This is a genomic window from Flavobacterium suzhouense, assembly GCF_042684765.1.
Taxonomy (GTDB): domain Bacteria; phylum Bacteroidota; class Bacteroidia; order Flavobacteriales; family Flavobacteriaceae; genus Flavobacterium; species Flavobacterium suzhouense.
The window spans coordinates 286,802-328,561 of sequence record NZ_JBHUMD010000030.1 but is presented as its reverse complement, the minus strand read 5'-3'; the positions used below and the strand labels follow the sequence as shown (position 1 = coordinate 328,561).

Genomic DNA, 41,760 nt, shown 5'->3' with positions numbered 1-41,760 from the left:
CCGATGCAAGCATTGTGGATTACCCTAACTTCTTCACCCCGAATGGCGATGGCTTCCATGATACCTGGAACATCATCGGGCTACAGGAGACAGGATCGGTCATCTACATCTTTGACCGCTACGGCAAACTGATCAAACAGATCAGCCCAGACAGTGATGGATGGGATGGTACCTTCAACGGCACACCGGTACCGGCAACCGACTACTGGTTTACGGTAACCTACCCTGAATTTGACGGTACAACAACGGTGATACGTGAATTCAAATCGCATTTCTCACTGAAGAGATAAGAATGCAAAAACAATAAAAAGAACCGGGCAGCCAACAGCTGCCCGGTTTTTGTTTTTAAAGATTGTAAGTTGAAAGAACTCGCATTAGTTGTTCATTAGCCCTGACAGAGATGGTATCCCCCGATGATAAGAGGGGATAAAAGCGATGGCAGGAAACAACGATAGAATGAATGCGCTTAGAGATGCTGCAAAAAAAAAGCCCCTCGCGAAAACGAAGGGCTTATTATATAACCTAAAAGTTATTATTTACTGTTGTATTTTTTTATAGCGTCTGCTAATATTTTTACCGAACGAATAAGGTCTTCTTTTTTAAGAACGTAAGCAATTCTAATTTCATCAAGACCTACATTAGGAGTAGAATAGAAGCCTGCAGCAGGAGCGACCATTACGGTTTCTCCATCAAGATCGTATGATTCAAGTAACCATTGAGCAAAGTTGTCAGCATTGTCTACCGGTAGCTTAGCGATACAGTAGAAAGCTCCTTTTGGAGTTGCAACCTTAACACCTTCAATTTTATTAAGTTCGTTGATAAGTGTATCTCTACGCTCTTTATACTCACCAATAACTTCGTTGAAATAGCTTTGAGGTGTTTCGAGAGCAGCTTCACTTGCAATCTGTGCAAAAGTAGGAGGGCTTAGACGTGCCTGAGCAAATTTCATAGCTGTAGCCATTACTTCTTTATTTTTAGAAACAATACATCCAATTCTTGCACCACACATACTATAACGTTTAGAAACAGAATCGATCATGATAGCATTGTTTTCTATTCCCGGTACATTCATTACTGAATAATGTTTGTCACCATCATAAGTAAATTCACGATATACTTCATCTGCAATAAGGAAAAGATCGTGTTTTTTTACAAGTTCAGCAAGTTGCTGTATTTCCTCCTGCGTATAAAGGTATCCTGTAGGGTTACCAGGGTTACAGATAAGGATTGCTTTAGTTTTTGGTGTAATAAGTTTTTCAAAGTCAGCGATAGGAGGAAGGGCAAAGCCTTCATCTATAGTTGAGATAACAGGTACAACCGTTACTCCTGAAGCAACTGAAAATCCGTTATAGTTAGCATAGAAAGGCTCAGGAATGATGATTTCATCACCAGCATCCATTGTGCTTCCTAAAGCAAAAAGAAGAGCTTCAGACCCCCCTGTAGTAATGATTATGTCAGCAGCATCTACATTTACGCCGTGAGTTTTATAGCTTGCAGCAAGTTTAGTTCTATAGCTTTCAAAACCAGCAGAATGACTGTATTCTAATATTTTTACAGTATTGTTTTTTATAGCTTCCAGCGCCACTTCAGGAGTTTTGATGTCTGGCTGGCCTATGTTAAGGTGATACACTTTATGGCCTTTCTTTTTTGCCATTTCAGAATATGGAACCAGTTTCCTGATTGGTGATTCAGGCATTTGCCTGCCTTTATTAGATACTTGAGGCATTGTATTTTAGTTTTTATAATGTTTGATGCAAATTTGCGATTTTTTTTAGAGATTTAATAATTTGTACCCAATCAAAATTGTTTTTGTTCTGTTTTCGGTAAGGGTAAAATGTTATAAAAAGAAAAAGCCCTGCAAAACAGGGCTTGTTAGTTTGGCGTTAATTTATTATTGATTTGGGAGTGATTTTTTCTTGTCGAGAATATTTACTTCTTCTTTTTTAGTCACATCGCCTTTTATTTTAAGTGCTACAACTCCGTCAGAATGATTAACTGCATTTGATTGTACAGTTATAGTTTTACGTATTGGGCCGGGGGTCATGTTGTATTTAACTTCAATCTTACCTGATTTTCCGGGAGCAATAGGCTCTTTAGGCCATGATGGTACGGTGCAGCCACAACTTGATTTTACATCTTTGATGATTAGAGGTGCATCGCCTGTATTTGTAAATTCAAAAAATCGTATACCATTATCTGTTTCTTTAGAAGTGGTTCCATAATCAACAGTGTCTAATTTAAGTTCCATTTTCGCTCCTGATTGTGCGTATGATACGGTTGTAAGTAGTAAAACTGCAAAAAATCCTAAAAGTCTTTTCATAGTAATGGTGAATTTGGATTTAGTAAAAATACTCAGTTTAAATTAAAGTGCAAATTATGCTATAATGTTTTTTCAAAATTGTACTTATATGGTTACTTTTGCATACATTTTACAAAAAACATACCAATATTTTATTGGATAATTTATAGCACTGTAAGTTATGACGATCCCAGCACAATTTGACGCTAAGACAGCCGAAAGCAAATGGTACGATTACTGGATGAAAAACAATTATTTTCATTCTGAGCCAGACCATAGAACACCTTATACTATTGTAATACCTCCGCCAAATGTCACCGGGGTACTGCATATGGGGCATATGCTTAATAATACTATTCAGGATGTATTGATAAGAAGGGCACGCCTTAAAGGTTATAATGCCTGCTGGGTACCTGGTACAGATCATGCATCTATTGCTACTGAAGCGAAAGTTGTTGCTAAGCTAAAAGCAGAAGGGATCAATAAAAATGATCTAACACGTGAGGAGTTCTTAGGACATGCATGGGACTGGACGCATAAATATGGAGGTGTTATCCTTGAACAGCTTAAAAAGCTTGGGGCTTCATGTGACTGGGAACGCACTAAGTTTACTATGGATGACGATATGTCTGCCGGCGTTATAAAAGCATTTGTTGATTTTTATAACAAAGGCCTTATCTATCGTGGTTACCGTATGGTTAACTGGGATCCGGAAGCGAAAACGACGCTTTCTGATGAAGAGGTAATTTATGAAGAAAGACAGGGTAAACTATATCATCTTAAATATCAGATTGAAGGTAGTAATGATTTTGTTGTAATTGCTACAACACGACCGGAGACTATTCTTGGAGATACAGCAATATGTATCAACCCTAATGATGAACGTTATACTCATCTTAAAGGCAAAAAGGCTATTGTGCCAATTGCTAATCGTGTTATACCTATCATTTTTGATGAGTATGTTGATATGGAGTTTGGTACAGGGTGTCTTAAAGTTACTCCGGCTCACGATGTAAACGATAAAGAACTTGGCGAAAGACATAACCTTGAGATTATTGATATCTTTAACGAAGATGCTACACTGAACAGTTTTGGCCTTCACTATGCTGGCAGAGACCGTTTTGTGGTAAGGGATGAAATCGCAAAAGAACTGGAATCTATAGGTAATCTGGAAAAAATAGAGAGTCACATTAATAAAGTTGGAACATCTGAAAGGACTAAAGCTGTTATTGAGCCGAGACTTTCTGATCAGTGGTTCCTAAAAATGGAAGAACTTGCTAAACCGGCTATTAAAGCTGTTTTGGAAACCGAAGAGGTAAAATTATACCCTAACCGTTTTAATAATACATATCGCCACTGGATGGAAAACATCCGTGACTGGAACATTTCGCGACAGCTTTGGTGGGGGCAGCAAATCCCGGCTTATTATTATGGTGAAGGCAAAGAAGATTTCGTTGTTGCAAATACACCTGCTGATGCTTTGGTAATGGCTAAAGCAAGAATTGGAAATGAAAATCTGACTATTGCTGACCTTAAACAAGACCCTGATACGCTTGACACCTGGTTCTCGGCATGGTTATGGCCAATGTCAGTCTTTGATGGAGTTGTTAATCCGAATAATGAAGATTTTAAATATTATTATCCTACTAACGATCTTGTTACCGGACCGGATATCCTTTTCTTCTGGGTAGCAAGGATGATTGTAGCCGGATATGAATTTGCAGGTGAAAAACCATTTACGAATGTTTACCTTACCGGACTGGTAAGAGATAATCAGCGTCGTAAAATGTCTAAGTCATTAGGAAATTCACCTGATCCTCTTGATTTGATTGAAAAATTTGGAGCTGATGGTGTTCGTGTTGGACTGTTGTTAAGTGCTTCTGCTGGAAATGATATCCTTTTTGATGAGGAACTTTGTAATCAAGGGAAAGCATTTACAAACAAGATATGGAATGCATTCCGTCTTATAAAAGGATGGGAAGTAGCTGATATCGATCAGCCAGATTATGCACTTAAAGCGGTAAACTGGTATGAGGCAAAACTGAATAAGACCCTTGCAGAGATTGAAGATCATTTTGAAAAATACAGAATATCTGATGCACTAATGGCTATTTACAAGCTGGTATGGGATGATTTCTGCTCTTGGTTCCTTGAAATGATAAAACCGGGTTACCAACAGCCTATCGACAGGACTACTTTTAACAGTGCGATTGAGATGCTTGAAAATAACCTGAAATTACTTCACCCTTTTATGCCTTTCCTTACGGAGGAGATTTGGCATCATATTGCTCAAAGGACAGAAGAGGAAGCGCTTATCATTGCTGAATGGCCTAAGCTAAAACAAGCTGATGAAAGACTGATTAGTGGATTTGAAGTTGCTGCTGAAGTTATAGCGGGTATACGTACAATTAGAAAAGAAAAGAATATTCCTCAGAAAGATGCTATTGAACTTAAAATAGTTAATAATGAGGGGATCTCTAATGAATATGACAGTGTTATCGCTAAACTTGGAAACATTTCTTCGGTAGAATATACTGCTGAAAAGGTTACAGGAGCGCTTACTTTCAGGGTTAGGTCTAACGAATATTTTGTGCCGGTAACCGGAAATGTAAATGTTGAGGAGGAAATTGCTAAACTGACAGAAGAATTAAACTATAATAAAGGGTTTCTTAAATCAGTTCAGGCAAAACTTTCTAATGAGAAGTTTGTAGGTAGCGCACCGGAAAAAGTTGTGGCTATCGAAAGACAAAAAGAAGCTGACGCCCTCGCAAAAATTGCAACAATAGAGCAAAGTCTTGCAAGTCTTAAATAAAAAGCAAATGCAATAAATAGAAAACGGCTGCCATTTGGCAGCCGTTTTTGTATAAAGCTTTTATGATTTATTCTTCATCAGCATAAGTGATTGTTCGCTCTGCTAAAAACTGAGGAACACCTTTTATTTTTGTTACTTTTTTTGTCCAGTTGCCTTTAGCATCGTACTCATATATATATTCTCTTTTATCAACTTCCATTCCTGTATTTGAGTCTTTTACAATTACCGAGGTTGTATTGTTGTATTTGTCATATGTAAAAGTAGCTGACATAAAAGGTTTTTTGTTTTTAGTTATCTCCCATGTCAGTTTGTTCCCTTTTCCGTCGTAGGTGTAAGTGTCAAGGGTATAAGATTTGTCAAAATTTTCAAAGGTTAAATGCGTCAGTGCATTTCCTTTACTGTCGTAAGTATAGTCTTCAGAGTAATCTACTTCATTCTTGTCATTAAGAGTAAATTTTTTCATAAGATTGTCTCCTTCATATTTAGAGATAGTCTCATATTGTTTTTTGCCATCTTTGTTATAACGGGCTTCAGATATTTTTCTGTTTTTCTTGTCGTATTTGTTTATCGCTTTGTGCTGAACGTATTCAGAATTTAAGTATATATCTTCCTGAATTACATTGCCTTTACTGTCATAAATGTAGGCAATTTTGTCGTTAGGATTGTTTTGAGCATTGAAAGTAGTTTTTTGCGCAAGTTTATTGCCCTGATATTTCATTTCCACACGATCAATCTGGGTATTATCACTATTTCTTCTGGTGATGGATGTGTTGTTTTTGCCTGTAGTATCCCAGTCATATTCAATCTTAATACCAGGCGCGTTGTTTATATATTGAATAGTTTGCTGCTTCTTTTCACGGCCCTTATATGTGGTCTCTTCAAAAGGAGTTTCGCCTATATATTGTTTTTCAGACGTAAGCATTCCGGCTTCATCAAAAATCAAGTCGCTGTCATGCGTACTCATGTCTTCAAACATCGGTTTTATTTTTTGCATATTTCCATCAACCTGCCATGACTTGGTAGATAATTGCTTCACATCTCCTTCAAGTTTGTAGAATGTCCAGTCAGCTTTAGTACGGTCAATAGGTTTTTTTTCTTCTTTTTGGCAAGAAGCCAAAAATAGCAATAAAGCAAAAGGGTATAGGTATTTCATTATTTATGTTTGAGTTAGTTTATTTAGGAATCCAAAAATGGCATTTTTTCTTTAAACAGACAATTTTTTAATACTGATTAATTACTTCTGAATAAAAAAAATCCGCCTTTAGGCGGATTTGATTTCGGATTTAACCGTTATTATTTTTTTATTGCAGCGTCATATTTTTTAGCTACTACATCCCAATTGATTACATTAAAGAAAGCTGTTATGTAATCCGGCCTCTTATTTTGATAGTTCAGATAATATGCGTGTTCCCAAACATCAAGTGCTAGTAGCGGTTTTCCTGAAATTCCTGTGTTAGGCATTAAAGGATTATCCTGGTTTGGAGTACTGCCGATTACAAGTTTTCCTGACGGATCCACAACCAACCAAGCCCATCCTGAACCAAATTGTTTTGTGGCTGCCTCAGCAAATATAGTTTTGAACTCATCAAAAGAACCAAAGTCTTTTATAATGGCTTCAGAAAGTGCTCCTGAAGGAGTTTCACCAGCTTTAGCACCTCCCATAATTTCCCAAAAGAAAGTATGGTTATAATAACCGCCACCATTGTTTCTAACAGCCTTGTCTTCCATATTAAGGGTTTTCAGGATGTCTTCAATTGTTTTAGCTTCAAGTGGTGTTCCTTTTACGGCTTTGTTAAGCTCGTCAGTATATTTTTTATAATGCTTAGAGTAGTGGATTTCCATTGTTCTTGCATCGATATGGGGTGCAAGCGCATCGTAGGCATAACCAAGTTTAGCCATCTGAAAGGGTCCTCCTTCAGCCTTAACGTCATCAGGGTTTCCAAGTGGAGCTGCAGCTTCTTTCTGAGGTTCAGGGACTGCTACTACTTCCTCAAGATTATTTTTTTCTTTACAAGATTGCATTGCTGCCATTACTACAAAAGCCGATAATAAGATCCTTACTTTTTTCATAATTTATTATATTATTTGATGATAGAATTAATAGTCTCGATATATAATTTTTTTGCTTCGTCAGGAGTCAGGTGTCTTACCTGCATCCAGGCATTCATCTTAAAAGCATTCCTCAAATCAAAATTCTGATAAGGGTTTACCTGGGCAATACCACCTGTAGCCTGCTTATAATAAGCATAAATACGCAGCATCACATCCTGAGGCAGGGCTTCAGTCATGTTTGAAGCTTTTTCATAAGCCTCCTGAAACTGAGTGTCTAAATCTTTTTCGTGCATTAAGCTTTGGTTGCGATTATTGTTTTACCGCCAATTGCTTTTTCACCAAGTTTTACATTTACTTCTGTACCAAGTGGTAAGAACAGGTCTACTCTTGATCCAAATTTAATGAAACCTGCATCAGTTCCCTGAACAACCTGCATACCTTCCTGGGCATAATTAACAATACGTCTTGCCAGTGCACCGGCAATTTGTCTGTATAATATTTCACCAAACAGATTGTTTTCGATTACAATAGTTGTACGCTCATTTTCTTCGCTGGCTTTAGGATGCCATGCAACAAGGTACTTACCCGGATGGTATTTGCTGAACTTAACCAGCCCATTTACGGCATAACGCGTTACGTGCACGTTTATTGGCGACATAAAGATAGATACCTGAAGTCTTTTATCTTTAAAGTACTCTGGTTCATAAACTTCTTCAATAACAACTACTTTCCCGTCTACCGGGGCAATAATGTTATGGTCAGTAGCAATAACATGACGTTTTGGATTCCTGAAAAACTGTAATATCAGTATCAGGAAAGCAAGCGCTATCAGTTGTACTATCATTCGAAGTATTCCATTAGCAATAAAATGGTCTGCAAGCAATGCAATGGCTACTGTTACAATTAGCCCAATAAAAATAAGTTTAGCTCCTTCTTTATGAAACATAAGTTAAAATTTGATAATACAAAAATAGAAAAGGTATTGCAAATATAATACTATCCAGCCTGTCTAAAATGCCTCCGTGTCCCGGCATTATGTTACCGCTGTCTTTAACGCCGGCTTTACGCTTAAGCTGTGACTCCACTAAATCGCCTAAGGTACCGAATATTACTAAGATTACCGCGGCTCCAATCCACGGAAGGGATGAGTTGAAAACCGGTGTTAAGAAATTATCAAACTGACTTAAAATACAAGCACTTAGTATCGTAAACAGCATTCCTCCTAAAAAACCTTCTATAGTTTTTTTAGGTGAGATGCGTTCAAACAGCTTGTGTCTTCCCATTGTTTTGCCAACGATGTATGCAAAAGTATCATTTGTCCAGATCAGGATAAAGCTACCTATGATTACAAAAGGGGAGTAGACGCCAACTATCACAAAAGGAAGTTTTATGATTAACAGGAAAGGTAATATTACATAACCTGTAAGTCTCGCTAGTTTTGCTGTCTTGTCTTTTGGAGCCGAAGGGCCTTTTTCAAAAAGTTCTTCAAGAAGCATAAAGGCCATAAATAAAGCCCCTATATTTAAAAGAATATTAGTGTAAAAGGTATTTATTAGTAAAGGAGAAAACACAACAAAACCAACAATACCCATAATTAAAGGGATAGTTTTGCGCAGGTTTGAAAGTTTGCAGAATTCGTTAATCGCAATAAGCATAAACATGCCAAACAGCAATACGAAACTATATTCGGAGAACAGGGTTGCGCCAACAAGGAGTGCTATATAAACGATTCCCGAGAGCGTCCTGACAATACTTTCATTCATGTTAGAGATCTTCTAAAAGAAGCAGGTATAGATTTTTAGCAGAACTTCCGTAATGCAGGAAATCTTCTTCTTTTACTTTTTCAAAATATTTAATAGTAGTAATGTTTGTAGGGTAATCTTTATCGTACTTTCTTTTGATTTCCCTTAAGCCGTCACTTTTATTTGCCAAAATCTGGCTTGTAGTTGCTACAATTACAATATTTGCAGGTAGTTCGTTTGGCTTGTTTTGTTTGATTTGGTTCGATGAAAACAATATTGAACCTTCATCCGCTATAAGATTTTCGCATGACGCTAAAAGAAACTTTGGATTGTCCGATTTTGCGTAAGAAAGCTTGTTTTCGTCGAGCAGGCTGTAAAGTTTAGGTTCAAGACACATAACATTGCACTCAAACCAGTCATTTTCTTCGAGCACATTCAGAAACTGCTCATGCAATTCGTTAAGGTTTTCACAGTAGATAAATTTGCCTCCGTTTTTTCGGAAATTAAGCATAAAAAGTTCGTCTACAGGAAGTTGTTCTTCCGGAAGGAACGGATTCGAATCCGAATTTTTATCCTCACTGGAACCATCATTTGCTGCACCGAAAATTTTCTTAAAAAGACTCATACCTTACATTACCTTATTTCTCCTGATATGCTCAAAGATAAAAAAATCTTAATTCAATTTAAGAATTGAATTAAGATTTTTGATTTTTTTAGCAAAATAAATTGCCTATGCTTCTGTAATTACCTCATGCTCATGTTTATCAAAAGGTCGCTTACCAAATATATCCTCAAGGTCATCTTTAAAGATTACTTCTTTTTCAATTAATATATCTGAAAGCTTAAGTAATTTATCTCTGTTGTCTTCCAGAAGCTTAATTGCTCTCTGGTATTGATCTTCAATAAGAGTTGATATTTCCTTATCGATAACTTTAGCTGTTTCTTCAGAATAAGGCTTTGAGAAATTATATTCGCTTTGTCCTGATGAATCATAGTAAGTAATGTTACCAAGCTTGTCGTTAAGTCCGTAAATGGTTACCATTGCACGGGCTTGTTTAGTTACTTTTTCAAGATCACTTAACGCACCTGTAGATATCCTGTTGAAAATTACTTTTTCGGCAGCACGTCCACCCATGGTTGCACACATTTCATCAAGCATCTGATCCGGTCTTACAATGAGTCTTTCTTCAGGTAGATACCATGCCGCTCCAAGGCTTTGTCCGCGAGGTACAATTGTTACTTTTACAAGCGGAGCAGCATGCTCAAGCATCCAGCTTACAGTTGCGTGACCAGCTTCGTGTATCGCAATGGCTCTCTTTTCTTCTGGAGAAACAATTTTGTTTTTCTTTTCAAGTCCGCCCACAATACGGTCTACCGCATCAAGGAAGTCTTGTTTGTCTACCATTTTTTTATCTTTTCTCGCTGCTACAAGTGCTGCTTCGTTACATACGTTAGCGATATCAGCACCCGAGAATCCCGGAGTTTGCTTAGCAAGGAATTCAGTATCCAGATCTTCAGCTTTTTTAAGAGGCTTAAGGTGTACTTCAAAGATCTCTCTTCTTTCACGAATATCCGGAAGGTCTACATAAATCTGTCTGTCAAAACGTCCTGCACGCATTAACGCTTTGTCAAGTACATCAGCACGGTTAGTAGCGGCAAGCACAATAACGTTAGTATTTGTGCCAAAACCGTCCATTTCTGTCAATAGCTGGTTAAGAGTGTTTTCACGCTCATCATTCGAACCAGAGAAGTTATTTTTTCCACGTGCACGTCCTACAGCATCAATTTCGTCAATAAAGATAATAGCTGGCGATTTCTCTTTTGCCTGTTTGAAAAGGTCACGAACACGTGATGCACCTACACCAACAAACATTTCAACGAAATCTGAACCTGAAAGCGAGAAGAAAGGAACTTTCGCTTCACCGGCTACAGCTTTTGCTAAAAGGGTTTTACCTGTTCCTGGAGGTCCTACAAGAAGTGCTCCTTTAGGTATTTTACCACCTATGCTGGTATATTTTTCAGGGTTTTTAAGGAATTCTACAATTTCCTGTATCTCTTCTTTAGCTCCTTCAAGGCCTGCAACATCTTTAAATGTTACTTTAATGTCGTTCTTTTCGTCGAAAAGTCTGGCTTTAGACTTACCAATGTTGAATATCTGTCCTCCGCCTCCGCCGGCACCACCGCCTGACATCCTGCGCATCATGAAAATCCACAATCCAACAATCACAAGTATAGGAAGAAGTGTTATAAGAACTTCACCCCAAATACCATCTCCCTGAAATTCGTAATCATTTAGTTTACCGGCTTCGCGAGCCTGGTTTAGTGTTTTCTGGAATTCCTCTGAATTTCCAGTTTGGAAAGAATAGTGTGGTCCCTTAGTGTTTTTATTACCTAAAAGATCTTTACTTACTTTCTCATGTTCTTTCAGCTTTAATGCCTCCGGTTTAAGGAATGCTTCTGCTGTTGTTTTGTTATACGCTACTTTGCTTACCTCACCTTTATCAAGGTAAGTATAAAATTTTGCAAGCGATATTTGCTGCGGGTCATTCCAGTTAGAGCCGCCCCATAAAAAATTTATAGCAAGGAATAGTACTAGTATTCCTCCATAAACTACCCATGGGCTAATTCTAACCTTGTTTGGTTTGTTATCTTTTGACATGAATTCCGGTTATTTAATAGTTGTTTCCTATTGATGTAATACGGGCATCTCCCCAAAGGCTTTCAATATTGTAATATTCACGAATGTGTTTTTGAAAAACATGAACTACAATATTCACATAGTCCATAAGTACCCATTCACCATTTTCTGTACCTTCAACATGCCATGGTTTATCTTTCAGGGATTTGGAAACTGTTTTTTGGATAGAGTGAACTATTGCGTTCACTTGTGTATTTGAAGTACCGTTACAGATTACAAAATAATCGCAAACGGTATTGTCTATGGCCCTAAGGTCAAGAATATCAATATCATTTCCTTTTACTTCTTCGATACCTTTGATGATATTAGCTAACAGATCATCATTACTTACGTTTTTCTTAGCCATTTAAAATTATATGTTTTCGCAAAGTTATCATTTTTTGTATTTACTTTTGAGCGTTAGTTAAACTATTACAGCTATAAAAGCAATACAAAGTTATTTTGTAATGAATATTATCAAACTCAGTGCCATTAACTCAACAAATGATTATCTAAAGGGATTATCATCTGCACAATACCTCGAAAATTTTACAATTGTATCAGCTGAAGATCAAACTGCCGGGCGAGGCCAAATGGGGGCTCAATGGAATGTTGAACCCGGTAAGAACCTTACTTTTAGTGTATTGGTTAAAGATCTTTTGCTTGATGTGACAGAGATTTTCAGTTTGAATGCTGCTGTAGCTGTTAGTGTTGTTGGTGCGCTGGAGAATTTTTCGGTTCCAAATCTTTTTATAAAGTGGCCTAACGACATTTTGGCAGATAACAAAAAAATAGGTGGCATACTTATAGAAAACAGTATAAAATCAGGAGGGGAGATTTATTCAGTTATCGGTATCGGGCTGAATGTAAATCAAAAAGAATTCGGTGAGTTGACGAAAGCGTCTTCATTGGCTGTAATAATGAATAAAGAGTTTAATAAAGATGCCATAATGACTGCTATAGTAGAAAGCCTAAAAAGAAATGTCGCTATTTTACTCAACAAGAATGGTAGCAAGATTTGGAAGGACTATCATGCAAAACTTTATAAGAAAGGGCTACCTATGCCTTTCGAGAAAAATGGAGTAAGGTTTATGGGGATAATACAGGGGGTATCTCAAAAAGGAGAGCTAAAAGTACAACTTGAAGACGATACTGTTGCAGCATACGGGATTAAAGAAGTTCAGCTTTTGTATTAAAAAAAACACCCGCGACAAGCAGGTGTTTTTAGTGTTTTATTTTTAGTCTTCGTCATCTTCATATTCTTCGTCTGCACCTTCAGGATCAAACTCGTTTATTAAAAAATCGACTACCAGTTCTACAGTGTCGCCATTTTCATTTAGTCCCCAATAAGCAGGGTAGTAGCCATCGCCCCAACCCGAAGCAAACATAATAATATTGTTGTCAGAATCTGCAATAGGATGATGGTCATTCCAGTCGCCAAGGTCGCGAGAAAAATTATTTTTCCCCGAGTATTTTATAAACTCTTCAGAGAGCACATCGTCATAATAGTTTGATTCAGGGTTTTTATCCTGAAGCTCATCCATCTTAGCGTTGAATTGAGTATTTGTTTCTTCATCGAGGAAACAGGCAAGCCCTGATTCAACAGGGAAGCCATAGAACTCATCATCGCCAAGTTCATTCAGTTCTTCATTTGTCAGATCGTCGGTTAAAGCCAGAATCCACTTAGAGGCATCTTCAGGCCTGAATTTTATTTTGGCATAGGCTATCCTGTGATGCAGGGCGTCAATGTTTGCCATAAATATATAAACAGGATATTTGTCAGGTATAACAGTACGTGAAAAAGGTCTTTGCTCAAGAGAGAAAAATGGATCTGCAACAATAATCTTTCCGGTTGGGAGATTTACATCCCCAATATGAATTTCAGTAAGTTCCTGCGAATTCATTTCATCTTCAAGGTCGTAATGCAATTCGAAATCGTTTATATTCTCTTCCATAATGTTGTTTTTTTTTTTAAGGGATTTAAATTTACTCAAAACCATAATCCTGAGTAAGTGTTTTGTAGAATATTTAACGACAATGATTCTGTTGTCTTATTCTGTTTTGGTATTAGGTTCAAAAGAAGGTTCGGTCCTTTCTGGTATTACAATTTGGTCAGAGAGGTTGGGTAAAAGCATTCTCATGTCCTGAAAATTGTAGTTTGCCGTATCTAGAAAATACCAGTTTTTACCATTATCCTTCGAAATTGCTATTACTGTTGTTGTAGCTGTTAGTTTTCCCTCCGGCAGATCCATAGTCAGGATTTGGGGTAGTGTGCATTGTAATTCGGAATCAACAGTGATTATTTTAGTTGGTGTTCCAAAATTTACATCAGTAACAATAATACCTTCTTTTGCAATCTCCATCATTTGCTCATTCATTTTTTTGAGAGCTTCTTTTTCGCCTCTCATTGCTTTTATTGTCGCTGGATGAGCATACTTAAGAAAACCGGCATAATCACGTTCTACAAATTTTTTACCCATCTCATTGGCCTGTTCGAGCATAATCTTGATATACAGATCATTGTTTTGCGCCTGGGAAAGGAAAAAAGTAAAAAATAGTGAAAGAAATAAGAGTTTAGTTTTCATAACGGAAATATCTTTTGATAAAAGTATAAAAAAAGCCTCTTAGTTGTACTAAAAGGCTTCTTTTATAAGGTTATATTGTTTAAAGCTTATGCATATTCTGCGCAAGCGTTTCGATGAATTTAGTGATAGGGCCTTTAATCATCATTGCCATCATTGCATTGAATTCGCCTTCAAAAAAAAGCTGTACTTCACTTGAAGCTTCAGAAACAGTATTAATGTTTCCGGTTAAGGTAAAGGGAAGCTTGTCGCTTGCAGCACCCAAAACTACTTTGTTAGGAACTGATTTTTCTTTTAGCTTTAATTTTATTTCAGGCATTCCTTTTAATGCAAAGATGAATGATTCATCACCGGTAACTTCGAATTTAGCTATGTTTTCAGGCATTAGCTTTTCAAAGTTCTTTACATCAGTAAGCTGGTCAAATATATATTGAGCAGGTTTTTCTACGGTTACCTTAGGGCTTTCTAAATTCATGGATTTTAATTATTTTTTCTTTCCAAAAAGTTTATCAACTTGTTTTTTGGCAATTTCGTTTGAAAAATATACCGGTGCATCTTTTACTTTTGTCGCGCATGAAAATCTTAAAACAGGCGCTCCAAGAAATTTACTAAAGTGAAGCCCTACAATATAGTCCGGAAGTTCAAGCATTACGGATTCTTTGGGCATTGTGGTAAAACCTTCTTCAACGGCAGCATATAAATCGTTAAATGTATTGTCAACATCTTCAAAACTGAATTCACGGTATTCGTCCAGTGTTTTAAACTGCTGATCTCTAAATTTTACAGTGTATTTGTTACCTGATTTTGTAATTTCAGCTTCTAACGGAGCTCCAAATTGTTGTGCTTTTCCGATTGATTCACTTGGAGTAGTTTGAACTTTTTTTAATTGTGCAAAAGACATAGATGCTGTAAGCAACATCACTAACAAGAACATTTTTTTCATTGTGATTGGTTTGGTTGATTAATATAATTTATTTGGTTTGTAATTAATTCTTTTGGCGTGTAGTGTATCATCAACTTATTGTCCCCAGGTAGAAGGGCTTTTACTCCAGTCTTTAAGAGTATCAAGTTCTTCTTCTGTAATATATTTTTTAGAAACAGCCAGGTCAAGTAGTGTCTCATAATTACCAAGCGTGTGTAGTGTTACATTCGCTTTTTTGAAATTTTCTACTGAAACATCAAAGCCGTATGTAAATATGGCTACCATTCCTTTAACGTTGGCTCCTGCAGCTTTTAATGCTTCTACAGCCATTAAACTGCTGTTTCCTGTACTGATAAGGTCTTCTACAACAACCACGTTTTGACCTTTTTGAAGGAAACCTTCAACCTGGTTCTGACGGCCGTGTTTTTTAGGCTCAGGACGAACGTATACAAACGGAAGTCCCATATACTCAGCAACAAGCATACCTATACCGATAGCTCCGGTAGCAACACCAGCAATAACATCCGGTTTTCCGAACTCTTTTTCAATGTGCTTGGAGAATTCTTCACGTATGTAATTCCTTATCGGTGGGAATGAGAGAGTTATCCTGTTATCGCAGTAAATAGGCGATTTCCATCCGGAAGCCCATGTAAAAGGATTTTTAGGATTTAATTTAATTGCGTTTATTTGTAAAAGCAATTCGGCTGTTTTTTTGGCTGTGTCTATATTGAAAATCATATTGCAAATGTATAAAGTTTTTGTAAACGATAAACCACTTTTTTTGACAAATACTGTTGAAAAAGAAACTGACTTCAGGTTGTTTTTACTGGAGAGCGTTGATATTGAACAATTGATAGTTAATATGTTCAATAACAAGGTGAAAAAAGCGTTTTTATATCATCCTGATGAAAAAGAGACCTTAAAAAAATTAAAAGAGAAAATTCCTGTGGCTAAAGCCGGAGGCGGACTTGTTTACAATAAAAAAGGAGAGGTGCTTTTTATACTTCGCAACGGTAAATGGGATTTGCCGAAGGGAGGAATTGAAAAAGGAGAAGAGATAGAGGACACTGCAGTTCGTGAAGTAGAAGAGGAAACAGGAGTAAAAAACCTGAAGATTACTAATAAACTTCAGAAGACCTATCATATCTTTAAACGTAATGGAACTTACAGATTAAAAATTACACATTGGTATGAAATGAAGACCGATTATACAGGAAAGCTCTTTGGTCAAATTGAAGAAGGTATTGAAAAAGTTGCCTGGCTTAATCCTGACCAGGTTAAAGAAGCCCTGACCAATTCATACGAAAATATTAAGCTGCTTTTTGAAAATGCAGAAGTAGAGAAGTAATGACTAAAGAATAAAATCGAAAATTACGAATTTGCAAAAGCGAGTTCGTAATTTTTTTTGCGCTGTATTAAGTGTTTCAGGATTTTTTTTTGGAACAGAAATATTCAAAACATAATTAAGAGAATAGTTGACAAAAGTTGTTTTTGTAAATAATGTCTGATTTATTAAGTGTTGGTTTTAATTATATATAGTTAAAACATGATTGTTGTTTTAACTATATTTTAAGATTTAGGATGTTAAAATTAACATTTTATTTTGTTGATTTATATTACAAATTTAATCACCAATTTAATTATGAAAAAACAACTTTTAACATTGTCTTTTGCACTTTGTGCAGCTTTTGGGTATTCACAAACTAATAGCCCTACGTGGCCTGCATCAGGGAATGTAGGTATTGGGACAACCAGTCCTACAGTAAAGCTGGATGTGGTTGGAGGTTTTGGTCTTTCTGGAGGTCCTACTAAATTAGCTTATTTTGGGGGTAGAAATTCTTCTACTGGAGTGAATACTAATGGAATTTTTTTAGGAACTAAAGAGTTTGCTGCTGGTGGTCCTCTTGCTCAATTGTTTTACAGGAGCAGCATATTTTCCGTTTTGGGAGCTACATATACCGGCTTTATCGATTTTGGCAGGCCTGCTACTGCAAATACTACATCTGCATCTCTTAGTTTTGGTTATGGTTCTACAGAGTATATGCGTGTAAATCAGGATGGTAAAGTGCGTATTGGTCTCGATACAAATGATATAAAAACGCCTGATGGCTATAAACTTTTTGTTGAAGATGGCATACTTACTGAAAAAGTAAAAGTAGCTGTTAAAACAACTAGCGATTGGGCCGATTATGTTTTTGCTTCTGACTATAAACGTATGACTCTTGATGAAGTTGCTGCTTTTACCAAAGCAAACAAACATTTACCTAATGTTCCATCGGCTGAGGAGATAGTTAATTGTGGTCTTGATGTTGCTAAAATGGATGCTAAACTGCTGGAGAAAATAGAAGAATTGACTCTTTATATTATCGACCAGGATGATAATGCAAAACAACTTAAAGCAGAACTTTTAGAGCAAAAGAAAGAAGCTGAATATCAGAAAAAAGAAATAGAAGAGCTTAAAGCACAAATGAAGTTATTAATGGCAAAACAATAATATAAATTTTAAATATTTAATCTATGAGAAATTTATATTATTGTTTTCTCGTGCTTCTGTTAAGTCTGGGAGCACATGCACAATGCATTGTAAATGGAAGCTTTGAAACTACTCCAACACAATATAGTTTTACCAACAGAAGTAGTGGATTGTTTCAGGTTACGGATTGCGAAGTGAATACAGCAGATCCTGTATTTAATACATTTACATTGCCAACAGGTCTTAATCAGTTAACGGCAGATGCAAGTTGGGTAAGTTCAGGGAATGATTCTTTTTTGTTGGCTTGCAATCCATCTGTCACTGTAAACAGAGTAAAACCAGGTAGCGGTAGTCGGGCTTTACGACTTAATAATTTTAAGCCATACAGTGATATAACTACAATGTCACAAACTTTTACTGCTACAGGAACTGAAATTAGCTTTTCTTATTCATTGATTATTGAAAATCCGCATCCTGATGAAATGGATAGACAGCCTTTCTTTTCAGTTAGGGTTTATGATAGTGCTGGGAATATAATATCAAATCATTTTTGTCTCGTTGCTGATCCTAACAATGTAATTTTTGATGTTACATCGTGGTTTAATCCAGATGAAAATGAGAATCAAGAAGTATTGTATACAGGCTGGCAATGTGGCTTAATAACCATACCTGATGAGTATTTAAATCAATCAGTAAGGTTGGAATTTGTTATAGGAGATTGCGGTAAAAACGCGCATTTTGGTACCGTTTATATTGATGATATATCCTGTACTGCAGCCTGTACCCAGCCGGCCTTTGGCTATTTGGCACTGGATGATGCCAGTTTTAACTGCCCTAAAGAACCTTTTCAGGTTTGTGGATCATATATATTGCCGGAAGGAACAACTCTAACTTCTAATTTTATGCAGCTGCAGATATGGAAAGATGGAGTTTATATAGGTACGGTTTTAGGTGCATCGAGTTTAACTTCAGATAAATTTTGTTTCACAGTGGATCCGGCTACGCATTTTGGGCCAAGTCCCTCTGGAGAATATGAATTTAAGCTAATTGCATATTTTTATATGAGTGCTACTTCCTATTATTTAAAACTTACTGACTCATCTACTTCAGTAGGGCCTGATGTTACTATAGGTAATGTTGATATAACCGGGGCTTATGTACAGGCGAGCACGCTGATATGGCCCGATGTAGCTGATGTGTACGAGCTTGAGTTTTTTACAGATGGAAGCTGCTGTCCGGAAAGTCCTGCTACCCAGCCTGCTTATTTTCATTTTACGCAAACAGAAAATACATTCGACCTGACCCAGATAGCTTCAACCATCCCCGGAGGAAGAGCAATGGTATACGGCTGTTTCAGATATAGGATAAAAACAGATTGCGGCTGGTCAGCATGGTGTTGTATTACTATGCAAAATGGCCATTATGAATTTCCTGAAGGAGCAAACTGGGGAAATCCTATTGCACCAGATTGTTATGAAGGAGCTGCCGGTAGCTGTCTCTCAACTTTGACTCTAACAGTGTCAGATCCGGTTGTTACAAATACATTGTCTTACCAGCAACGTGATCAGTGGATTAAGGCTTCAAATAGGGTTGAGCAGGATGCAATAGCTATTTACCAAGCAGGAAATTTCATTGAATTACAGCCAGGCTTTAATGCTCAGTATACTTCTGTGTTCCAAGCTTCAATTGAGAATTGTGTTTATGGTGCAGCTGCACCGCAACCTAAACCACAAGCTAAAGTACAGGATTTAAGTGGGGAAGATAATAAAGATGTATCTAAAAAAGGTAATTCTTTTATGATATACCCAAATCCTTTTATTGATACTATTACTATAGTTGATAAAAATATTTTCTCATCAGTGAATGTCTTTACAGTTATTGATATTACAGGTAAGGAAGTTATAAGGGTAAATAATCCTGAAGGACTGAAGGAACATCAAATAAATGTGTCGTCATTAAACTCAGGTGTGTATTTTGTATTGGGTGACGGTGAAACACTTCAAAAAATTATTAAAAACTAAAATAACCAAATGTAGGTTAAATAAAAGCGAACCTGAATAAGGTTCGTTTTTTTATTTAAGGTAATAATTTCGGTCCAAGCCAGTCTAACCAGCCGATATATCCAATAGCGCAACCTATAATTCCGGAGAGTATGAAACTTAGTCTCTGGTTTAAAGGGATGGCTTTAAAAGTAACCCATGAAAGTACGGCTCCTCCTAAAATACAAGTGACCATTCCAAAAGCCCATGGTGGTAAATTGAGCGATTGAGATAATCTGGGTTCATCTGCCATAAAATACTTTCGTCCGGAAAAGGTTTGATCAATTGAAAATATAAAATTGAAAACCTGTCTTGCCCAAAAGTAGGAAAGAAACACTGCAAACCACTCTAACAGGGTTAGGTAACTTCTTTCAAATATTTTTTTTCTTCTAAGGAAAAGGATTGTGAATCCAAGCATACCAGTTAGCATAGTTTGAAGAGGACCACCAAATGTTATAAAGAAGTCTTCCGTTTTCCTTTGCTGTTTGTATGTTTTACTAATGTTTTCTCTTAATTTGAAATAAGCCTCTTTTTCTGGTGAAGCAATATCTGATTTTATTTTGTCCTTATCTTTTTTATAGGCTTCTCTGAGCGTAATACTCCACGAAGGTTCACCAGGATACATATATGCATAATGCAGTTCGGGATTTCGCCCATAATATTTAGCGGCAGCACAGTGCCCTGCTTCATGGCTTACCGTTCCGATAGCAGTGCAAAGTATAAATGCAATAGCAAGGTAGAAGAATAACTTCAGGTTAAAGGATAGTGTGATGAATTTCATTTCGAGTTGGTTGGTGTCTGATAAATATAAATGAAATTTTTACACCTGTAAATTCTTATATAAATATTATTTTACTTTCCTGTAAACCGGATATTCCATATGCGTCTTTTCATAATATGGTGAATGACGGTAAATCCAGTCCAACTGAGCATCGGCATTATCAGCAAATGTTTTGTCTTCCTGTTTTTTCTTTTCGAATTCAGTTTTTAGGCTATTATTTTCTTTAAGAAGCTTTGCTGCTGTATCTTCAAAAACATAGTCTGAAAAATATTCTTTTTGTTGTAGTATAGCGTCAAAAAAGTTCCATGCAAAAAACGAATCATTCCCTTGTGGTTCAAGTGCTTCCAATAAATATTTTACACCAGGCTGCGTTGTGGTTACCATCAGATCTCCTTTTTTGAACAGCACTTTACGAGTAGTAGTTCCTAATGTAACGGTATTATGAGGGTAATGCCCCTCATAAGCCGACTTTGCCGTTTTAAAGTCTTTTATACGATAACTTTCCACCTCAATTTCGGTATCCTTTGCAAGAGGCTCCATTTTAATATTGTTGAGTTTTAAAAGCTCAATAATATTCCACCATGACTTAGGTATTATATAAGCTTCCGGTATTGCGACCTGAACTAACGGCTGATACGTCTGGTAATAAGGAAGCATTTTGTTGAAAGGCTTTTTACGGTCGTAAAAAAGTCTTTGTTTACCTGTTACTTCACTGGTTTTATAATCGCCCTGATAACCTAAAAAGGGAAGAGGGGTAACCTGAGTTGAATCTATTTCCCATTGTAATGTGTATCTCAATCCAGGTTTATAATTCTCCAGGTTCTCAGAGCGCAACAGTTTAATCCTGTTGTAATTAGCATCTATAAATTTAATAGACTCTGCCATATATTCGTAGGTAACCTTTACCCTCGCAGCATATTCTTTTAGCATATGTGTTTCCGGCATACATCCGGGTACATTGAACATAGAAGCATATCCTGTTGAATATCTGGGATAATCCATAAACTGTTCAAAACCTGCGGCATCGGGTTTGGTGTCGTGTACATTTACATAAGGAGTAGCTTCGATACCTTTAGCTTTTAATGCAGATAGAATTTGAGGCATCATTTCAGTCTTAAAAAATGCCCCCAGTTCTCCACCTAGTTTTTGATGCTGGGTCGCTATATAAGTCAGTGTATATTGGTAATCGGCACCATTGCTAACATGATTGTCTATAAAAGCATCAGGATTTACAGTATGAAAGATCTGTGCAAAACTTCTCGCATTGCGGGTGTCGTTTTTTACAAAATCACGATTAAGGTCATAGTTGCGGGCATTGCCACGAAAGCCATAGCTTTCAGGCTCGTTTTGGTTTGCACGGCTGTGCGAATTGCGGTTCAATGCTCCTCCTATATTATATACAGGTATGTTTACCACTACTGTATTTTTAGGTACAGTAACCTTGCCGGTTGCAAGATCACGATAAAGCATCATGGTCGCATCAATACCATCAGGCTCCCCCGGATGAATGCCATTATTGATTAAAAGAACAGCTTTGTCTTTATGAATTGTATTAAAATCAAACTTTTTATCAGGATTGTAAATAACCATGTGTAATGGCTCACCGCTATCGGTAAGTCCCATTTCCTGCATTTGTATAGTTTCAAAGTCTTTGTCAAGAAATCTGAAAAATGCTATAGTTTCTTCGTAGGTAGCAGTTTGGTTACCATTCCCTTTTTCGTAAGGTGTCGCATAGGTGTTTTTCTTTTGAGCTGAAAGTACACAGGTGAAGAATACCAAAAGTAAAAATTTATTCATAGGCCTATTTTACCCTTACGGCATCAGGTACAAGTATTGTATAATCTCCTCCGTTTCTTAAAACATCGCGAACAATACTCGAACTAATATATGACGTACTTGCAGCAGTAAGCAAAAAGACAGTCTCTATTTGTGAAAGTTCTCTGTTGGTATGTGCAATGGCTTTTTCAAATTCAAAGTCGGCAGGATTGCGTAGTCCGCGAAGGATAAAGTCTGCGCCAACTTTACGACAAAGATCAATGGTAAGTCCCTGATAGGTTACAACCTCTACTTTAGGCTCATCGGCAAATGATTCCTCTATAAAGCGTTTACGTTCTTCCAGCGAAAACATATATTTTTTTTCAGCATTTACACCGATGGCAACAATTACTTTGTCAAACAGGCTGACGCCACGCTTAATGATATCGTAATGGCCTAATGTTATAGGGTCAAATGATCCCGGGAATACTGCTATTTTCATGTTATTGTTTTTTGTCTGATGTCCGAAGCCGGAAGTTTAATAATTATGATTGTAAAATAAAAGGCTATTACTCACTGAATACTACTTCTTCCAAAGTACCTTACGTTCCATAGCCAGTTTTATTTCGCTGTCAAGCAGATCCGAGAAAGGTATTCCGGCATGTTGTGCCTGTTGCGGAAAGATACTCGCAGGCGATAATCCCGGATTGGTATTCATCTCTATAAAATGAGGCTCGCCATCCCTTACAATAAAATCAGTGCGGGAAAATCCGCTCATTCCTAATGCTTCATATGCTTTTGCTGCAGTTTCGCGAACTTTTTGTTCGGTAGCAGCATCAAGGCGTGCAGGAGTTATCTCATCTGATTTACCCTGATATTTGGCCTCATAATCAAAAAAGTCATTATGCGATACGATTTCAGTCAGTCCTAATACGGTTGTTTTTCCGTTAAGGTTCAGTACACCAACCGATACTTCGGTTCCCTTAAGGTATTCTTCAATAAGGATATCGCTGTCTTCTGCAAAAGCAAATTCAAGTGCTTTTTCAAAATCGGCAAGGTCATTCACTTTAGAAACACCCAGGCTGCTTCCGCTTTGGTTTGGTTTTACCATAAAAGGCAATCCTACGGTATCAGCTACCTGTTGTGCTGAGATAACATCTCCTTTAGAAATGTAGATGCTTTTTGCTTTTGGGATATTGAATTTAGAAAGTACCGACAAGGTGTCTCTTTTATTAAAGGTAAGTGCCGACTGATAAAAACCACATCCAGTATAAGGTAGTTCAAGCAGTTCCCAGTACGACTGCATATGGCCATCTTCACCGGGAGTACCATGAATTGTATTTACAGCCACATCAAAAGTTGTCTTTTTGCCCTCTTTTTCAAAAGAGAAATCACCTTTATTTACAGGGTATTTATTGCCATCGATCAATACATTCCAGCCTTCAGGAAGGATATGTACCTCAAATGGTGTGTATTTTGATTTGTCAAGGTTAGTAAGGATAAGCTGGCCGCTTCGTATAGAAATAACGGATTCGTCTGAATATCCGCCCATTACTACTGCTACATTCATTTTTAGAGAGGGTTAATGTTAAAAGCTTACACGAAAGTAACGCAAAAAGCGTTATAATAACGATTCTTAAGCTTACACAAAAATATCATTATTTGTGTAAACTATAAAGTTTAGTATTATTTATATCTTTGCCAAAATTCATAATAGATGACCCTAAAAGATTTTTTGACCAGTAAAGTTTTTTTCAAGCAGCTTGCCATCGCATTGGTAATTGTAGTTGTGGTAATTTTTGGTTTGCTTCAATACCTTAGTTATGCTACAAATCACGGCGAGGAAATTCCGGTTCCTGATTTACGTAAAATGACCCTGGAAAAAGCAGAAGAAGCTCTTGACGCTGTCGATTTGGAATATGTAGTTCTGGATACGGTTGATTTTAGGGCAGAATACCCGCCTTATACTATTGTTGAGCAGGATCCGCTTCCAAAAGTGAATGTAAAGGACGGAAGAAAAGTTTATGTCAAGATAAATTCAAAAGGTTTTGCAGCTGTAAGCTTACCGGACATCATCCAAAAAACATACAGGGCAGCAATACCAAGCTTAAAGTCTGCCGGACTTGAAGAGGGCAAAAAAACCTACAAGCCATATCTTGCTAAAGATGTTGTGCTTGAAGTATGGGTTAACGGCAAAAAGCTTAAAGCAGGGGATAAAGTAATGAAATCATCAAAAGTTGATCTTGTATTAGGTGATGGAAAAACAGGATATGAAGAGCCTGAAAATGATACTATAAAAACATCAGAACCTGAAAGTTCGGAAGAATAAGAAATGACAAAACCTATTATAGAGCAGGAGCCGGACGATAATGAAGAGCTTTTTGAGCATCATCGTTTTGAGGCAGGAAAAGGACAATCGCCATTAAGGGTAGATAAGTTTTTAATGAACCTGATGGAAAATACCACCAGGAGCAAGATACAAAAGGCAGCAGATGATGGTAATATCTATGTAAATGATATTGCTGTAAAATCAAATTATAAGGTTAAGGCTAATGATATCGTTCGTATATTGTTAGAGCACCCGCCTTATGAGTACCTGCTTACGCCTGAGAATATTCCTTTAGATATAGTGTATGAAGACGATCAGCTGCTTGTAGTAAACAAGGAGCCTGGTTTGGTTGTGCATCCGGGGCATGGTAATTATTCAGGTACACTGGTAAATGCTTTGGCATACCATTTTGAGAACCTTCCAATGAACAGCAGCGAAAGGCCGGGCCTTGTACACCGTATTGATAAGGACACTTCAGGATTATTGGTTATTGCCAAAACAGAACAGGCGATGACTTACCTTACGCAGCAGTTTGCAGAGAAAACTTCTGAAAGGGAATATATCGCCATAGTATGGGGTAATGTTGAAGAAGATGAAGGTACGATAGAAGGTAATATCGACCGCCACATGAAAGACCGGATGCAGATGGCTGTATATCCGGATGGCGATCAGGGCAAACACGCTGTTACTCATTACAAGGTAATTGAGCGCCTGGGTTATGTAACTGTGGTTTCATGCCGACTTGAGACCGGGCGTACCCATCAGATTCGTGTGCACATGAAACATATCGGGCATACCTTATTTAATGATGCGCGTTATGGTGGAGATATGATCCTTAAGGGAACAACATTTACAAAATACAAGCAGTTTATAGACAACTGTTTCAAGATATTACCACGCCAGGCACTACACGCCAAAACGCTTGGGTTTGAACATCCAGCAACAAAAGAATTTATGCGTTTTGACAGCGAACTGCCACAGGATATGGTAGAATGCATTGAAAAATGGCGTACTTACTCCAAGTCGCATACGATAGAGGAAGAGGAGAATTAATATAGAAATCCCGAAGTGAAAGCTTCGGGATTTTTGTTTAGATATAACCTAACAAATTATTGCTTTCGACGCATTTTTAATAATTTAATTCTCAATTGATTTGAAGTTGTATTATTAATGTAAAGTGTTTCAGTATTATTTTTTATATGAAATCTTTCCAACTCAGACCAGTTTAAACTATCAATTTCTTTAATTGATGGCAGTATTTGAAAATATTTTTTTTCAGATTTACCTAATACAGTTTTGTAAGAAATTTTAATATAGCTTTCAATATCTAAATACCCAATATCGAATAAAGAATTCCATAGTAAATATTTAGAATAGCCAGTATATTTATCGTCAAAATCATATATTAGTCCTTCACTAGTCCCATAAACTCGGCCTCCCAAATTGATATAATTGTTTATTGGTAATCTGATGGAGTCAGTTGTGTTTTTAAATGAAAAATTTAAAAAAGAATAGTCTTTTTCAATATCAAAATTGGAAATTTTGCTATTATGATTATAAACTAACCAAATGGTTCTATCATATATTTTTAAACTATCATTATAAATTTGAGTTTTTCTTATTTCAAGGTTAGGAGTATTTTCCCACTCCATTATTTTTCCTTGATTTTCAGCAATTGAATTTGCTTGAAATGAAATATAAATTGCCGAGATTGAAGCTATAAATACAAACACAGTTTCAAAAAAGATCTTGTTTTTGTTTAAATTTTTTCTTACTCGTTTAATTTTCATATTAAATAAATATTGGCAAATATAATAGATTGCTAAGTTAATATAAAAAACCTGTGGCACTTTCGCACCACAGGTTCACCGAAACATATAAATTGGACTAAAACAATTATTGTTTAACGAACTGAAGCTCGATAGCCAGCTTCACTTCTTCGCCTACAAGTACACCACCTGTTTCAAGGGTAGAGTTCCATGTAAGGCCAAAATCTTTACGGTTAATTTTACCTGTAATGGTAAAACCTGCTTTTGTATTTCCCCAAGGGTCTTTAGCGATACCGCCAAATTCTACATCAAGGCTTACCGGTTTTGTTTCGCCATGAAGGCTAAGGTTACCGTTAAGGGTATATTCTCCTTCATTTTTTTTGTTGAAGGCTGTAGATTCGAATGTGATTTTTGGAAATTGGGCTGCGTCAAAAAAGTCTCCGCTTAATAGGTGTCCGTCACGGTCTGCGTTACCTGTGCTTACTGAATCGATATCTCCGCTGAAAGAGAAAGAAGCTACTTCGAATGAATCTCCGTTAGTTGTAGCCTCGGCAGTGAATTTGGTAAACTGTCCTGAAACGTTAGTAAACATCATGTGTTTTACTTTAAATCCTATTTCTGAGTGTGTTGGGTCTACTGACCATTTAGTTGTTGACATAATCTTAAAATTTATATGGTTTTTTTATTTGTTATTTGATGAAGCAAAGTTCCGTTATAATAAATGCCTGTGCATTGAACTAGGACAAGAAAATTAAACTGTCATCGGAACTTCAATTAATAATAATTCTGCATCCGGGGTATTGGCAATGATACTGATGTCTGAAGTATTCCAGATACCAAGGGCATCGCGCTCATTCAGTTGAATGTTACCAATATTAATATCACCTTTAATTACAAAGGCATAAATTCCGTTACCGCTTTTCTTTAATTTATAGTCTGTTGTAAAGTCTTTGTCAAACCTGCCAAGGTGAAACCATGCATCCTGATGGATCCATACACCTTCGTCATTAGCATTTGGTGAAAGTATCTGTTGTAATTTGTTGTGGCGGTCAGCTTCGTTAAGCGTAATCTGGTCGTAACGTGGAGTAACATTCTTTTTGTTAGGATATACCCATATCTGAAGGAACTTTGTAAGCCTGTCTTTGTTCTTGTTGTATTCGCTGTGGTATATACCCGTTCCGGCACTCATTACCTGAATATCACCTTTTTTAATAACAGCAGTATTGCCCATGCTGTCTTTATGCTCTAAATCGCCCTCAAGCGGAATAGAAATGATTTCCATGTTATCGTGTGGGTGTGTGCCAAAGCCCATACCGGCATCTACACGGTCGTCATTTAGTACACGAAGCACACCAAAGTGCATCCTGTCGGGATTATAATAATTAGCAAAGCTAAAAGAGTGGTGAGAGTCAAGCCATCCGTGGTTAGCATGTCCGCGGCTGTTTGCTTTGTGTAGTACTGTATTTTCTAAGATAAGCGAACTCTCGTTTGGTAAATGGTTGTAACCGATTGGTTCAAGAGGCTGTATCTCGTCGATGTCGTTTTTTAAAGTATCGCCTATGGCTGCGGAAGTAATGAACATTCCGGTTCCCATAAGTCCTTTCCTGATAAATTCTTTTCTGTCCATAGTATATTGGTTGTTTTAATATTACTATGCAAAGTTGCTGCATATAAAAGATCAAAACATTGAACTAGGACAAGAAAAAATCGTTCTGCGATTTTTTCGGTTTAGGGTTTTGTGTTTATAGTTTTTTTAAAGTTCTGTGCCGACAACCGTTACGGCTTGAGTAAGCAACCCTAAACTATAAACTACAAACTCTAAACAGAAATTAGCCTTTAGCTAATTTAGCCCTTACCTTACTAAGGAACTCAGCAGAGATGCCCAGATAGGAGGCGATATAATGCTGGGCCACACGTTGTGGCAGGGTAGGGTACATCTCAAGAAACTCAAGGTATTTCTCCATTGCCGTTTTTGAAATGGTATTGAAAAGCCTGTTTTGAGTAACCGAAAGATTGCGCTCAAACAATATCCTGAAAGCTCTTTCGAATCGTGGTGCACGTTTTAAAAGTTCTTCTTTTGTTTCGGGGCTGAAGATAAGAAACTCACAGTCTTCCATGGTTTCGATAAAGGTGCGGCTGGGTTTGTCTTCATAATGACTAAATGATATGTCGCTTACCCAAGCATTTTCTATGGCAAATTGTAGTATTACCTCAAAGCCATTGTGGTCAATAAAATATTTACGAACGCAGCCTTTTACCACAAAAGCTTCAAAATTACACACTTCACCTTCATGAAGCATGATGGTTTTTTTAGGCACTTTTCGGTATTCAAGCAGTGAGTTTAAGATTTCGAGTTCTTCTTTCGAAAAACTTACGTAGCGGCTTAGACTCTGGTCTATTTGTTCGTACATATCCATAATGACAAGGCTTTCCAACAAATGTAGGAAAAATAAAAAAAGCGTCCAAAGACGCTTTAATTATACAGTGCTTGCTTTTTTCTTATTGTTTAATGAAACCAGCGCAAAAATACCGGAGCTGATAAGTGATATTATTATGCTTAGGGGCAGTATTTCTGCATAAGTATATAAGATTACAAATAGCGGATTCTTATAATTTTCCACAGCCTCCTGCATTTCAGCAGTTTTAGAAGTAATTTCTGCAGCTGAAGCTCCACTGTTTTTGAGTTGTTCTAAAGTATGGGTTGTATATTCCTGCATAAAGTCAGGGTGGAAGTTATATAATACTATAAGCCATACTAATACATATATTGAAGATGCTATCAGAGAAATGTATAAACCTATAAGAAATGCTTTTCCGAAAGATATAAAACCGCCGTTTTGTTTACGGTATTGATTGGTAGCTACAAAAATCAGTGAGAAGGCCAGAAACATGGATGCGAATCCATATATCATGCCGTTTTCAAAATTTACGCTGTCATTGTTTATAGAGATAAGGTAACCAAGGCAAGACACAAATCCTGCTATAAGTCCGTATATAAGTACAATTTTTTTCATATAGGTATATTATAAGTTATTACTCGCCATCATTGGCTTCAAACAATTCGATCTTATTTCCCTCGGGATCCAGGATATAAACGAATTTACCATATTCGTAAGTAGCGATCTCGTCCAGAATTGTTACTCCTTCATTTTTTAATGCTTCTACTAAGGCAGTAATATCATCTACGCGATAGTTAATCATAAAATCTTTTGATGATGGCTCAAAGTATTTGGTACTGTCAGGAAAGGGACTCCATAGTGTATACCCTTTTTTTGAAGATTCAGATTGTTGTTCCCATTCAAATTTAGCCCCATAAGGAGAGGTCTCTAAACCAAGGTGGGTTTTATACCACTCATTCATTTTTACGGGGTCTTTACATTTAAAGAAAATCCCTCCTATGCCTGTAACTCGTTTCATTATTTATATGTTTTAATTATGAGGCAAAATTCAAGATTGCTCCTGATTTTCAGCTCATACTTTTGGGTGATTTATGCAATTATACCGTATTTTTTTGCTTTTTCTACAGCTTGTGTGCGTCGTTTAACCTCAAGTTTTTCATATACTTTAGAGGAATGTGTTTTTACGGTATTTAGCGATACAAAAAGCTTTTCGGCGATTTCCTGATTGCTCAGGCCATCGGCCATTAATTGTAATACCTCAAGTTCGCGTTTGCTTATGGCGAGGTTTTCAATTTCAGTTTGGTTTGGGATAAATTCTTTTCCTTTAGAAACGTAAATTGCTTTTTCAACTACTATTGTTTCTACTTTGGGTTTAGAAAGTTTCAGTGTAAGCCAGATACCAAGGCCTGTAAAGAGCAGGGCAATGGCTCCTATATAAAGGTCCTGTTTTTGGGGACTGAATAAAACGAACAGTTCCAGCCCTCGAAGCAGCAAAAGCAGCAACGCAAGGCCGGAACCGTACATTATTATCCATTTGTATTTTATAATTGCCCTGAACATTGTTTGCTGTTTAGAGCAAATATAAAAACTATTTTAAAGGCGGGTATGGTTAAGAGACCTATGTTGAGGTTAGTATTTTGAGTATATAGTTACATTCCTTAACTTTGAGGTATAATTCACACTTATGAAAATTGTAATATCTCCTGCCAAGTCGCTGGACTTTGAAACCAAACTGCCTACCCGTAAACATACCGATGCTGCTTTTCTGGCTAATGCACAGGAAGTGCAAAATGTACTTAAAGAAAAGTCGCCAAAGGAGCTAAGTGAGCTGATGGATATTTCAGATAAATTAGCCGACCTTAACTGGCAACGTAACCAGGACTGGAAACTGCCATTTACTACAAAAAATGCACGTCCGGCCATGTATGCCTTTAACGGGGATGTGTATATAGGACTCGATGCTTATACTTTACCGGGAGCCAAGATCAGTAAGATACAGGATTCTTTAAGGATACTTTCAGGATTATATGGATTGCTGAAACCTCTTGACCTTATTCAGCCGTACCGACTTGAAATGGGTACGCAAATGCCGGTAGGAGAGAATAAGAATCTTTATGAGTACTGGAAAAAGACAATTACTGAGGCATTGAACAATGAACTAGAAGAAAACGAATTGTTCGTAAACCTTGCCAGTAATGAATATTTTAGCGCAGTAGATGTAAAAGCGTTAAAGGTACCGGTTATTACACCTGAGTTCAGGGATTATAAAGACGGAAAGCTTAAAATGATAAGCTTTTTTGCTAAGAAGGCGAGGGGCATGATGGTGCGTTATATTATTGATAAGAATGTGAAAACCCTAAAAGGTTTACAAGGCTTCGATTATGAAGGGTATAAGTTTGATCCGAAACTATCTAAAGGGAATACGTTGGTATTTACCAGATAGTATTGAGATATTAGATAATGGATGATAGATATGAAATAATAGATTTTATAGTTTGGAATTTGTCATTTGAAAATTAGAATTTGAAAAATGAGGATTGAGGATTTGTTTAAACTTGAAAATACTAAAAGAGAATATAAGCATTCAGTAATTATCAATTTTTATTATGGTTATCAGGAGTTGGATGAATTGCATAATCTGGAGAGCAAACTTAGAATATTGCTTTTTGATAAGGGAATAGGTGAACTCGACGGACACGAAATTAATGTGGATGGTTCTGACGGAACTTTATTTCTTTACGGGCATAATGCCGAGGAGTTATATAAAACGATTGAACCGATATTATTAAATACTCCATTTATGAAAAAGGCAGAGGTTTACCTTAGGTTTGGAGATATGAGAGATACATCTGCTCCAGAGATTGATTTCATATTGAAATAACGTAGCATTATTATGATAAACGGCGATAAAGAATAATCTATATCGCCGTTTTTTTTTAGTATAAAGAGTTGGAGGTTTAGTAGTTTACTTTTTACTGTAAAGGGATCCGTTTTTGATGCTCTTCTTATTAAGGACACCTTTTTTATAGTGCTGCTCGAGTATTTCTTCTGCTTTCGTAGTAGATATATTTAGTATTTCAGCATATTCTTTTACAGCAAGCGTAGGATAGTAGCTAAAAATACCAAGAGGGTCATCATTACTGATTTTTTTCTTTTTAGCATCCGGATATAAGGCTAATATAACTTTTTCGTATGCATCATACGGCTTAGATCCATAAACTGTAAGTTGGTTGGTGGTGCCATCAGAAAAGAAAAGGGTTGGAAACCCACGCACCCCCATGCGACGGGCTAACTCCAGGTCTTTTTGAAACAATTCTTTGGCACCGTTATCATAATCAGTCTTCATTTTTGCCGTGTCTAGTCCAGCCTGTTTAGCTGCGGGAACAATGTTTTCCCATTTAGCTATATTTTTTTTGTCGAGATAAAGTCCTTCGCGCAGTATTCGCATAAATGTTATAGCTTTTGTAGGATCCTGCATTTGTGCTGCCTTCATGGCGATACATGACGGATATGAAGAATCAAGCGGATCTTCAAGCCATACATCACCGTCTATAGGCATCTGATAGTAGTGGCTGGCTTCATCCCAATGATGTGCAACATCAGAAGGTTTGCTTATACCGCCGCTGTTGTAGCTCCAGTCCGGCAGAAGTCCGCCCATACGGTAATCTATCTCAAAATACTCACCGTATTCAAGTTTTAGTTTTCGAAGTTGTGGTTCTATACCCCAACAAGATGAACAAATAGGATCAGTGTAGTAAATTATTGTAATTGGTTTAATACCTTTTTTAATAGTACCACCTTCTGCTGATGATGGGGCAGAGGGCATTTCGCATAATCCTGTAACAGGGTCGCACAGTAATGCATTATTTTTAGTATCGCTCATTTTTTGATTGATTTGTGATTGACAGCTAATAGCGGTTATCAGGAACAACATCAAAAAAGTATACTTTGTTAAAATGTATTGGATTCCTGATTGCATGGTATTAATTCATAATTTTGCTGCAAATTTTAAAACAATTACGACGTAAGTCAATAAGTCAAAAAAATATGACTACCCAAAAAGAGACAGATTCAGCTTCAGGATGTCCTGCAGAAGGACTTTTAAAAATGCTTTCAGGAAAATTCAAGCCACAGGTCTTTCGGCTTGCTTTGGATGGGCCGTTGAGGTTTAATACTCTTTTACGCCAGATAGAGGGTGCTAATAAGCAATCAGTTTCTGTTGCGCTTAGGGAGCTGGAAGATTTTGGACTTTTAGAAAAAAAGACAATAAACCTAAAACCATTGCACATCGAATATTCTTTAACGGAGAAAGGGGAGTCGTTGGTGCCGGTTTTCAGGCAGCTCGAGCTTTTTCAAAATAACAACCAATAAAAAACGCCGAAGAATATTCTTCGGCGTTTCGGTTTTTAGAACAGATGTGTATATAACTAATCAGGAGTTGTTTTTATTTGAAAATGCGGTAAAACCATTGCATCTTAGGGCCATGCAAACTGAGATAACCCATGTATATCATGTTCTTTTTCATTACCTATAAGCCTTTTTAAAGCAACAATAATGCTGTTTTTATTCGAGGTTTCAGATGAGGTTTCTTTTTCTGAAACCTTTTTAGAATCGTAATTTTTTTCCATTTGATTTGATTTTTCTGATTTTGATTGATGTTTAAAAAAGGCCTATCATTACTGACAGGCCTGTATATTCTGTCAACTTAAAACTGTCAACTGTTAACTATTAATGCATAGCTTCGCTCATGTCTACTTTTCCCTTGCCTCGTTTTATAAGCAGGATAAATGGAATACATATCAGGAAGAGTATACCCAGGTATAGGAATATATCCATGTATGATAATACTGTTGCCTGTTTTATAACAGCTCCTTCCATTGCTTTGTATGCTTTGGCGGTAGCTTCTGTTAAAGAGTATCCTTTAGACATAAAGCCCGCAGTAAGCTGCTGTACTCTTTGCTGCACAGCATAATCGGTTACCTGTTCATGATTTACAAGGGTTACCCTGTGGCTTTGTGTAAAACGTGTAATGAATGTACTGATGATGGCAATACCAAATGAACCGCCTAACTGACGCATCATTCCCGTAAAAGCTGCACCCTCTCCAATACTTTTCCCCTTGAGGGTAGAAAGCGCCATTGTTGTAATAGGTACGAACAGGAGACCAAGTCCCATTCCTCGCATAATAAGTGGCCAGAACATGTGTTCGCTTCCGGTATCCGGTGTCATGATGTTGTACATCCAGAAGGTAAATACAAAGAATATCAGAAACCCTACAGCAACCATATACGTTTGTGGAATACCTCGCTGTATCATCTGCCCGATAATAGGCATCATAAAAGCAGTCATCAATGAACTTGGAATCAGTAGCAGACCGGCATCAAGCGCAGGCCATCCCAATATCTGCTGGGTATAAATTGGTATTACAAATGTGGTTCCGTACAAACCGAATCCCATTATAAAACACAATATAGTCCCTATACGCAGATTGGTGTCTTTAAGTACCTGAAGGTTTACTATTGGATGTTCGTATACCAATTCCCTCCAGATGAAAGCTACAAGGCTAAATAAGCTGACTACGCTTAGTGCAATTATCAGATGATCTTCAAACCAGTCGTCCTGTTGTCCGTGCTCCAGTACAAACTGAAGCGATCCGATGAATCCTGCGAGGAATACGATTCCCCACCAGTCGACCTGGTTGGCTTTAAGCTTTTCACCATATTTAGGACTCTTTACATACATCAAGGTAAACATGGTAGCAATTATACCAAGCGGTATATTGATGTAAAATATGTAAGGCCAACTCCAGTTGTCTACAATCCATCCTCCAAGAGGCGGTCCAAGGGTAGGGCCTACAATTACACCCATACCGTAGATAGCCTGAGCCATACCACGTTTTTCTGCGGGATAACTTTCGGTAATAATGGTTTGTGCTGTTACAAGCAGCGCTCCACCACCCATACCCTGTATGAATCGGAAGATAACTAGTTCCCAAATGTTAGTCGCATTACCACAAAGGAATGACGACACGGTAAATATTATAATTGATGCCGCAAAGTAATTACGTCGTCCAAACTGCTGTGAAAGCCAGCTCGTCATAGGGATTACGATTACGTTTGCAATAGCATAGGCCGTAATAACCCAGGCTACATCGGTTAGCGTGGCACCAAGGCTGCCTCGCATTTCGTTAAGTGCAACGTTAACAATGGTTGTGTCTACAATTTCAAGCAGGGCACATAGTACCGCTGTTATCGTAATGATAACCCGCCTGAAGCCGTATTCAACCAAGTCTTCGCTTACAGTTGCTGCTCCTGCCATAATTTTATTTTAAATGTACATCTACTTCTACGTTCATACCCGGGCGAAGCAGTTTTACTTTTTCTTTATCGTTGTTTTGAGTAAGGCTGATTTTTACAGGAAGTCTTTGTACTGTTTTTACGAAGTTACCTGTTGCGTTATCAGGAGGCAATAATGAAAATCTTGCACCGGTAGCAGGAGAGAAGCTTGTAATTTGGCCTTCAAATTCTACATCTGGGTAAGCATCAGAAACAATGGTTACTTTTTGGCCTTCTTTCATTTTAGTGATTTGAGTTTCTTTAAAGTTGGCTACAACCCATGCATCCTGAGTGTTGATGATGTAAAACAAAGCCTGTCCCGGTTGTACCAGTTGTCCCGGCTGAATGTCTATCGTAGAAACCTGTCCATCAATAGCAGCAGTAACTACTGTATAGCTAAGGTTAAGGTTGGCAGCGTCAAGGGCAGCCTGAGCTCTTTTGATATTTGCCGAAGCAACTTCTGTCTGTTTTCCTGTAACAGCCGATCTTGAAACGCTTGCGCTTCTTTGCGATTTGCTTGCTGCTTCTGCCTGTTGCAATACTTTTAGCTGAGCTTCAGCTTCCTGTTTTGTAGCCTGAGCCTGCTCATACTGTTGTTTAGTAATAGAATGGTTTTTGTAAAGATTTTCGAAACGTACAAAGTCGTTGTTCGCTCTCCATAATCTTACTTTTGCTGCCTCAATATTTCCTTTTGATGATTGGATGTTCGCATCAGAAACAGATACACCTGCAGAAGCACTGCCTACATCAGCTTTGGCAGCCTCATAGCTTCCCTGAGCGGCAATTAAAGCAGCTTTAGCATCTTCAACTCTTACAGCATAGTCTTTATCGTCGATAACGAAAAGCGTGTCACCTTTTTTAACATAGTCATTATCCTTTACATAAACTTTAGTGATATATCCTGTTACACGAGGGATAATAGGGTTCATGTTTTTCTCTACCTGTGCATCATCAGTAGTCTCGTGAGCTAGTGAGTGCATGTATTTGTAAGTTCCGTATCCGCCACCAAGTATGACAAGGGTGGCAAGGATAACCATAAACTTTTTGTTTGTTTTCTTTTTAGTGCTATTTTCCATGATTGGACTATAATTAATTATTGTTTTGTGTAAGATTAAAAGAATCGGTTAGTTTTCCTGAAGCATTAAGCAGTTCATAGTAACGCTGTGTAATTTCAGCTTTAGAGAACGTTTCATTGATTTTTGCAGTTAGCTGCTCAATATCGGCTTCCAGAAGGTCGTTAGTGTCTACAAGTCCATTGTCGTATTTGTCTTTAACGATTCTGTAATTTTCTGTAGATTGTTCTACCGCATCCAGGTATGATTTATTTTGTCTGATGCTCAGATTGTAGTTTTCAAGCGATTCCTGAACCTGAACTTTCACGCGGTCAGTTTGTATTTCCAGCTGTTGTTTTGTTTCAAGGGCACGGCTTTGTGCGGCTTTCACTTTTTTGCCGTTCTTGAATATCCCGGCAAGGTCATAGGATACGCCTACGCCAAAATTCATGGCATTCGTAACACGAACTACATTCTGGATATCCATGGCAACATAGCCTGCGGAAAGAGCAACAGAAGGATAGTAATCTCCTTTAGCAATCTTAACGTTTGCTTCCGAGGCTTTTTCCTGCCATCTAAGCGCTTCTAAATCCTTTCGCTGAGCAATCGCTTCACTTTCGCTAATTGAGGGCTTTAAACCGCCTGCATTTTTAAAATAAGCAGCATTGGCAGTGAGTTGGGTTCCTTGAGGAAGCTTTAGGAAAGTTACAAGCTGGAAATTAATCTTAGATTCTTTTGCTATGGCATCGTCAAGCGTAGCCTGAATATTGCTGACTCTTAATTGTGATTTTAAAAAGTCATTTCGGGCAAGTAATCCGTTTTCCTCCATAGCGCTAAAATCTTTTACACGCTGTTCTGCGCTTTTAAGGTTTTCCCTTATCAGGCTGATGGATTCCTGAGCCTTATATAGGTTAACATACAGTATAACCGCCTGCATAGCCAGTTGTTCTTTGGTGTTGGCTGCATTAAAGGTTTGTGCCTGATAAATGTTCTCAGAAGCATTAATACTGTTCTGAATTTTAAAGCCTGAGAAAAGTGGCATGCTTGCGCTCGCCTGGGCGAACAGTATCTGGTTTACATCAGGTGAGGTAGATGATGATCCTGTGTCTTCTCCGGAATCGTTCCCCAAAGGCAATCTCAATTTTACGTCCGGATTGGTAATTCTCATGTACTGGCCCGAAACCTTAAAATCAGGATACTGGCTGTTCTTGGTGTTTTCGTATTCAAATTTCGAAGTAGCCACTTTAGTGTCGGCAAGAGTAGCTTCGGTACTTTTGGTAACTGCCAGGTTAATAGCCTCATCCAGCGAAAGCTGTTTCTTCTCCTGTGCCTCAATGGCAACAGCAAAGAATAAAAGGCTGCATGGCAGTAAATGCTTAATTTTCATTTGCTAAAAGCGCTTTAATGGTTTGTTTAATATGAGCCGTAAGCTCGTTGAGGATGTAATTTTCAAATTCTTCTTCAGAGTGCAGATTCAGTATCTCTTCAAAATACAGCCTGTTCATCTGGAAGTTGATAAGAATTCCCATAATAGTAGGGGTGATAAGAGGGATGTTGACATCTTTTTTGAAAGCTCCTTTTTCCTGGCCTTCAACAATGATCATCCTGAATAATTCGGAATTCTCTTTTTTGATGTCCATAAAGGACTTCATGTCCATGATCCTTTTTTTGTTGGAAAGCTCAAAATGCAGTATCTGGTACATGCATTTGTTCTTATTGATTCGGGAAATGTAAAGATCAATAAGTCTTTCAACTTTTTCAATAGGAGAGAGGTCGTCACGGTAGATGTTTTCCAGCTGCATCTTCATACCCGAGGTGCGGTGTATGATCAGTGTCTCAAGCAACTTTTCTTTAGACCCAAAGTAGTAGGATATCATAGCGATATTTACTTTAGCTTCTTTTGCGATTTGCCTTATAGAAGTACCGTCAAAACCGTCTTCTGCAAAAAGCTTTTCAGCCACCTGCAAAATCTCCAGTTGTTTGTCGTTAAACTCCGTCATTAGATTAAGTGTTGTTTTGCGATACAAAGTTAAACACTTGTTTAAATTAAACGTTTGTTTAATAGTGTTGTTAACATTTTTTTAACAAAAAACGTTTGCGAAAACCGCTATAAATAAATTCTATAGTTAATGTTTATATTGTTGTTATTCAGTAATTTTAGTTTAATTATGTAAACTTTTAGTTTATGTGTTGATCCAGTTTGCTAAAATTTCTTTGCCATTAGGTGTTAATACCGATTCGGGGTGAAATTGTACTGCTTTTACATTAAGATTACGATGCCTTAACGACATAATGTTTCCATTTTTATCAACAGAGGTCACTTCTAAAACGCTTGGAAAAGTTGCCGGATCTACACTCCAGGAATGGTATCTTCCTACCTGAATCGTGTCCCCTATTCCGTTAAAAAGAGGTTCATCATTTACAATAATTTTAATGTTGGCAGCTACTCCGTGATATACCTCTTCAAGGTTAATAAGGTTGCCTCCGAACACCTCGGCTATAGCCTGCTGGCCGAGACAGATTCCCAGGATATCTTTTGAGTCTGCATAGCGTTTTATGATATCTTTCAGTAATCCGGCTTCGTCAGGTATTCCCGGACCGGGAGAGAGCAGTATTTTGTCATATGCTGCCGGTTCGTCTATATGTATATCGTCATTTCGTAATACAGTGATCTCGCAATCAAGGTTTTCAAGATAGTGTACAAGGTTGTAGGTAAAGCTGTCGTAGTTGTCTATTACTAATATTTTCTTCATGATGGGATATATTGCGGCAAAGGTATGAAAGATTTGCGGCAGCTTTTTTTCTTTTAATAATCTACTAAACTAGTAGAGTATTAAAGTTTTTTCTGTATTTTTGTCTGTATAAAATATCAAATAATGAGAACTGTTGCCTTAAATGCTGTTATCTGTATGTGTTGCCTTTTGTGAAAAGGAGTGTTTGCAGTGGCATAAAATCAGGTTTACAACCTCAATATAACCGCAAAGGCTTCTCGAAAGGGGAGCCTTTTTTTAATTTATAATTCAATGAAACATCCGGTTTATACTGCTAATTATTTAAAATCGGGAGCACTGCCCGACAGGCTGAAAACAGAAGAATGGATCGAAAAATTCTTTAAATGGCTCTTTTGCATAGGGGAGGAATATGCTGATTACAACTATTTTCTAAGACAGGAAAAGGAACTCGATCAGACGCTTTTTCATCTGCTGGAATTGTCGGGATATGAGTATAATGAAATAGATTCATTTGTCTCATATTTAAAAGATAATATTGTGTTACTTCATCAAAAACTTGAAAATGACCTGAAAGCGATTTTCGAGTTCGATCCCGCTGCAAAATCGCGTGCTGAGGTACTTATTTCTTATCCGGGTTTCTTCGCTATAACCGTTTACAGGCTGGCTCATGAATTGTGGAAAAGCAATGTGCCTTTGCTGCCCAGAATGTTCAGTGAGTATGTGCACAGTAAAGCGGGTATTGATATTCATCCCGGAGCTCAGATTGGCGAACGTTTCTTTATCGACCACGGTACAGGAATTGTCATTGGTGAAACCTCGGTTATCGGTAACGATGTGAAGATATATCAGGGCGTGACACTTGGCGCACTTAGTGTAAGCAAAGCTGAAGCTTCTGTAAAACGCCATCCTACCATAGGAAATAATGTTACTATTTATGCCAATGCAACGATACTTGGCGGTAATACAACCATTGGAGATGGCAGTATAATAGGGGGGAATGTATGGGTAACCAATTCTGTACCGCCTAATTCATTAGTGTACCACAAGAGCGAAGTAAGTATTAAAACAAGGGATATGTTTCCCGAACCATTAAATTTTGTAATCTAAAATTCACATATATGAAAGCGAAAAGCATTTTAGAAACTATAGGCAAAACACCGCATTTACATTTAAGCAGATTGTTTCCAGATCGTAATGTCTGGATCAAGCTGGAACGCAATAATCCCGGTAACAGCATTAAGGACAGGATTGCTCTTGCAATGGTTGAAGATGCAGAGGCAAAAGGCATTTTGAAGCCGTATAGTGTTATCATCGAACCTACTTCAGGTAATACTGGAATTGGACTGGCTTTAGTTGCTGCAGTTAAGGGATATAAACTCATCCTTGTTATGCCTGAAAGCATGAGTGTAGAACGCAGAAAACTCATGTCTATTTATGGGGCAGAGTTTGTGCTTACACCTCGTGAAAAAGGAATGAAAGGAGCCATTGAAAGAGCTAATGAGCTGGTTGCTGAAACTCCAAACGGATGGTCGCCAAGCCAGTTTGACAACCAAGCTAATGTGGAGGTACATAAGCGAACCACTGCTCGGGAGATATTGGAAGATTTTCCGGATGGACTCGATTATGTCATTACCGGAGTGGGTACCGGAGGTCATATAACAGGCGTAGCAGCTGTTTTAAAGGAAGAACTACCCAACCTGAAGGTATTTGCTGTTGAGCCTGAATTATCGCCTGTATTGAGCGGAGGAAGCCCATCGCCGCATCCCATTCAGGGTATAGGTGCCGGATTTGTACCTTCAATATACCAAAGCGGCCTTATTGATGGTGTTATTCAGGTAGGAAAGGATGAGGCTTTCGATTTTGCTCGTGATGTAGCAAAGAAAGAAGGTTTGCTTGCGGGTATTTCTACTGGTGCGTCATTAGCGGCAGTGAATAAGAAACTTGCAGAAATCCCTGAAGGAGCAAAGGTTCTTACTTTTAATTATGATACTGGTGAAAGGTATCTTTCTATTGAAGGGCTTTTCTAAGAAGTTGTTGAGTGGCTTTGGTTCTTAGTTTCTTGGTTTTTTTGCTTCAGCAACTAAGATACTGGATGCCTAAGTGTCTTAAAAGAAAACACAAAACCCACGCATTGCGTGGGTTTGTTGTTCAATTTAAACTAAGATTAGAATGCAAGATTCACGTTAAGAGTAAACTCATCATAGATAGCTTTGTCTCCTATGCTGTCAAAAAAGCTTTTTGAACCATAAACGATGTCATATTTAGTTCTGTCAACTTTAAGGGTTGTAGTTGCAGAATTTTTAGCAACAGTTAGGTCAAAAGTTACAGGCTTTGTAGTTTTCTTGATAGTAAGATCACCAGTTACAGTGTAAACACCAGCAGATTTAGCTTTAACCGATTTGAAAACGATTTTAGCAGTTGGGTATTTATCAGTACCAAAGAAATCGTCAGCTTTAAGGTGTCCTTCAAGTTTTTCTTTACCTTCACCAGCTTTAAGGTCAGTACACTGGATAGAGTTCATGTCTACAGTAATATTACCACCAGTAAGTTTATCTCCTTTAAAAGTAAGAACACCGTGTTTAACATTGATTGTACCTTCGTGTTTTCCGGTTACTTTTTCACCAACCCAGCTGATTTTACTTTTAGAAGTGTTGATTTTTTTGTCCTGAGCTGTAGCTGTAAGTGTTGTAAGAGCTACTGTTAATGCAATTGCAATCGTTTTTAGATTTTTCATTTTTTTATTATAATTATTTAGGGTTATTAAAATTAAGCTTTTTATTTATATAGTAGCAAAAAGTTCTTCTTTAGATTTTCTAACTTTTTTCAGATGTTGGTTAGCATCTTCTTCGTGACGGTAACCTACGGCTGCAATAACAGCAGTGTTAAGTCCAAGTTCGTCAAGACCTAAGATTGCATTGAATTCCTGAGCATTGAAACCTTCCATAGCAGTAGTGTCGATTTTAAGGTGAGCAGCAGCGTTTACTAGTGTTGATAATGCGATATACGATTG

The 41,760-nt window shown here is 37.5% G+C and carries 48 protein-coding genes (1 of these 48 running past the window's edge); 13 read left to right on the top strand and 35 right to left on the bottom strand.

Going from position 1 to position 41,760, the window contains the following annotated elements:
* On the top strand, positions 1–290 hold a 290-nt coding region (locus tag ACFSR3_RS17385), incomplete at its 5' end, for a T9SS type B sorting domain-containing protein (protein ID WP_379822818.1).
* Positions 291–532: 242 nt separating this feature from the next.
* Here the strand turns inward: ACFSR3_RS17385 and ACFSR3_RS17380 are convergent.
* The gene (locus tag ACFSR3_RS17380) at positions 533–1,726 is read right to left on the bottom strand and encodes a pyridoxal phosphate-dependent aminotransferase (protein WP_379822816.1); all 1,194 of its coding nucleotides are present in this window, start codon (positions 1,724–1,726) and stop codon (positions 533–535) included.
* Between the two features lie 165 nt (positions 1,727–1,891).
* Positions 1,892–2,320 (bottom strand): DUF1573 domain-containing protein, encoded by a 429-nt coding sequence (locus ACFSR3_RS17375; protein ID WP_379822814.1) that lies wholly within the window; start codon positions 2,318–2,320, stop codon positions 1,892–1,894.
* Between the two features lie 160 nt (positions 2,321–2,480).
* On the opposite strand from ACFSR3_RS17375, the gene ACFSR3_RS17370 reads away from it, so the two are divergent.
* Positions 2,481–5,111 carry a valine--tRNA ligase gene (locus tag ACFSR3_RS17370; RefSeq protein WP_379822812.1) on the top strand — a complete coding sequence of 877 codons (2,631 nt, stop codon included), beginning with the start codon at positions 2,481–2,483 and terminating at the stop codon, positions 5,109–5,111.
* A gap of 67 nt (positions 5,112–5,178) precedes the next feature.
* On the opposite strand, the gene ACFSR3_RS17365 is transcribed toward ACFSR3_RS17370, so the two are convergent.
* The 8 genes from ACFSR3_RS17365 to rsfS form a co-directional block, all read right to left on the bottom strand.
* Entirely contained in the window at positions 5,179–6,264 is a 1,086-nt protein-coding gene (locus ACFSR3_RS17365; RefSeq protein WP_379822811.1) for a hypothetical protein, read from the bottom strand.
* A gap of 140 nt (positions 6,265–6,404) precedes the next feature.
* Positions 6,405–7,181, bottom strand: a complete 777-nt coding sequence (locus ACFSR3_RS17360) for a superoxide dismutase (protein ID WP_379822810.1) — start codon at positions 7,179–7,181, stop codon at positions 6,405–6,407.
* 11 nt (positions 7,182–7,192) lie between these two features.
* The gene (locus tag ACFSR3_RS17355; protein ID WP_379822808.1) at positions 7,193–7,456 is read right to left on the bottom strand and encodes an acyl-CoA-binding protein; all 264 of its coding nucleotides are present in this window, start codon (positions 7,454–7,456) and stop codon (positions 7,193–7,195) included.
* Positions 7,456–8,109: a phosphatidylserine decarboxylase family protein gene (locus ACFSR3_RS17350; protein ID WP_169520328.1), complete on the bottom strand. Its 654-nt coding sequence runs from the start codon at positions 8,107–8,109 to the stop codon at positions 7,456–7,458. The genes ACFSR3_RS17355 and ACFSR3_RS17350 overlap by 1 nt, the downstream gene beginning before the upstream one ends.
* Positions 8,099–8,926, bottom strand: a complete 828-nt coding sequence (locus tag ACFSR3_RS17345; RefSeq protein ID WP_379822806.1) for a phosphatidate cytidylyltransferase — start codon at positions 8,924–8,926, stop codon at positions 8,099–8,101. The genes ACFSR3_RS17350 and ACFSR3_RS17345 overlap by 11 nt, the downstream gene beginning before the upstream one ends.
* A 1-nt stretch (position 8,927) precedes the next feature.
* Positions 8,928–9,530 (bottom strand): LUD domain-containing protein, encoded by a 603-nt coding sequence (locus ACFSR3_RS17340; RefSeq protein ID WP_169520330.1) that lies wholly within the window; start codon positions 9,528–9,530, stop codon positions 8,928–8,930.
* Positions 9,531–9,635: 105 nt separating this feature from the next.
* Entirely contained in the window at positions 9,636–11,564 is a 1,929-nt protein-coding gene (gene ftsH / locus ACFSR3_RS17335) for an ATP-dependent zinc metalloprotease FtsH (RefSeq protein WP_169520331.1), read from the bottom strand.
* Between the two features lie 13 nt (positions 11,565–11,577).
* Positions 11,578–11,949 carry a ribosome silencing factor gene (gene rsfS, locus ACFSR3_RS17330; RefSeq protein ID WP_114756992.1) on the bottom strand — a complete coding sequence of 124 codons (372 nt, stop codon included), beginning with the start codon at positions 11,947–11,949 and terminating at the stop codon, positions 11,578–11,580.
* Positions 11,950–12,049: 100 nt separating this feature from the next.
* Here rsfS and ACFSR3_RS17325 point away from each other — a divergent pair, with 100 nt between their 5' ends.
* Positions 12,050–12,778: a biotin--[acetyl-CoA-carboxylase] ligase gene (locus ACFSR3_RS17325; RefSeq protein ID WP_379822804.1), complete on the top strand. Its 729-nt coding sequence runs from the start codon at positions 12,050–12,052 to the stop codon at positions 12,776–12,778.
* Between the two features lie 42 nt (positions 12,779–12,820).
* On the opposite strand, the gene ACFSR3_RS17320 is transcribed toward ACFSR3_RS17325, so the two are convergent.
* From ACFSR3_RS17320 to pyrE, 5 genes are all read right to left on the bottom strand, one after another.
* Positions 12,821–13,537, bottom strand: a complete 717-nt coding sequence (locus tag ACFSR3_RS17320; RefSeq protein WP_379822803.1) for a DUF4241 domain-containing protein — start codon at positions 13,535–13,537, stop codon at positions 12,821–12,823.
* Between the two features lie 96 nt (positions 13,538–13,633).
* The gene (locus tag ACFSR3_RS17315) at positions 13,634–14,167 is read right to left on the bottom strand and encodes a hypothetical protein (RefSeq protein WP_379822801.1); all 534 of its coding nucleotides are present in this window, start codon (positions 14,165–14,167) and stop codon (positions 13,634–13,636) included.
* Between the two features lie 79 nt (positions 14,168–14,246).
* Positions 14,247–14,639 carry an SRPBCC family protein gene (locus tag ACFSR3_RS17310; protein ID WP_379822799.1) on the bottom strand — a complete coding sequence of 131 codons (393 nt, stop codon included), beginning with the start codon at positions 14,637–14,639 and terminating at the stop codon, positions 14,247–14,249.
* 9 nt (positions 14,640–14,648) lie between these two features.
* Positions 14,649–15,107, bottom strand: a complete 459-nt coding sequence (locus ACFSR3_RS17305; protein ID WP_379822797.1) for a hypothetical protein — start codon at positions 15,105–15,107, stop codon at positions 14,649–14,651.
* A gap of 75 nt (positions 15,108–15,182) precedes the next feature.
* A complete protein-coding gene (gene pyrE / locus ACFSR3_RS17300; protein ID WP_114756998.1) occupies positions 15,183–15,824 on the bottom strand; it encodes an orotate phosphoribosyltransferase in 642 nt (213 codons plus the stop codon).
* Between the two features lie 7 nt (positions 15,825–15,831).
* Between pyrE and ACFSR3_RS17295 the strand changes: the two genes are divergently transcribed.
* The 3 genes from ACFSR3_RS17295 (at position 15,832) to ACFSR3_RS17285 (ending at position 19,580) form a co-directional block, all read left to right on the top strand.
* Complete coding sequence (locus ACFSR3_RS17295; RefSeq protein ID WP_379822795.1) at positions 15,832–16,434, top strand: NUDIX hydrolase; 603 nt, start codon at positions 15,832–15,834, stop codon at positions 16,432–16,434.
* Between the two features lie 294 nt (positions 16,435–16,728).
* Positions 16,729–17,580, top strand: a complete 852-nt coding sequence (locus tag ACFSR3_RS17290; RefSeq protein ID WP_379822794.1) for a hypothetical protein — start codon at positions 16,729–16,731, stop codon at positions 17,578–17,580.
* 23 nt (positions 17,581–17,603) lie between these two features.
* On the top strand, positions 17,604–19,580 hold the full coding sequence (locus ACFSR3_RS17285) for a T9SS type A sorting domain-containing protein (protein ID WP_379822793.1): 1,977 nt from the start codon (positions 17,604–17,606) through the stop codon (positions 19,578–19,580).
* 55 nt (positions 19,581–19,635) lie between these two features.
* Here the strand turns inward: ACFSR3_RS17285 and ACFSR3_RS17280 are convergent, their stop codons facing one another.
* From ACFSR3_RS17280 to ACFSR3_RS17265, 4 genes are all read right to left on the bottom strand, one after another.
* The gene (locus ACFSR3_RS17280; protein WP_379822792.1) at positions 19,636–20,379 is read right to left on the bottom strand and encodes a hypothetical protein; all 744 of its coding nucleotides are present in this window, start codon (positions 20,377–20,379) and stop codon (positions 19,636–19,638) included.
* A gap of 66 nt (positions 20,380–20,445) precedes the next feature.
* A complete protein-coding gene (locus ACFSR3_RS17275; RefSeq protein WP_379822791.1) occupies positions 20,446–22,176 on the bottom strand; it encodes a M14 family metallopeptidase in 1,731 nt (576 codons plus the stop codon).
* A 4-nt stretch (positions 22,177–22,180) separates the two neighbouring features.
* On the bottom strand, positions 22,181–22,636 hold the full coding sequence (gene coaD / locus ACFSR3_RS17270) for a pantetheine-phosphate adenylyltransferase (RefSeq protein WP_114757002.1): 456 nt from the start codon (positions 22,634–22,636) through the stop codon (positions 22,181–22,183).
* 81 nt (positions 22,637–22,717) lie between these two features.
* Positions 22,718–23,704 carry a D-alanine--D-alanine ligase gene (locus tag ACFSR3_RS17265; RefSeq protein ID WP_379822790.1) on the bottom strand — a complete coding sequence of 329 codons (987 nt, stop codon included), beginning with the start codon at positions 23,702–23,704 and terminating at the stop codon, positions 22,718–22,720.
* A gap of 147 nt (positions 23,705–23,851) precedes the next feature.
* Between ACFSR3_RS17265 and ACFSR3_RS17260 the strand changes: the two genes are divergently transcribed.
* Together ACFSR3_RS17260 and ACFSR3_RS17255 are read left to right on the top strand one after the other, a co-directional pair.
* Complete coding sequence (locus tag ACFSR3_RS17260) at positions 23,852–24,463, top strand: PASTA domain-containing protein (RefSeq protein WP_114757004.1); 612 nt, start codon at positions 23,852–23,854, stop codon at positions 24,461–24,463.
* A gap of 3 nt (positions 24,464–24,466) precedes the next feature.
* On the top strand, positions 24,467–25,516 hold the full coding sequence (locus tag ACFSR3_RS17255; protein WP_379822788.1) for an RluA family pseudouridine synthase: 1,050 nt from the start codon (positions 24,467–24,469) through the stop codon (positions 25,514–25,516).
* A 56-nt stretch (positions 25,517–25,572) separates the two neighbouring features.
* On the opposite strand, the gene ACFSR3_RS17250 is transcribed toward ACFSR3_RS17255, so the two are convergent.
* From ACFSR3_RS17250 to ACFSR3_RS17220, 7 genes are all read right to left on the bottom strand, one after another.
* The gene (locus ACFSR3_RS17250) at positions 25,573–26,253 is read right to left on the bottom strand and encodes a hypothetical protein (RefSeq protein WP_379822787.1); all 681 of its coding nucleotides are present in this window, start codon (positions 26,251–26,253) and stop codon (positions 25,573–25,575) included.
* A 106-nt stretch (positions 26,254–26,359) separates the two neighbouring features.
* Positions 26,360–26,890 (bottom strand): YceI family protein, encoded by a 531-nt coding sequence (locus ACFSR3_RS17245; protein WP_379822785.1) that lies wholly within the window; start codon positions 26,888–26,890, stop codon positions 26,360–26,362.
* Positions 26,891–26,983: 93 nt separating this feature from the next.
* The gene (locus ACFSR3_RS17240) at positions 26,984–27,859 is read right to left on the bottom strand and encodes a pirin family protein (RefSeq protein WP_379822784.1); all 876 of its coding nucleotides are present in this window, start codon (positions 27,857–27,859) and stop codon (positions 26,984–26,986) included.
* Between the two features lie 202 nt (positions 27,860–28,061).
* Positions 28,062–28,649 carry a Crp/Fnr family transcriptional regulator gene (locus ACFSR3_RS17235; RefSeq protein WP_379822782.1) on the bottom strand — a complete coding sequence of 196 codons (588 nt, stop codon included), beginning with the start codon at positions 28,647–28,649 and terminating at the stop codon, positions 28,062–28,064.
* 60 nt (positions 28,650–28,709) lie between these two features.
* Complete coding sequence (locus ACFSR3_RS17230; RefSeq protein ID WP_379822781.1) at positions 28,710–29,246, bottom strand: DUF4199 domain-containing protein; 537 nt, start codon at positions 29,244–29,246, stop codon at positions 28,710–28,712.
* A gap of 19 nt (positions 29,247–29,265) precedes the next feature.
* Positions 29,266–29,649, bottom strand: coding sequence for a VOC family protein (locus tag ACFSR3_RS17225; protein ID WP_379822780.1), 384 nt, complete (start codon positions 29,647–29,649; stop codon positions 29,266–29,268).
* A 71-nt stretch (positions 29,650–29,720) separates the two neighbouring features.
* Complete coding sequence (locus ACFSR3_RS17220) at positions 29,721–30,191, bottom strand: response regulator transcription factor (RefSeq protein WP_379822779.1); 471 nt, start codon at positions 30,189–30,191, stop codon at positions 29,721–29,723.
* 124 nt (positions 30,192–30,315) lie between these two features.
* Here ACFSR3_RS17220 and yaaA point away from each other — a divergent pair, with 124 nt between their 5' ends.
* A complete protein-coding gene (gene yaaA / locus ACFSR3_RS17215; RefSeq protein ID WP_379822777.1) occupies positions 30,316–31,074 on the top strand; it encodes a peroxide stress protein YaaA in 759 nt (252 codons plus the stop codon).
* Between the two features lie 87 nt (positions 31,075–31,161).
* The gene (locus tag ACFSR3_RS17210) at positions 31,162–31,512 is read left to right on the top strand and encodes a hypothetical protein (protein WP_379822776.1); all 351 of its coding nucleotides are present in this window, start codon (positions 31,162–31,164) and stop codon (positions 31,510–31,512) included.
* 84 nt (positions 31,513–31,596) lie between these two features.
* On the opposite strand, the gene ACFSR3_RS17205 is transcribed toward ACFSR3_RS17210, so the two are convergent.
* Positions 31,597–32,514, bottom strand: coding sequence for a DsbA family protein (locus ACFSR3_RS17205; protein WP_379822774.1), 918 nt, complete (start codon positions 32,512–32,514; stop codon positions 31,597–31,599).
* Positions 32,515–32,678: 164 nt separating this feature from the next.
* Here ACFSR3_RS17205 and ACFSR3_RS17200 point away from each other — a divergent pair, with 164 nt between their 5' ends.
* On the top strand, positions 32,679–33,002 hold the full coding sequence (locus ACFSR3_RS17200; protein WP_379822772.1) for a winged helix-turn-helix transcriptional regulator: 324 nt from the start codon (positions 32,679–32,681) through the stop codon (positions 33,000–33,002).
* 104 nt (positions 33,003–33,106) lie between these two features.
* On the opposite strand, the gene ACFSR3_RS17195 is transcribed toward ACFSR3_RS17200, so the two are convergent.
* The 6 genes from ACFSR3_RS17195 to ACFSR3_RS17170 all read right to left on the bottom strand — a co-directional run bounded on the left by ACFSR3_RS17195 (position 33,107) and on the right by ACFSR3_RS17170 (position 38,771).
* A complete protein-coding gene (locus ACFSR3_RS17195; RefSeq protein ID WP_379822770.1) occupies positions 33,107–33,259 on the bottom strand; it encodes a hypothetical protein in 153 nt (50 codons plus the stop codon).
* 100 nt (positions 33,260–33,359) lie between these two features.
* Entirely contained in the window at positions 33,360–34,949 is a 1,590-nt protein-coding gene (locus ACFSR3_RS17190; protein WP_379822769.1) for an MDR family MFS transporter, read from the bottom strand.
* A gap of 4 nt (positions 34,950–34,953) precedes the next feature.
* Entirely contained in the window at positions 34,954–36,042 is a 1,089-nt protein-coding gene (locus ACFSR3_RS17185; RefSeq protein WP_379822767.1) for an HlyD family secretion protein, read from the bottom strand.
* Positions 36,043–36,055: 13 nt separating this feature from the next.
* Positions 36,056–37,405: a TolC family protein gene (locus ACFSR3_RS17180; RefSeq protein ID WP_379822766.1), complete on the bottom strand. Its 1,350-nt coding sequence runs from the start codon at positions 37,403–37,405 to the stop codon at positions 36,056–36,058.
* A complete protein-coding gene (locus ACFSR3_RS17175) occupies positions 37,395–38,018 on the bottom strand; it encodes a TetR family transcriptional regulator (RefSeq protein ID WP_379822765.1) in 624 nt (207 codons plus the stop codon). The genes ACFSR3_RS17180 and ACFSR3_RS17175 overlap by 11 nt, the downstream gene beginning before the upstream one ends.
* Before the next feature lie 183 nt (positions 38,019–38,201).
* Positions 38,202–38,771, bottom strand: a complete 570-nt coding sequence (locus ACFSR3_RS17170; protein WP_379822764.1) for an anthranilate synthase component II — start codon at positions 38,769–38,771, stop codon at positions 38,202–38,204.
* A 270-nt stretch (positions 38,772–39,041) separates the two neighbouring features.
* Between ACFSR3_RS17170 and epsC the strand changes: the two genes are divergently transcribed.
* Together epsC and cysK are read left to right on the top strand one after the other, a co-directional pair.
* Positions 39,042–39,857, top strand: coding sequence for a serine O-acetyltransferase EpsC (epsC, locus tag ACFSR3_RS17165; RefSeq protein WP_379822762.1), 816 nt, complete (start codon positions 39,042–39,044; stop codon positions 39,855–39,857).
* Positions 39,858–39,868: 11 nt separating this feature from the next.
* Positions 39,869–40,777 (top strand): cysteine synthase A, encoded by a 909-nt coding sequence (gene cysK / locus ACFSR3_RS17160; RefSeq protein ID WP_379822761.1) that lies wholly within the window; start codon positions 39,869–39,871, stop codon positions 40,775–40,777.
* 137 nt (positions 40,778–40,914) lie between these two features.
* On the opposite strand, the gene ACFSR3_RS17155 is transcribed toward cysK, so the two are convergent.
* Positions 40,915–41,484 carry a YceI family protein gene (locus ACFSR3_RS17155; RefSeq protein WP_379822760.1) on the bottom strand — a complete coding sequence of 190 codons (570 nt, stop codon included), beginning with the start codon at positions 41,482–41,484 and terminating at the stop codon, positions 40,915–40,917.
* A 45-nt stretch (positions 41,485–41,529) separates the two neighbouring features.
* Positions 41,530–41,760, bottom strand: the end of a protein-coding gene (locus ACFSR3_RS17150) for an NAD(P)H-dependent oxidoreductase (protein WP_379822758.1). The gene runs 408 nt beyond the window's last position; 231 of the gene's 639 nt are visible here — the last part of the coding sequence; its start codon lies off the right edge, out of view; its stop codon occupies positions 41,530–41,532.

Excerpts from the sequence above, each read along its gene's own strand:
- ACFSR3_RS17350 (WP_169520328.1), bottom strand. The coding sequence starts at position 8,109 with ATGTTTCATAAAGAAGGAGCTAAACTTATTTTTATTGGGCTAATTGTA.
- ACFSR3_RS17235 (WP_379822782.1), bottom strand. The coding sequence starts at position 28,649 with ATGGATATGTACGAACAAATAGACCAGAGTCTAAGCCGCTACGTAAGT.
- ACFSR3_RS17305 (WP_379822797.1), bottom strand. The coding sequence starts at position 15,107 with ATGAAAAAAATGTTCTTGTTAGTGATGTTGCTTACAGCATCTATGTCT.
- ACFSR3_RS17365 (WP_379822811.1), bottom strand. The coding sequence starts at position 6,264 with ATGAAATACCTATACCCTTTTGCTTTATTGCTATTTTTGGCTTCTTGC.
- ACFSR3_RS17325 (WP_379822804.1), top strand. The coding sequence starts at position 12,050 with ATGAATATTATCAAACTCAGTGCCATTAACTCAACAAATGATTATCTA.
- ACFSR3_RS17280 (WP_379822792.1), bottom strand. The coding sequence starts at position 20,379 with ATGAAATTCATCACACTATCCTTTAACCTGAAGTTATTCTTCTACCTT.
- epsC (WP_379822762.1), top strand. The coding sequence starts at position 39,042 with ATGAAACATCCGGTTTATACTGCTAATTATTTAAAATCGGGAGCACTG.
- ftsH (WP_169520331.1), bottom strand. The coding sequence starts at position 11,564 with ATGTCAAAAGATAACAAACCAAACAAGGTTAGAATTAGCCCATGGGTA.
- ACFSR3_RS17220 (WP_379822779.1), bottom strand. The coding sequence starts at position 30,191 with ATGTTCAGGGCAATTATAAAATACAAATGGATAATAATGTACGGTTCC.
- ACFSR3_RS17185 (WP_379822767.1), bottom strand. The coding sequence starts at position 36,042 with ATGGAAAATAGCACTAAAAAGAAAACAAACAAAAAGTTTATGGTTATC.
- ACFSR3_RS17195 (WP_379822770.1), bottom strand. The coding sequence starts at position 33,259 with ATGGAAAAAAATTACGATTCTAAAAAGGTTTCAGAAAAAGAAACCTCA.
- ACFSR3_RS17225 (WP_379822780.1), bottom strand. The coding sequence starts at position 29,649 with ATGAAACGAGTTACAGGCATAGGAGGGATTTTCTTTAAATGTAAAGAC.
- ACFSR3_RS17180 (WP_379822766.1), bottom strand. The coding sequence starts at position 37,405 with ATGAAAATTAAGCATTTACTGCCATGCAGCCTTTTATTCTTTGCTGTT.
- ACFSR3_RS17290 (WP_379822794.1), top strand. The coding sequence starts at position 16,729 with ATGAAAAAACAACTTTTAACATTGTCTTTTGCACTTTGTGCAGCTTTT.
- ACFSR3_RS17355 (WP_379822808.1), bottom strand. The coding sequence starts at position 7,456 with ATGCACGAAAAAGATTTAGACACTCAGTTTCAGGAGGCTTATGAAAAA.
- ACFSR3_RS17240 (WP_379822784.1), bottom strand. The coding sequence starts at position 27,859 with ATGGACAGAAAAGAATTTATCAGGAAAGGACTTATGGGAACCGGAATG.
- ACFSR3_RS17315 (WP_379822801.1), bottom strand. The coding sequence starts at position 14,167 with ATGAAAACTAAACTCTTATTTCTTTCACTATTTTTTACTTTTTTCCTT.
- ACFSR3_RS17295 (WP_379822795.1), top strand. The coding sequence starts at position 15,832 with ATGTATAAAGTTTTTGTAAACGATAAACCACTTTTTTTGACAAATACT.
- ACFSR3_RS17175 (WP_379822765.1), bottom strand. The coding sequence starts at position 38,018 with ATGACGGAGTTTAACGACAAACAACTGGAGATTTTGCAGGTGGCTGAA.
- ACFSR3_RS17310 (WP_379822799.1), bottom strand. The coding sequence starts at position 14,639 with ATGAATTTAGAAAGCCCTAAGGTAACCGTAGAAAAACCTGCTCAATAT.
- pyrE (WP_114756998.1), bottom strand. The coding sequence starts at position 15,824 with ATGATTTTCAATATAGACACAGCCAAAAAAACAGCCGAATTGCTTTTA.
- ACFSR3_RS17255 (WP_379822788.1), top strand. The coding sequence starts at position 24,467 with ATGACAAAACCTATTATAGAGCAGGAGCCGGACGATAATGAAGAGCTT.
- ACFSR3_RS17265 (WP_379822790.1), bottom strand. The coding sequence starts at position 23,704 with ATGAATGTAGCAGTAGTAATGGGCGGATATTCAGACGAATCCGTTATT.
- ACFSR3_RS17260 (WP_114757004.1), top strand. The coding sequence starts at position 23,852 with ATGACCCTAAAAGATTTTTTGACCAGTAAAGTTTTTTTCAAGCAGCTT.
- ACFSR3_RS17340 (WP_169520330.1), bottom strand. The coding sequence starts at position 9,530 with ATGAGTCTTTTTAAGAAAATTTTCGGTGCAGCAAATGATGGTTCCAGT.
- ACFSR3_RS17375 (WP_379822814.1), bottom strand. The coding sequence starts at position 2,320 with ATGAAAAGACTTTTAGGATTTTTTGCAGTTTTACTACTTACAACCGTA.
- ACFSR3_RS17190 (WP_379822769.1), bottom strand. The coding sequence starts at position 34,949 with ATGGCAGGAGCAGCAACTGTAAGCGAAGACTTGGTTGAATACGGCTTC.
- ACFSR3_RS17230 (WP_379822781.1), bottom strand. The coding sequence starts at position 29,246 with ATGAAAAAAATTGTACTTATATACGGACTTATAGCAGGATTTGTGTCT.
- rsfS (WP_114756992.1), bottom strand. The coding sequence starts at position 11,949 with ATGGCTAAGAAAAACGTAAGTAATGATGATCTGTTAGCTAATATCATC.
- ACFSR3_RS17200 (WP_379822772.1), top strand. The coding sequence starts at position 32,679 with ATGACTACCCAAAAAGAGACAGATTCAGCTTCAGGATGTCCTGCAGAA.
- yaaA (WP_379822777.1), top strand. The coding sequence starts at position 30,316 with ATGAAAATTGTAATATCTCCTGCCAAGTCGCTGGACTTTGAAACCAAA.
- ACFSR3_RS17345 (WP_379822806.1), bottom strand. The coding sequence starts at position 8,926 with ATGAATGAAAGTATTGTCAGGACGCTCTCGGGAATCGTTTATATAGCA.
- ACFSR3_RS17205 (WP_379822774.1), bottom strand. The coding sequence starts at position 32,514 with ATGAGCGATACTAAAAATAATGCATTACTGTGCGACCCTGTTACAGGA.
- coaD (WP_114757002.1), bottom strand. The coding sequence starts at position 22,636 with ATGAAAATAGCAGTATTCCCGGGATCATTTGACCCTATAACATTAGGC.
- ACFSR3_RS17320 (WP_379822803.1), bottom strand. The coding sequence starts at position 13,537 with ATGGAAGAGAATATAAACGATTTCGAATTGCATTACGACCTTGAAGAT.
- ACFSR3_RS17155 (WP_379822760.1), bottom strand. The coding sequence starts at position 41,484 with ATGAAAAATCTAAAAACGATTGCAATTGCATTAACAGTAGCTCTTACA.
- ACFSR3_RS17245 (WP_379822785.1), bottom strand. The coding sequence starts at position 26,890 with ATGTCAACAACTAAATGGTCAGTAGACCCAACACACTCAGAAATAGGA.
- ACFSR3_RS17285 (WP_379822793.1), top strand. The coding sequence starts at position 17,604 with ATGAGAAATTTATATTATTGTTTTCTCGTGCTTCTGTTAAGTCTGGGA.
- ACFSR3_RS17380 (WP_379822816.1), bottom strand. The coding sequence starts at position 1,726 with ATGCCTCAAGTATCTAATAAAGGCAGGCAAATGCCTGAATCACCAATC.
- ACFSR3_RS17170 (WP_379822764.1), bottom strand. The coding sequence starts at position 38,771 with ATGAAGAAAATATTAGTAATAGACAACTACGACAGCTTTACCTACAAC.
- ACFSR3_RS17360 (WP_379822810.1), bottom strand. The coding sequence starts at position 7,181 with ATGAAAAAAGTAAGGATCTTATTATCGGCTTTTGTAGTAATGGCAGCA.
- cysK (WP_379822761.1), top strand. The coding sequence starts at position 39,869 with ATGAAAGCGAAAAGCATTTTAGAAACTATAGGCAAAACACCGCATTTA.
- ACFSR3_RS17210 (WP_379822776.1), top strand. The coding sequence starts at position 31,162 with ATGAGGATTGAGGATTTGTTTAAACTTGAAAATACTAAAAGAGAATAT.
- ACFSR3_RS17370 (WP_379822812.1), top strand. The coding sequence starts at position 2,481 with ATGACGATCCCAGCACAATTTGACGCTAAGACAGCCGAAAGCAAATGG.
- ACFSR3_RS17250 (WP_379822787.1), bottom strand. The coding sequence starts at position 26,253 with ATGAAAATTAAACGAGTAAGAAAAAATTTAAACAAAAACAAGATCTTT.
- ACFSR3_RS17275 (WP_379822791.1), bottom strand. The coding sequence starts at position 22,176 with ATGAATAAATTTTTACTTTTGGTATTCTTCACCTGTGTACTTTCAGCT.